Raw genomic sequence first — 57,499 nt, forward strand, 5'->3', positions numbered from 1 at the left:
GAGGCCGCCGTGCTGAAGGCGTTCCTGACCGAACACGGCGATGCCGTGCTCAAGCCGCTGGACGGCATGGGCGGGCGTTCGATCTTCCGCGTTCGTTCCGGCGACCCGAATACCAACGTGATCCTGGAAACCCTGACCGCGGGTGGACGCGAGCTGGCCATGGCCCAGCGCTACCTTCCCGAGATCACCGAGGGCGACAAGCGCATCCTGCTGATCGATGGTGTGCCGGTCGATTACTGCCTGGCCCGGATTCCGCAAGGCGACGAATTCCGCGGCAACCTCGCCGCGGGTGGCAAGGGCCGCGGACAACCCCTGAGCGAGCGCGACCGCTGGATCGCCGCCCAGGTCGGCCCGGAGCTGAAGCGTCGTGGCATGGTCTTCGTCGGCCTCGACGTGATCGGCGACTACCTCACCGAAGTCAACGTCACCAGCCCGACCTGCATCCGCGAGATCGATGCGCAGTTCGGCCTCAACATCGCCGGAATGCTGTTCGACGCAATCGAGCAGAAATTGGTCGCATGAGCAGGGCTGCATGAACACGGTCGCGGTCCGCGTCCCGCCCCGGCCGGGCGAATATGCGTTGGGCGAAGGCATGGCCGCCGGTAGCGGCCGCATCAGCGCCACCATGGTGCTGTCGGTGCTGGTCCACGCGATGCTCCTGCTCGGCGTCGGCTGGGCGGTCGAAAGCGCGGCTCCCATCATGCCGACACTCGACGTGATCCTGACCGAGACCACGTCGCCGCTGACGCAGAAGCAGGCCGATTTCCTCGCCCAGGCCACCAACCAGGGCGGCGGCGAACACGACAAGACCACCCGTCCGCGCGAAACCCAATCCGGACCCGCGCCGCAGCCCGAGCCCGGCATCGCACCCCGTCCGCTGCGCGCACAATCGCCCGCTCCGCAACCGGCGCCGCAGGACCGGGTGGTCAGCACACTGCAGGCCGAAACCGAAATCGCGAAGGCGCAGGCCACGCAGCCACCCGACGAGCAAGTGCTCCCGCGCGGGCGCGAGAAGATCGCCCGTGACATGGCGATGGCGCGCCTCGCCGCGGAGATCCACCTGCGCTCGGAGCAATACGCCAAGCGGCCGAAGCGGAAGTTCGTGTCGGCCAGCACCACGGAGTACGCGTGGGCGAGCTACCTCAGCGACTGGGTGAAGCGCGTCGAGCGCGTGGGCAACCTCAATTACCCGGATGAAGCGCGCCGCCGCCACCTCGCCGGCAAGGTGGTGATCACGATCGCCATCCGCCGCAACGGCACGGTCGAGCGCATGCAGATCGTGCAGTCCAGCGGCATTCCGCTGCTCGATTCGTCGGCGCTGCGGATTGCGAAACTCGCGGAGCCCTACGCGCCGCTGCCGAAGACCGAAGAAGACCCGGACATCCTGCACGTCACCCGCACCTGGCTGTTCATGCCGGGTGGTGAATTGATCGACGACTGACGTTGCCCACCCGTCTAAACGGACATCTTCTTCCGGGCAATGGCTTCGGGGTCAAGCCCGAACAACGTAACGGCTTCACGCACTTCTTCCGCGCCCAACATGATTGGCGCGAGCACGAGTACGGAGCCAAGGTCATCCACGAGAATGGCCTGGCCGGTCTCGTCCATGAAGGTTCTGGCCGGATCGATCTTCTCCAGGCGCAGAGTGTTTACGCCGTAGCCTGACGGCCCGGAAATCTCGCCGTGCCGGACTACAACAGTCTGCAGGAACGGCATCAGGAAACTGATGCCGAAGACCAGCACTGCCCCTGCCATCGCGGTACCCAACGCCCACCATTGAATCAAACCCAGCCAGCAGAGCACGCCGGTCGCAATAGGAACAACGACGGCGGTAATCGCCAATGGGATAGAAGAGCGAGTGATGCTGGGCCGGAACTCCACGCGCTCGTCGGCAAATACCCGTTTCATTTCCGCAATGCCTTCTGCTCGTCGATGGTGAGCGCGACGTTGTTGCGGAGATAGGCAGGTTCGGCGAATTCCGGCGCAACTGTTTCACCGCGCGCGAAGGCGAATGCGGCGAGCTTCGCGACATCGGCCGCATGCGGCAACGCCGCCGCATCGATTGCGCTGAAACGGGAGCAAAGGCGAGAGGCGAGCGCTCCTTCCTGCGCTGCGAAGCCGGTGCCGACGCCATTCCAGCCACTGGCAGTCCCGGGCAATTCGACGGCTTCGGGATGAGACACCCGTTCCGCATCGAGCGCGAACGCATCGCCGTCGCGCAATTCGAATGCGGCGGCATACACCTCGCCCATGCGCGCATCGATGGCAGCGAGAACGCGGGGGCCCTGCGCCTGCATTGCGAGTGCGGCGAGTGTCGAAACCGGCACCACCGGGCGATCCAGTGCGAGTGCGATGCCCTGCCCGATCGCAACAGCCAGGCGCACACCCGTGAAAGCACCCGGACCGCGGCCGATCGCGATGGCGTCGAGTTGCGACTTCTTCACGCCCGCGTCGGCCAGCAATTGTTCGGCCCAGGGCAACGTGAGTTCGGCATGGCGGCGCGGTGCGATTTCAAAGCGCTCGCGCACCTCGCCGTCGAGCCAGAGGGCAACGGAACAGGCTTCGGTGGCGGTTTCGATGGCGAGCAGTTTCATGGCGCGGGCATTATGACGGGGCCGACGCGACCCTGTGTATTGATGTCGGCGAATGCGCGTTGCAGATCGGAGCTTGCTCCGCTGCCGTCGCTTTCTGATCCGGGCTCAGACGCTCTTGGTCCCGGAAGCGCACCAGGCAGGCTCGGTGCTGCAGGTCGTGAGGAGCGGAAAACAGCGGAGCAAGTTCCGTGGGCAGAAGTCCGGGCTATCGACTCCATCGACCGCCTTACTCCACCGCATGGAGCTCCGGTACGAAGAACGCAGTCACGTCGTCGATTCGCCGCGTCTTCGGCAACGGCGGTAGCGAATCGAGAAACACCTTTCCGTAAGTCTTCGAGGTGATCCGTGGGTCGCACAGCACCAGCACACCCCGATCGCTTTCACTGCGGATCAGCCGCCCGGCACCCTGCTTCAGTGCGATCACCGCCTGCGGCAGCTGCTCGTCACGGAACGGGTTGCCGCCGTTGCGACGGATCGCTTCCAGTCGCGCTTCGAAGACAGGATCGTCGGGCGCCGCGAACGGCAGCTTGTCGATGATCACGACACTGAGCGCTTCACCGGCCACGTCGACGCCTTCGCGGAAGCTCGCCGCGCCCAGCAACACGCCGTTGCCGGATGCGCGGAAGCGTTCGAGCAACACCGGTCGCGGCGCCTCGCCCTGCACGAACAGCGGCCAAGGCCCGCCGCGCAGCAGTTCCGCTGCCTCACGCAGCGAACGGTGTGAAGCAAACAGGATGAAGGCGCGACCGCCAGAGGCTTCGAGCACGGGTCTCAGTTTCTCGACGAGACTTTCCGTGTAGTGCCGCACGACGGGATCCGGGAGTCCCGTCGGCAGGTAGCACAGGGCCTGTCGCGGCCAGTCGAACGGACTGGGTGCAAGCAGCGTGCGCGGATCGTCCAGTCCGAGCTTGGCGGCGTAGTGATCGAAGCGCCCGCCGACGGCCAGCGTCGCGGAAGTGAACACCCAGGCTGCATGCGAACGCTCGCGATGCTGCGCGAGCGGACCGGCAACATCCAGTGGCGTGCGGCTCAGGCGGAAGCCGCGTGCGGTGAGTTCATACCAGTGCACGCCCGTGTCTTCGGCCTGCATGGTTCCGTTCGGTGGACTGTCTTCGCCGTCGGCAGCAGGCACCTCGAACGGCATGTCGAAGTCGTCGCGGTCGATCGCGCGAGGTGTTTCGCCGCGCCAGCGTCGCAGCCGCGAGAGGGATTCCTGCGCGCGCGCAATGCAACTGTCGAACCCTGGTGCGGTCTCGCGTAACGGCAACACGGCGTCGTGCAGTCGTTGCAAAGCAGCATCCAGTGCATCGAATGCCAGTTCGGAAGCCTCGAGCTCAGCGGCGCGACGACGGGTTCCGCGCACCGGCAAGTCGTCCATCGCGGCACGCAACGAGCGCACGGCGTGCTCGAGTTCCCGCGACGGACCCTGCACCGTCGCCAACGCACCGGCAACGTCCTTGGATTCGGCGATCGCATCGCGCGCGAGCTCGACCAGCGGCCGCGCACTCAGGGCTTCACCAAAGAACTGTGCAGCAAGATCCGGCAGCTGGTGCGCCTCGTCGACGACGAATGCCTGCGCACCCGGCAGTATTTCGCCGAAACCTTCCTGCTTGAGCGCGAGGTCGGCCAGCAGCAAATGGTGGTTGACCACGACCAGGTCTGCCGCCTGCGCGCGCTGCCGCGCCTGCACGACGAAGCAGTCGGCGAACAACGGGCATTCGCTGCCGAGGCAGTTGTCGGCGGTCGACGTCACCATCGGCAGCAGCGGCGAGTCCTCGGGCAGCGCCTCCACTTCGGCGAGGTCGCCCATGCGCGTGCGCCCGCTCCACGCGACGATGCGCTGGAACTGCGCAACCTGCTCGCGGTTGGCGAACTTCGGCTCGCCTTTCGCCTGGTTCAACCGGTACAGGCAGAGGTAGTTCGCGCGCCCCTTCAACAAGGCCGTCTTGAGGCCGCGACCCAGCGCATCGCGCACGCGTGGCAGGTCGCGGTGGTACAGCTGGTCCTGCAACGCGCGCGTACCGGTGGAGATGATCGTCTTCATTCCTGACAACAGCGCGGGAACGAGATAAGCGAACGTCTTGCCGGTTCCGGTCCCCGCTTCCGCGATCAGCGTGCCGCGCGTCTCGAATGCATCGGCAATGGCGACGGAAAGATCCTGCTGCGCGGAACGCGGAGCGAAGGCATCGATCCGGGAAGCGAGCTCACCGCCCTCGCTCAATGCCGCGCGGCTGGCTTCAGCAAGACGGGAGGACATGCAGGCTCAGTAGCGATTCAGTGCAGCGACCGTGCACGCGTCGCGCTGCGTGCGCGCAGCGCGCACTTCGGCTGCGGCCGCGGCGACGCGCGCGGTGGCCTGTGCTTCGCTTTCGCTGCGGCGGATCACGCGGTCGTTGGCGCGCAGCAGCGCGGCCTGCAGCAGGGTTTCCCAGTGCCGGCGGCACAGCGGGCCGGTGGTGGACCCCAGGTCGATGGCCTGCTTCGCAAGTTGCTGCGCCTGTTCCTGATCGCGCAGTAACAACGCGAGTTCGGCACGTTCCTGCAGCAACGCGGGATCCTGCGCGTTGAGCTTCATCGCACGATCCAGCAGGTCGGCCGCGCCGCGATACATATGTCTGGCCTCGAGCTGAGCGGCCTGTTGTCGCAGGTCTTCTATCTCGGGATCGCGCAGGGGCTGCACGTCGAGTTCGTTCGAAGTCGCCGCTCCCGCCGACCGTATGGTCTTCACCAGTGCTGCAGCATCGAAGGCCGGCTCCACGGGCTTCGGTGCCGGCACGGTGCATCCGCCCAGCATCAGCGAGCCCGCGACCACGGCAACCCGCCATCCTGGCGAAATATTCATCAATGATCTCATTGCTGGTCCGGCGGCGCCGCCGCTTCCTCCGTGTCTTCGTCGTCATCGCGGCCGATACCGAACCAGTCGCGCCAGCCGCCGCCCTCTTCTTCGGCAGCAGGCTGTGGCATCGGACACGGCGTGTACGGCGGCGCGAAACCGGCAACGAAGGCGAAACGGCGTGCGCCCGCACAATTGGCGTCGGTGGTGTTGTTGCCAGTCACCCACTGCCAGTCGATGCCCTTGTCGCCCACCTGCAACGGCGCGCTCGGCAGGCGCGCGAAGATCGCCGACCACACGCGCATCGCGCCGGTTGCGCCGTACAGGCCGGTTTCCTTGTTCTGGTCGTTGCCGACCCAGATCACCGCGAGGTGGTCGCCGGTCCAGCCTGCGAACCAGCTGTCGCGACCATCGTTGCTGGTCCCGGTCTTGCCCGCGGCATTCAGGCGGCCGAGGCCATCGCGAACGAGCTGCGCCGCGGTGCCACTGGTCACCGTCTGCTGCCCCGCGATCGTGATCAGGCGTGCGGCGATCGCGTCGCCTTCCTGCGCGGGCGCAGGCTTGGTGTCATAACGCTTGAGCGCGCGGCCGCTCGCATCGAGCACGCCGCGCACCGCGTGCAACGGCTGCACTTCGCCGCCGCTGGCGAGGAACTGGTACAGCTGCGCCATCGCATACGGGCTTTGATCCACCGCGCCGAGAATCAGCGACGGTCGCGGCGGCGCCTGGATACCGGCGAGTGTGCGGATCAGGTCGGCCACGCGCTCGGGCCGCACCTTCATGCCGACGCGCACGGTCGCCTGGTTGTACGACATCGCGAGGGCATCCATCAGGCGCACGGTGCCGTGGCTGCGGCCATCCGAATTGCCGGGGCTCCACTTCTTCCCGCGGCCGAGGTCGACAGTCACCGGCGAATCGTCGACGTAGCTTGAAAGCGAATACTGCTCCGGTGTCGCCAGCGCGAGCAGGTACACGAAGGGCTTGAGCAGCGAGCCCACCGGACGCTGCGCTTCCACGGCGCGGTTGAAGCCGTGCTCGGTATGCAGGCGGCTGCCGACGACGGCGACGACTTCGCCGTTGTGCACGTCGGTAACCACGAGGCCCGCCTGCAGCGGCGGACGGCGCCTGCTGTCGAGGCTCTTGAGCGTGCGCGTTACCGCGCCTTCGGCAAAGGCCTGTGCGGCCGGCGACATGCCGGTCATCACGCTGAGCCCCGCGCCGACGAGCTGGTCGGCCGGATAGTCGCGCGCGAGCTGGCGGCGAACGAGGTCGACGTACGCCGGGAAGCGGTTCGGCGCGAGGCTGCCTGCTTCCGGGGTCACGCCCAGCGGTGCCTTCAATGCGCGCTGGTATTCCTTGTCGTCGATCAGGTTGGTTTCGCGGAATTCGCCAAGCGCAAAGTTGCGGCGCTCCAGCGCACGCTCCGGATTCCGGCGCGGGTCGTACCAAGAAGGACCGCGCACGATGCCGACCAGCAATGCAACCTGTTCGGTGCTGAGGTCGCGCAGGTCACGCCCGAACCAGAACTCGGACGCGGCGGCCACACCATGGATCGCCTGCGAGCCACGCTGGCCGAGATAGACCTGGTTGAGGTAGGCCTCGAGGATGTCGCGCTTGTCGTAACGCGCGTCGATGATCAGCGCGTAGAGGATTTCGTTGAACTTGCGCGAGATCGTCTGTTCCTTGCCGATCCCGAGCAGGCCGCTGCGCGCGAGCTGTTGAGTGAGCGTGCTGGCGCCCTGCTTCTTGCCGGTCGCGGTCTTGAAAGCCGCCCGCACCATGCCGCTGAAGTCGATGCCGATGTGGTGGTTAAAGTCGCGGTCCTCGACCGCCTGCAATCCGGTCACCAGCAACTCGGGCACTTCCTCGATGCGGACCAGGCGCCGCTCTTCCTGCTTCTGTCCGTACAACGATGCTATGCGCGCCGGATCCAGTCGCGCGACTTTCAGCTTGCCCTTGCTGGTGACATCGCGAAGCGTGGCCACGCGTCCGCCGGAGACCACGATTTCGAGTCGTTTCGCCGGCACCACGCCATCGACATCGTTGAAGCCGCGACTGGAGATCTTCCAGTGTCCGCCGTCCTGCGCGTAGCTGCCTTCGCGACTGCCGTCGCCGGCGTGGTACCCGGCCGCGTCGAGTTCGGTCTTGAGCGTGCGCGTGTCCAGCACCAGGCCCGGCTTGAGCTCCAGCGGACGCGCGTAGACGCGCGTTGGAATCTGCCACTGCAGGCGTCCGAAACGCTCGGTCACCTGGTGGTTGAGATAGAGCATGTAGGGGATCAGGAATCCCAGGCCGAGGCCGATCGCGGCGAGTGTCCAGGTGACCAGCCGGCGCTTCCACTGTGCGGTTTCGCCGTCTTCGCCCCGACCGCCTTCTTCGTCTTCGTCGTAATCGATCGCCACTGGATGCCAGAATAGGTGGGCCGCGCCCGAGTTGGGCGAGTCTAGCGCAGGCCGATCGTGGCTCCGCGAGACGCAGGCGCTGGTTCACGCAAGATTGGGCTCCAGAGAAAGCAGAAGGCGATGTATCCGGAAAGAAATTCATGAACTGGACCGATCTGCGGTTCCTCTTCAACCGCATTACCGGCCTCTCGAGGCGCGGGCTGGCGAGCCTGAGGACAAGGGGATTCAGTTCCACCTGGCGGCGGGTGAAAAACCAGTTCCTGCGTGTTCCGCAGGAACATCGCGCCGGCCTGTACTTTCCCGATTCCGGCCCATTCGCAACACTCGCCGTGCCGGCGCCATCATCCGGCAGTGCGCCGATGGCGAGCCTCGTGATTCCTGTGTTCAACCATTTCGGGCACACGCTCGCGTGCCTGCGTGCACTGGCAGCGCATCCGCCGCTCGCCTCCATCGAAATCATCTGCGTGGATGACGGTTCGTCCGACGAAACCGCGACGGCGCTGCCACAGGTCGCCGGCCTGCGATACCACCGTCGACCGGAGAACGGTGGCTTCATCGCCGCCTGCAACGACGGCCTCGCGCTGGCGCGGGGCGAGTACGTGATTTTCCTCAACAACGACACGGTGCCCCAGCCAGGCTGGCTGGACGTGTTGCTGAGCACGTTTGCTGCGCATCCCGGAACGGGCATCGTTGGTGCCGCGCTGCTCTATCCCGACGGCCGCCTGCAGGAAGCCGGTGGCGTGGTCTGGCGCGACGGCTCCGCGGACAAACTCGGACGCCTGCAGGCCGCGGACTCCTCGGCCTTCGCGCATGTTCGCCGCGTGGATTACGTATCCGGCGCCGCGCTCGCGATCCCGCGCGCACTATGCCTCTCGCTCGGCGGTTTCGATTCGCTGTACGCACCGGCCTTCTACGAGGACACCGACCTGGCCATGCGCGTGCGCGCGACCGGACTGCAGGTACTGGTGCAACCCGCATCGCATGTAGTGCACGTCGAAGGCGTGACGACCGGCACCGACGACCGCCATGGCGTGAAATCCGGTCAACCGATCAACCAGCGACGCTTTGCCGAGCGATGGAAGTCGGTGCTCCCTGCGCAGCCGCCGCATGCAACGAAGTCCGTTTCCGTCACCGACCACCATTACCGACAGACCGTACTGGTGGTGGATGCGCTGACGCCGCGACCGGATCGTGATTCGGGGTCCCTGCGCATGGTCAACCTCATGCGATTGCTGCACGACGAAGGCGCGCATGTGGTGTTCCTGCCTGCGAACCATGCCCGGGACGGGCAATACACGGAGGCACTGGGGCAGCTCGGCGTCGAAACGTGGTTTGAACCCTGGTCGGGCAGTACGCCAGGGTGGCTTCGCGAGCACGGCGACCGCTTTGATGCGGTAGTGCTCTCACGTCACTACGTCGCGCGCGACTTCCTGCCGCTCATCCGCAAACACGCGCGTCGCGCACGCGTCGTCTTCGACAGTGTCGACCTGCACTACCTGCGAGAGCGGCGTGGCGCCGAGGTATCCGGCAATGCGCGCGCGCAACGCGCGGCCGAACAGACCCGCGCGCTCGAACTCGACGTCATCCGCCGCAGCGATGTCACGCTGGTCGTGAGCGAGGTCGAGAAACGCCTGCTCGCGATCGATGCGCCGGACGCGACGGTGGAAGTGCTTTCCAACCTCCACCAGATCGCCGGGCCCGGGCTGCGGTTCGAGGAGCGGGACGACCTCGTCTTCGTCGGTGGCTTCCGCCATCCACCCAATGTCGATGCGGTGCACTGGTTCGCCTCGTCCGTGTTCCCACACATCCGCGAACGCCTGCCCGGCGTGCGCTTCCATTGCATCGGCGACGACGTGCCGGATGAAATCGCCGCGCTGGCCTCGCAGCCGGGCGTGATCGTGCACGGCCACGTGCCGGACATCGCGCCCTACATGGACGGCGCCCGCATCGCGGTGGCGCCGTTGCGCTTCGGTGCCGGGGTCAAGGGCAAGGTGAATCTCAGCATGGCGCACGGACAACCCGTGGTCGCCACGTCATGCGCGGTCGAAGGCATGCATCTTCGCGCCGGCGAGGACGTACTGGTGGCGGACGATGCAATGGCCTTTGCCGAAGCCGTCGTGCAGGCCTATCTCGACGAAACGCTGTGGCAGCGACTGGCGGAGAACGGGCTGCTCAATGTGGAGCGCCATTTCTCGCTGGAAGCCGGGCGCGACGTGGTCAGGCGGGTGTTGTTGGCCTGACTCCTGCGGTCGTCTATTGCCGACCCTGCTCCGCCGGTGCGAGCAGCGCAGTGCGCAGGCGTTCGGCAAGCGCATCGAGGCCTTCGGTCGCAGGATCGAGCGTCCGCGCGGCATCGAGCGCCGCCCGCGCGCCCTGCAGTTCTCCCGCGCCCAACCGCTGGTCGCCGAGTGCGAGCCAGCGGCGCGCCAGTTCGCGGCGGCTTTCGCGCACTGTCGCCGTGTCGCCTTCGAGCGCTCTGCGCGCATCGAGGCAGCCGCCGGCACGCACCAGGCGGTTTGCCCGAAGCGCATCGCTGAAGCAGTCCGCTGCAGCGGGCACGAGGCGCGCGGACGCGGCGTGCACGCGCGGATCATGCGGTGCGATCGCGCGCGCGGCGCGCAACTTGTCGAATGCACTGTCGCCCGGAGGCGTGAGCAGATCGCCACGCGCCTGGGCCCTGGTGGCATCCGCAAGCAGTTGCGCGACGCGCGTGCGCTGCGAAGCGGTCGGCGTGCTGGCGGTGGAGCTCTGGCGCTGCGATTGGCGAGCGCGTGCGAGATGCTCCTGCGCCTGGGCGATCGCAGGACTCTGTGCCGCGGACGAGCCCGCGATCGTGCGGGCCTGGCGCAATTCGGCTTCGGCTTCGCTGAAGCGGTAATCGGCGGCGTGGCGTTCGCTGCGACGCGCGTGCGCGGTTGCAACCGCCTGCACGCCGTTCAGTGCCTCGGCATCCTCCGGGTTGACCAGCAACGCGGCGCCGTAGTTTTCCAGCGCCTTCGTGAGTTGTCCGCGGCGCAATTCACGATCCCCCTGTTTGCGCTTGCTTTCGGCTGCGCGGGCGAGCGCGGCAAGCGCGTCGGGCAGCTCGACGTGGCCGGCATCCGCCTGCTGCACGCGGCGCACGACCACGCTCGCGCCCGCGAGATCGCCGGCATCCAGCCGCGTCGTGGCCTGTTGCAGAAGATCCGACAAGGTGTCTTCGCGGCCTTCAAGGGCCTGCGTGTTGCCGGGTTCGAGTTCGAGCACGCGCTGGTAAAGCGGAAGTGCGCCGTCGGCGCCTTCGAGCTTGCCGTTGCCACGCGCGGCAGCAGCGGTTTTCAGCAATTCATCGATACCGACCGATGCCGCTTCGTTGCGCCGCAACTGTTCGCGCAAGGTCTCGACCTGCGCACGCGGAACGGAAAGGTCTTCTGCAAGCTCCAGCGCCTCGTGCGCCTGTGGAAACCGGCGCCGCGATATCGCCGCGCGTGCCTGCGCGAGCGCCGCCTGTCCTACACGATCGAGCCCCGCGCGCGCATCGGTCCTGTCCGGATCCAGCGCCAGTGCCGCCGAATAGAGCTCCCGTGCACCGGTGCCATCGGCGGCGGTCAACCTGCCCTGCGCCAGCGCACGCGCAGCCCGTTCGTGCAGGCGCTCCGCGCGTGTCTGCGGCCAGAGCCAGTTGGACAGGGGCTGGCGCAATACCAGAAGAAGCATGAGGACAAGCAGGAGAGCGGTGAGGATCCAGCGCCAGTCCCACGAGAGCACGCGCTGCGTCACCGAGGTGCGCGGCGTGCGATCCGCCGGTTTGGCGAACCTGAGTTCATCGAAACGGCCCAGCGACGGCTCGCGCCGTTGCCTGCCCTGGGACTGCGTATCGGGTTCCTGCGACGTCATCGGCCCGAGGATACCGCCACGGCCATGAATTCCCGTTCGCGCCGGCGATCAGCTGCGCTGCGCGTGTTCGACACCGGCCAGGGCCGACAGCTTGCCCAGCAGCGTGGACAGCTGGCCGTAGTCGTTCACGCGCAGGCGCGCCCGCAGCCGCACGTGGGCGCCGTTGCGCTCCAGCTGGCTGCTGATGCTGGTGACATGCGCGTTCGCCTGCGCGATCACGTTGCTGACTTCCTTCAGCAGCCACTTGCGGTCCACCGCCAGTACTTCGACGTCGACTTCGTAACCCCCGCCCTTGCCGCCCCACTCCACCGGCAACACACGTTGCGGCTGCGCGGCGGCGAGGCGCAGGTACGAAGCGCAATCGGGCCGATGCACGGTGACTCCGCGACCACGCGTGAGATACCCGACGATCGGCTCGCCGGCGACCGGCTGGCAACAGCGCGCGAGCTGCACCAGCAGGTTGCCGACGCCTTCCACCGTGAATTCGGTGGTCCGGTTCGCGATCTTGCGCGGTGCCCGCGATACCTGGATCGTCGCGGAAGCCGGTTCCTCCGCGGCGCGCTCCAGCTCGAGCAGCGCGCGGCCGACCTGATGCGGCCCGACGTCACCCAGCGCCACCAGCACATGGAGGTCGCCATCGCTGTGCACGTTGAAGCGCTCGTGCACCGGCGCGAGATCCGCGCCCAGCACGCCGAGCCGGCGCAGTTCCTTGTCCAGCAGTTCCTTGCCTTCCTGTTCGTTGCGCGCGCGGTCGAGCTTGTGGAACCAGGTCCGCACCTTCTCGCGCGAGCGGCTCGACGCAAGGAAGCCGTTCGAAGCGATCAACCAGTCGCGACGGGGTTCCGCGTGCTTGCCGGTGAGGATTTCCACGCGGTCGCCCGTCTGCAGCTTGTGGTCCAGCGGCACGATGCGCCCGTCCACTTTCGCCCCACGACAACGATGCCCGACCTGCGTGTGCACGTGGTAAGCGAAGTCGAGCGGCGTTGCACCCGCGGGCAGGTCGATCACTTCCCCCTTCGGCGTCAGCACGTAAATGCGGTCTTCCACCAGCTCATTGTCGAATTCGCCGCTGAGCCCGCCCTCGCCTTCGCCATGCGCCTCCAGCAGCTTGCGCATCCAGGCGATCTTGCGATCGAAGGCCGCATCCGCGCTCTGGCTGCCGACTTCCTTGTACTTCCAGTGCGCGGCGACGCCCAGTTCGGCCTGGCGATGCATCTCGAAGGTGCGGATCTGCACTTCCAGCGTCTTCCCTTCCGGGCCGATCACGGCGGTATGCAGCGATCGATAGTCGTTTCGCTTCGGCCGCGCGATGTAATCGTCAAACTCGCTCGGGATCGGCGCCCACGTGGAATGCACGACGCCGAGCGCGGCGTAGCAGGACGCGATGTCGTCGACCAGCACGCGCACGGCGCGCAGGTCGTAAAGCTCGCTGATCGGCACGTCCTTGCGTCGCATCTTCTTCCAGATGCTGTAGATGTGCTTGGGACGACCGGCGACGTCGGCTTTCACGCCCTGTGTGGCCATCGCCTGCTGCAGCGTCTGCTTCACCGATTCGATGTAGCGTTCGCGATCGCCGCGCTTCTCGTCGAGCAGGCGCGCGATCTGCTTGTACGTGTCGGGTTCCAGGTAGCGGAACGCGAGGTCCTCGAGTTCCCACTTCAGCTGCCAGATGCCGAGGCGATTGGCCAGCGGCGCGTGGATGTCGCGGGTCAGCTCGGCGAGCGCGCGCTGTTCCGCCGCCGGCATCGATGCCGCGTGGCGCATGCGCGAAAGCTGGCGCGCGAGCAGGATCGGCACGACGCGCAGGTCGCGCACGATGGCGAGCAGCAATCGGCGCAGGCCTTCATTGCTGGCATGCGAACCACGCTCGGCATGCAGCGACCACACCTGCGACGCGGCATTCTGGCCTTCCAGGAGCGCGGCGACAGCGGGAAATTTCCTTTCGATGTCCCCGAGGCCGCCTTCGGGCGGCGGACAGTCGTGCAGCAGTGCCGCGGCAATGGTTTCACCGTCCGCGCCGAGCTTCGCCAGCGTGTCCAGCGTTGCTTCGATGAGCGCCTGCGCACTGCATGGAGCGGCTTCGGTGCCATACGCCGCCTGCAACGCGCGACGCAACGGCTCGGCGACGGCTGATGCGGACGGCGACGACAACAGTGCATCCAGGTTGGCAGGCGCGGCGTTCACGATGACTTGCGGGGGATTTGTGGGCCCGGTCTACACTAGCCCCCATCTGCCCGGAGGAACAGCCATGCCCATGACCCGCCCGCGTGCCATCTGGAATCCGCTCATGCTTTTGGCACTGCTCGGTTTCGCGTCCTTGGCATACGCACAGCCACCGATCGAAAAGCAGATGACGCCCGGGCAGTTCAAGGCGGCGGGTCTGGACAAATTATCGCCAACGGAACTCGCGAACCTCAATGCATGGCTGAACAACACGCTCGAGGTGGAGACCACCAAGGCGGCGACGCTGGCGAAGGAAAAGGTCGAAACCGAGAACCGCGGCTTTCTCAGCTTCGGCAAGTCCGATCCCATCGTTGCCAGGATCCCGGGCGAATTCCGTGGCTTCGCCAAGGGCCACCGATGGACGCTCGATAACGGCCAGGAGTGGGAACAGATCGACGACGCCTCGCTCGCCGGTGCGCGCAAGACCGGTCCGCAGGTAAGGATCACGCCGAGCCTGGTGGGCAATGCGTGGTACATGCAGGTGGAGGGTTACAACAAGCGCGCAAGCGTGCGGAGGACGAAGTAATGAAGGCTGGCATGCGCATCCTTGCGGCAGCGATTCTTTCTGCATGCGTCCTGGCAAGCGGCAGCGCCCTCGCGGAGCGTCCATATACCCCGATCGAGCAGCGGCTGTCGCCCGAGCAGATGCGTGCTACCGGCCTGGACCAGCTGCAACCCGGGCAGTTGTCGCTGCTGAACCAATTGCTCAGCAGCGAACAGGCAGACATCGCGGCACAAGGCGCACAAGCCGAACGTGAGCGCCGGAGCGAAGAAGCCAGGACGCCCGTCAGCAGCAGCCTCAAGGGCGAGTTCCGCGGGTGGCAGAGCGGCGCAGTATTGGAACTGGAAAACGGGCAACGCTGGCGCGTGGTGGACAGCGATTTCGTGACCAAGCGCCTTTCGAATCCCAAGGTCACGATCAGCCCGGGCCTCTTCGGCAGCTGGTACATGCTCGTCGAAGGCACCAGTGTCAAAGCCAAGGTCAAGCGCGTCGATCTTTGAAACTGCCGCACACCTTCTTTCACGAAACTGCAATCTGACGCCGGCATCCTGTGGAATCGACCGCGCCCGCGGTCGATCACGGCACCGGAGAAGCCCCATGTTGCGTCTCGCGCTCTGCGCTGTCCTCAGCGTCTCGATGCCGGCCCTGGCGCAATCGAGCCAGGCCGATGTTGAACAGCGTTTCACCCCAGCCGAGATGCACGAAGCCGGCCTCGATACGCTCTCGCCGGCACAGCTCGCCGCGTTGAACCGGTTGTTGCGCGAAAACGCCGTGCGCACCTCCTCCAGCGCATCCGCGCGGCCAATGGGCGAGCAAGCCGATCGCTTCTACATTGGCCTCGACGACAAGCCGATCCACAGCCGTGTGGCGGGAACCGTGGAGGGCTGGGATCCGGGCACCGTGTTCGTGCTGGAGAACGGCCAACGGTGGAAGGTGCTCAAGGGCGCAATGAAACTGCGCAAGCCGTTGCAGGCGCCGGAGATCGTGGTCGTACCCGGCATCGCCGGACGCTGGTTCCTGCAGGTGGACGAAGACATGCCGAAGGCGCGCGTCTACCGTATCGACTGACGCGCTTTCTGCTGTCGCTAGCGGCGCAACGTAGCCAGCCGTTGCGCCAGCTTCTTCGGCGACACACCCCCGCGCGCCCCCAGTTCCTGCGCGAACAGGGAAACCCGCAGCTCTTCGAGCTCCCAACGCAGCGCCTGCCATTCCGGCAGGTGGGCCTCGCCTTCTTCTTCGGCCTGTGCCAACGCATCGGTGAATGGCTTGATTTCGAGCATCCGCACCTGGTCGCGGGTGGGATCGCGCAACGCGCGTTCGCCTCGCAGTGACAGCGCCTTGAGATAGCGCGGGTATTCACGCAGCGCGTCGGCGGGCACGTCACGCAGGAAGCCTGGCGGCGTCAGTGCCTCCAGGTGCGCGCGCATGTCATCGAGGTTTCCGCTGGCCCAGCCCATCAGCGGCGACTCCAGCCTGGCGCGGACCTCCGCGACCGCGGCGAGAATGAGTTCAGCCTGGCGCAGGCGCTCCATCGCCTCCGCGAACAACTGCTTGGAAACCAGCTCGCGGCGCTCGTTGAAAGCAGCAGCATCACGGATGTTCTCCAGGCCGTCCCGGGTCAACGCATCGAAGGCGCCATCGACCAGGTCCACACGCAGCCGGTCGCCTTCCTTCAACGACGTGCCATCGGATATGCGCGTGCGCGGCGCAGCGGATTCGATCGCCGCATACAGCAACCCGGTTTTCGGCGACACCGGCAGCTGCTTGCGTGCCTGCTTCAGTTTGTCCGCAAGTGCGATTGCCAGCAGGCGGCACACGCCCTGCGGGTGCTCGTATTGCGCGACGTCGCGTTCGGCATGCACGCGCAGCGAGACGCTGTCGCCGTCGTCGTGCAATGCCGGATAGGCCGGCACGCCACCTGCGCCGGAGACCGTTGCCGGAATTGGCGTTTCAGGGAAAAGCGTCAGTCCACGCTGCGCCAATCCGTCGGCGGCCTTCGCGGCGAATGCCGCCGCTGCGCGCTCGCCGAAGCGGCGGCGCAGCTCGTCGAGGTCACGGGACTCTGCCAGCACCATGTGGTTGTCGCCGCCTTTTGACGGGACATCGAGCAGGCGCAGGTTCATGCGCAGGTGCGGCTCCAGCGAAGCCTCGTCGAAGTCGGTCGTGGCGATTTCCACACCAGTGAGCTTGCGCAGGAAGCGCGCGAGTTCGCCAGGCAGCGAATCCGCACCCGACTGCGGGTGGGCTTCGTGGAAGGCGCGCGCGAAATCCGGTGCCGGGACAAAGTTGCGCCGAAGCGTCTTGGGCAGCGACTTGATCAGCGCCGCCGCCTTGTCGGCGACGAAGCCCGGCGCCAGCCACGACAGCTGCGCGGGATCGAGCGCATTGAGCAGGTGCAACGGGACCGCGAGCGTCATGCCATCGTCGGGCGCCCCCGGCTCGAAGCGGTACTTCACCGCCAGTTTCGCGTTGCCGAGCGTGAGATAGGGCGGGAATCGTGCGGCCTCGGTCTCGCCACCGATCATCAGGTCGTCGAACGACCATTCCAGCTTCGCCTTCTCCTCCGCCGGCAACTTGTTGTACCAGGCGTCCAGCGCCTGCGCGTTGTGCACGTGCGGAGGCAGGCGGTCGAGATACCACTGCGCCATCCACTCTTCATCGACGACGAGACCTGCGCGACGCTGCTTGGCTTCCTCTTCCCGCGCCTTCGCCAGCGTGGCGAGATTGCGGGGAAGGAAGGCGCATCGCGTGTTGATCTCGCCGGTCACGAGCGCGTCGCGGGCGAAGATGACGCGGCTTTCCTCGGGGAACAGCGCGCCGTAATGCACCGGCCGCTTGGGCGCGAGCACGAGACCGAACAGGCTGATCTGCTCGCTGCCGACGACACGCCCCTGCGAGCGCGCCCAATGCGGGTCGTGATGGCGCCGCGCGAGCAGGTGCGGAAGTTCGTTGATGGCCCAGTCGGGCTCGATCGATGCATTGGTCAGCGCCCACACGCGTTCGGTGTCGAGCAGGGTCGCCGACAGCACCCACGGCGGGGGTTTCTTCGCCAGCGGCGAACCAGGGAACAGCTGGAATTTGCGCCCACGCGGACCGTCGTAGAAGCCCTTGTCGCCACGCTGGCCGATCTGCGTCGGCAGGCCGGTGATGAGGGCGCGATGCAGCACGGCGTACGACTTCGCATCGATCGCCAGATCCGTACCGCCTTTCGTCACAGGCATGGCGTGTGACTTGTTCTTCGATGCGACGTCACCGCGAACCGGAGATCCTTCGCCGCGTCCGGGATCGCGGCTCGAAGAACTCCAATCCATTTCGTCGCAAAGCAGCTTCAGCTGCCGGTGCAGTTCGCGCCATTCCCGCATGCGCAGGAAGCCGAGAAAGTGCTTCTCGCACCACGCGCGCAACTTCGACTGGGTGAGGTCCTCGTGCGCCGTCTGGTAGGCATCCCATAGCTTGAGGATGCCGACGAATTCCGAACGCGGATCGGCGAATTCCGCGTGCGCGTTGTCGGCAGCGGCACGTTGGTCCGCCGGACGCTCGCGTGGATCCTGGATGCCGAGGAACGAAGCGATCGCCACCATCTCGCGCAGGCAGCCGTGCGTATTCGCCGCGACCAGCATCCGCGCGAGCTTCACGTCGACCGGCAAGCGCGCCATCAGCTTGCCGGTCGGCGTCAGCATGCGTTTGTCATCGATCGCGCCGAGTTCGGCAAGCTGCTGCCAGCCATCGGCCACCGCGCGCGGATCCGGCGGCTCGAGGAACGGGAAATCCTCGATCCGGCCCAGGCCCAACGACAGCATGCGCAGGATCACGCCGGCCAGTGCGGCGCGGCGGATCTCCGGGTCGGTGTAGCGCGGCCGCGATTCGAAGTCGGCTTCCGAATACAGGCGGTAGCAGGTGCCCTCGGCGATGCGTCCGCAGCGGCCCTTGCGCTGGTCGGCGCTGGCCTGCGAGATGTCTTCGATATGCAGGCGATCCAGCTTGCCGCGCGGGTTGTAGCGCTTGACGCGCGCAAGCCCGGGGTCGACGACGTAGCGGATGCGCGGCACCGTCAACGACGTTTCGGCGACGTTGGTCGCCAGCACGATGCGGCGTTTCGGGCCCGGATTGAAGACGCGGTCCTGGTCGCGCACCGACAGTCGTGCATAGAGCGGCAGCACTTCGGATTCGCGGTACTTGCGCCGCTCCAGCGCCTGGTGCGCGTCGCGGATCTCGCGTTCGCCAGGGAGGAAGATCAGCACGTCGCCGCGCGGATCCTCGCGGGTGATCTCGTCGCATGCGCCGATGATGCCGTCGGTGATCGTGCGCTCACCGTCGTCTTCACCCTCGCCTTCGAGAGGCCGGTAGCGAACCGTCACCGGATAGCTGCGACCTTCGACATTCACCACCGGCGCGTTGTCGAAATGCGCGGAGAAGCGTTCGGTATCGATCGTCGCCGACGTCACGATGACCTTCAGATCATGCCGCTTCTTCAGCAGCTGCTTGAGGTAACCGAGCAGGAAATCGATATTGAGGCTGCGTTCGTGGGCCTCGTCGATCAGGATGGTGTCGTATTGCGACAACCAGCGGTCCGACTGGATTTCCGCGAGCAGGATGCCGTCGGTCATGAACTTCACCGCGGTCTGTTCGCCCACGTTTTCGGTGAAGCGGACCTGGTAGCCGACCGCGTTGCCCAGCGGCGTATTCAATTCCTCGGCGACACGGCGGGCGACGGCGCGCGCGGCGATACGGCGCGGCTGGGTGCAACCGATCATGCCCGCGGCGCCACGCCCTGCCGCCAGGCAGAGCTTCGGAATCTGGGTGGTCTTGCCCGATCCGGTTTCGCCCGCGATCACGACCACCGGATGCTTGCGGATCAGTTCAACGATGCGTTCGGCCTCGCCCGCGATCGGCAGCGAGGGTTCGACCGGCGCGTGCGGAAGCGAACCGACGCGCGCTTCGCGTTGGCCAACCGAAGCGGCCAGCGCCTGCGCGAACGCGGCCTGCGCCTTGTCATCGGCGGGCTTCGCGCTCCAGCGCGACCAGAGGCCATGCAGGCGGCCGCGATCGCGGCTCAACGCCCCATCGATCGCGCGACGCGCCTGGCGCAATTCGGCGTCAGGCGACGAATCGGCGGCAGGCCCGTGCCGTGGCTTGCCATCGCGCCGTAACGCGGCTTTAGCATTTGCGTCGATAGGGTTCATTGATCAGGGCGAAAGAAACAATCCACTTCACACGGTCCGCGTGCCGGCCTATTGTCGCCGCAAGCGTCCAAACACAGGGAGAATTCGCATGGCCAAGAACAAACCGTCGAACAAGCCGTCGAAATCGGGGCCGTCCAGGACCAGCGCTTCCAAGGGCATGGAGACAAAATCCGTCGAGACCCCGACCGGCAATGCGCCGGACATCGATATCGGGATCAGCGGCGGCGATCGCAAGAAGATCGCGGAGGGACTGGCGCGCTTCCTTTCTGACAGCTTCACGCTGTACCTGAAGACCCATAACTTCCACTGGAACGTCACCGGGTCGATGTTCAACACCCTGCATACGATGTTCGAGGGCCAGTACAACGAGCAGTGGATGGCGCTCGACGAAACCGCCGAGCGCATGCGTGCGCTGGGCTTCAATGCACCGGGTTCGTATGCCGAATTCATCCGCCTGACCTCGATTCCCGAGGAGCCGGGCCTGAGCGACACGGCCGACTGGCGCGAAATGGTCCGCCAGCTCGTGGTCGGCAACGAAGCCGTCGCGCGCACCGCGCGCAAGGTGCTGAAGACCGCGGACGATGCCGGCGACGATCCGACCGTGGACCTGATGACGCAGCGGCTCCAGGTGCATGAGAAGAATGCGTGGATGCTGCGGTCGCTGCTGCAGTAATCCTTCGCTTCTTCCGATCGAACAAGCCCCGCAGCCGCGGGGTTTGTTCTTTCCGGTCTCCAATTCGGAAGAATCCGAGCACGTCAAGGTGATTTTTCTGCTGGGCCGATGCTCCATGCCCGCTAAAATGACGGCATGTCCGACACCGCCCTCGACCTGCTCCGCCGCATCTTCGGCCACCATGAATTCCGTGGCGACCAGGCGCGGATCGTCGAACAGATCGCCAGTGGCGGGGACGCGCTGGTGCTCATGCCCACTGGCGGCGGCAAGTCGCTGTGCTACCAGTTGCCTGCCCTGCTGCGCGATGGCTGCGGCATCGTGGTATCGCCGCTGATCGCACTGATGCAGGACCAGGTGGAGGCCCTGCGCCAACTCGGCGTGCAGGCGGCGTACCTGAACTCCTCGCTCGATGCGACCGAAGCCGGCTCGGTCGAGCGCCAGCTGCTCGCCGGCGAACTCGACCTCCTCTACGTCGCGCCCGAACGCCTGCTGACGCCGCGATTCCTGTCCCTGCTCGATCGTGCGCGCATCGCCCTGTTCGCGATCGACGAAGCGCACTGCGTGTCGCAGTGGGGCCACGATTTCCGCAAGGAATACCGCGAGCTCACCATCCTGCACGAGCGCTGGCCCGACGTTCCGCGCATCGCGCTCACCGCCACGGCGGATGAGCCCACGCGGCACGAAATCGCCGAGCGCCTGTCGCTGGAGGATGCCGAGCGCTTCGTCAGCTCGTTCGACCGGCCCAACATCCGCTACCGCGTCGTGCAGAAAGACAACGCGGTGCGGCAGCTGCGCGACTTCCTGCTCGCCCACCGCGACCAGAGCGGAATCGTCTATGCGTTCTCGCGCAAGCGCGTCGACAGCATCGCCGAGCAACTGCGCGAACTCGGCTTCAACGCCCTCCCCTACCACGCGGGCATGGACGCGGCTTCGCGCGCCGCCAACCAGCGCCGCTTCCTGCAGGAAGACGGCGTCGTGATGGTGGCGACGATCGCCTTCGGCATGGGCATCGACAAGCCGGACGTGCGTTTCGTCGCGCACGTCGACCTGCCCAAGTCGGTCGAAGGCTATTACCAGGAAACCGGACGCGCCGGCCGCGATGGCGAGCCCGCCGAAGCATGGCTCTGCTACGGCCTCGGCGACACCATCAACCTGCGCCAGCTGATCCAGCAGTCCGACGCGGGCGAAGAACGCAAACGGCTCGAACTGCGCAAGCTCGATGCGCTGCTCGGATATTGCGAATCGACGGCGTGCCGGCGCCAGTCGCTGCTGGGCTGGTTCGGCGAAGCGCACCCTGGTGCCTGCGGCAATTGCGACAACTGCCTGGAGCCGCCGCAAAGCTGGGACGGGACGATCGCCGCGCGCAAGGCGTTGTCATGCGTGTATCGCAGCGGCCAGCGTTTCGGCGCAGCTCATGTCATCGACGTCCTTCGCGGCGTCGCGAGCGAGCGCGTGCAGCAGCTGCGGCACGATGGGCTCAGCACCTGGGCGATCGGCAATGACCTCGACGAGCGCCAGTGGCGAAGCGTATTCCGCCAGCTGGTCGCCAATGGCCTGCTCGAAGCCGATGCGCACGGCGCGTTGCATCTCACGGACGCCGCCGGCCCGGTATTGCGCGGCGAACGTAGCCTGCACTTCCGCGTCGAACAGCCGAAGCAACCGCGACGCAAGCGCGATCGCGCGGCTTCCGGCACCGACCAGGAATTCGATCTCGCACCCGAAGCGCTCATACGCTTCAACGCCCTGCGTACCTGGCGCGCGACTACCGCGCGCGAGCAGAACGTGCCTGCCTACGTGATCTTCCACGACAGCACGTTGCGCGCGATCGCGACGAATGCACCGGAAGACATGGACGAACTCGCCCGCATTCCCGGCATCGGCGCGAGCAAGCTGGACCGCTACGGGGAAGACGTGCTGCAGCAATTGTTCGACGCTGCGTAGTCCGCAGGCGCGACACATGCGGAACAAGAAGGTTGTGTGGAAATGGTGGGTCGTGTCGGAATCGAACCGACGACCAGCGGATTAAAAGTCCGATGCTCTACCGACTGAGCTAACGACCCACAGCTTGGAACCAGGCGCTTTGCCATGCCCAGCCTTGCGCCGGGGTGCGCATTCTAGCGCAGGCCTGCGGTGTCCTGCAGGACATCCCCGCCGCGGACTCAGGCATATCGCGTGGGATCGGGAACACCGGCGTTGGCGAAGCCTTCCGCGCGCAGGCGGCACGCGTCGCAGTGGCCACAGGCGAGGCCTTCGGCGTCGGCCTGATAGCACGAAACGGTTTCGCTGAAATCCACGCCCAGGCGTAGGCCTTCGCGCACGATGTCGGCCTTGCTCAGGAACTGCAGCGGCGCGTGCACGTGGATGCCCGCGCCTTCGACGCCTGCTTTCGTTGCGAGATTGGCGAGGGACTGGAATGCAGCGATGAATTCAGGGCGGCAGTCGGGATAGCCCGAGTAATCCACGGCATTCACGCCGCAAAAAATGTCGTTCGCACCCAGCACTTCGGCCCAGCCCAGCGCGACCGACAACATGATCGTGTTGCGCGCTGGCACGTAGGTCACGGGAATGACGTTCTTCGCGGCATCGGCGCCGACGGCATGGCCGTCGGCATCGGTGGGCACTGCGATGTCGTCGGTCAGCGCGGAGCCCCCGATGCTGCGCAGGTCGACGTTGACGGTCTTGTGCGCGACCGCACCCAGCGAGTGCGACACTCGATCGGCGGCGTCGAGCTCGGAGGTGTGCCGTTGTCCGTAGCGCACGCTGAGTGCGTGCACGGCGAAGCCCTGCTCGCGCGCGATGGCGATCACGACGGCGGAGTCCATGCCTCCGGAGACGAGGACGACGGCTTTTTTCATGGGCATTGAGTGACGTGGAATGGGATTGTTACAAGCGGAACCAGCGCGTCAGCGCCCGCGCTCGTCGTTCCAGAGGATCTTGTGCAGCTGCATCTGGAAACGCACCGGCAGGCGGTCGGCCACGATCCAGTCGGCCAGTTCGCGCGGCGATACCTGGGCGTAACTTGGCGAAAACAGGACTTCGCACGTATCCGCGAGATGGTGTTCCTCGACGATGGCTTTGGCCCAGTCGTAGTCCTCGCGCGAACAGATCACGAACTTGACCTGGTCGTGCGGCGTGAGCAGCGGCAGGTTCGACCACAGGTTGCGATGCACTTCGAGCGAGCCGGGCGTCTTGATGTCGAGCACGCGTGATACACGCGGGTCGACGTCGCCAATGTCGATGGCGCCCGAGGTCTCCAGCGAAACCTCGTAGCCGGCATCGCACAGGCGCTCCAGCAGCGTGATGCAGCGCTTCTGCGACAGCGGTTCGCCGCCGGTGACACAGACATGGCGGACGCCCTGCTTCGCGACGTCGGCCAGGATGTCGTCGATGCTCCACCACGCGCCGCCCTGGAACGCGTATGCGGTATCGCAGTACTGGCAGCGCAACGGACAGCCCGTCAGGCGCACGAAGACGGTCGGCCAGCCGGCCTGGCGGGCTTCGCCCTGCAGCGAGAGGAAGATTTCGGTGATCTTGAGGCGTTCCGCCGAGGCGGTCGCCTCGCTGGAAGTCGCTTCGAAAGCGGCGTTCATGCCGTCATTGTAACGTGCGGGTGCGCACGTCCCCGCCCTGCAGAGGGCCAGGCAGCTTCGTTTCAGCGGGTCAGCTGGCCCAGCTGGATGGCGTGCAGGCGATCTGCGGCAGTGCGCGCGGCTTCCGTACCGGGATAACGGCTGGCGACCTCGCCCAGCGTGCGCTCGGCCGCGTCGTACTCGCGCGCACCGTACTGCGAGAGGCCCACCTTGAGCAGCGCACCCGGCGCCTTGTCGTGGGTCGGATAGCGGTCCAGGAGCGCCTGGAACTGCTCCTGCGCCAGCGGGTAGTTCTGGGTCACGTAATAGCTCTCGCCCAGCCAATACAAGGCGTTGGGCGTATAGCTGCCATTCGGGTATCGCTGGAGGAAATCCTGGAACAGCTCGGCGGACTGTGCGTACTGGCCGCCCTTCAGCGCATTGAAGGCAGTGTCATACGCTGCACGTTCGCCCGCGCCCTGGGCCACGGCGCCCTTGTCGCCGTACACCGCCGGAACAGAATCCTGCGCGGCAGGAGCAGCCGGTGCCGGCTTCACGGATGAGGTCCCCGAAGCCGCGGGCGGTGCGATCACGGGCCCGCCACCTTCCAGCCGGTTCAGGCGATCGTCCAGATCGAGGTATTGCGCCTTGGACGTCGACTGCAGCTGCTGGTTCTGCTGCTGCAGTTCTTCGACCTGCGCGCGCAAGGCCTGCACCTCCGACCGCAGTTGGGTGAGCTGGTTCAGCAGGTCGACATTGGCCTGGTTGTTGTTCGAACGCGCTTCGAGCGCAGCTACGCGATCGGCCAGGCTGACGCGCTGGGCGAATGCGGATGCCGACATGGCCGAAGCGGCCAGCAGGACAGGGATCAGGAGTCGTGAACGCATGCAGGTTTGACCGGAGAAATCGAAAAAGTTCGCGGCTGTCGCCCTCCCCCGCATGACGAGGGAGGGCGCAGCGATCCGGCTTGCTTACTTCGCCCGGCTTTACTTGGCGGTGTAAACGATTTCGACGCGACGGTTCTTGGCCCAGCAGTCTTCGGTCGAATCGGTGCAGGTGGGGCGCTCTTCGCCGTAGCTGACCACGGTGACCTGGCTGCCCGACCCACCATTGGCCTGAACGGCCGACGACACGGCGTTGCCGCGGCGCTCGCCGAGGCCCTGGTTGTATTCGCGGCTGCCGCGTTCATCGGCATTGCCTTCCAGCGTCATGCGCGAGGACGGACGGTCACGCAGGTACTTGGCGTGGCAGGCGACGATGTTCTGGAACTCGGGACGCAGCGCATCCTGGTCGAAATCGAAGTACACGACACGCTGGCGCAGGCAGGCGTCGGTATCCAGGTCTTCCGGACCGTAAGCGCCGGGCGTGGTGGCCGGCTGCGTAACCGGAGCGGTCTCGGTCGGGCCGGTATCTGCCGGCGGCACTTCCTTCACCTTCTTGGAGCAGGCGACGGCGGTGGCGCACAGGAGTGCGGCGACAAGAATGCGAGTGGCGTTGTTCATTGGGTTTTTCCTCGTCTATGAGAGCGTGCAGCGGTGTTCGGGAGATGTCGCGAGCATCTGAGCGTGCAACCTTACTAGCCTACCGGCCATCCTGAACAGGCGGCGTGACCGGTGTTGCGGTACCGCGGCCATGTGCTGCAAAGGCCGCCTGGAGCAAACCTGAAGCAGCTTACCTGCGAAGGCGGTACGGTCCCCATGCCGGCTCACGCACATCCCCGGCCGCGAGCACCAGGCGCTGGCGCACGCGGCCATCCGACGAAACCGCGTAGAGCACGTCGCGGCGCCCTTCGCGCGCGGCGTAGAGGATCATCATTCCGTTCGGCGCGAAGCTCGGCGACTCGTCGAGCGGCCCCGGCGAGAGATTGGTCCACGATCCGCCCACGCCGCGATCCATCAGCGCGATGCGGTAGCCGCCGCCGCTCTGCTGCGTGGCGGCCAGCTTCTTGTTGTCGCCCGACACCGTCGGATCGGCGTTGTAGCTGCCCTGGAAGGTGACGCGGGTGGCGCCGCCGCCCGACGCGGGCACCTGGTAGATCTGCGGCTTGCCGCCACGATCGGAGGTGAAGTACAGCGTGCCGCCGTCGCCGCTCCACACCGCCGACGTGTCGATCGCGAAATGGTTGGTCACCTGCGTCAGCGCGCGGCTGCCCAGGTCCATGACGTAGATCTCGGGATTGCCGCTCTTGGAAAGCGTCAGCGCCAGCTTGCGGCCATCCGGCGAGAATGACGGCGCGCCGTTGATGCCCCTGAACTTCGCAATCAGTTCACGCGCACCGGATGCAATCGTCTGCAGGTAAACCGACGAATTGCCGCCTTCGTAGCTGACGTAGGCGAGCTTGCCGCCATCAGGGCTCCACGATGGGGAAAGCAGCGGTTCGGACGAACGCACCACGGTCTGCGGGTTGTAACCGTCGCTGTCGGCGACCATGAGCGCGTAGCGCGTGGCCTTGCCGGTGCCCACCGCGGTGACGTACGCGATGCGGGTGAAGAAAGCGCCGCGGATGCCGGTGATCTTCTCGTACACCGCATCGGCGATCTGGTGCGCGACGTCGCGCATGGCGTTGCTGCGTGCGGTCAGCGCGTAGCCCAGCAGGCGTTCCTTGCGTGCCACGTCGAACAGTTCGTACTCGATGCGGAAGCCGCCATCGCCGGCATCGAGCACGCGGCCGACGAGGATGTAATCCTGGTTGAGCGCGGCCCAGTTCGGGAAATTGATTTCGCTGCCGCGCGAGGGACGCTCGACGATGTCCTTGTCCGCCAGGCTGCGGAAGGAACCGGAGCGGTTGAGGTCCGCGGCGATGACCTTGGCGACGTCGGTCTGCAGCGTGGCGGGCCCCTGCATGGGAACCACGGCGATCGGCACGGCCGACGCGTTGCCGCCGACGATGTCGATCTCCAGGCCCTGCTGGGCGCTCGCGGCGAAAGGAAGCAGGAGGGCAAGCAATGCGGCCAGCCAGGTCAGGGATCGGTTCATCGGCACTCCGGGACTTCGGGGGATCAAGGCTTGCAGACGGCTGTCGCAGCAGCCTCGTTCAGTTTCACCATTCTTAACAACAGTTTGGTTAACGCCGGCTCAAGCCGGGTAACCATCGCCTGAATGCGCAAACTGGGACATTACGAAGCCGTCAACGGTCTTCCGCGCGGAAATTGAGATTGAGGGTGCGTGAAAACACCGGCTCGAAGCCGGCATAGGGCAGCGGCTGCGCCTTGAGCACGGCCGCTTCGATCGAACGGCGCCCCTGCTCGTCGTAGGAGCAGGGCGAAGCGATTTCCACACCCATCACCTGCCCGCCCGGCAACTGGCGGATCACCAGCTTGCAGGTCGCACCGAGCGGGACCGTGTCGGGGCGCGTCCATTTCGCAAGAATCGCGGCCTGTAATGCAGCGGCGTAGCGGGCCTTGAGTCCCTCGTCGACGCCGTTCGCGCCCGATACCTGCGCATCGCTTTGTGCCGCGTCTTCGGCCGCATTGCGCGAGCGCGCATTGGCGAGCTGGGCCAACCGCTGTTCGGCGAGCGCGGCTTCGTGGGCCGCGGCGGCGCGGCGCTTGCGGATGTCTTCCAGTTGTTTCTGCCGCTGGATGTCCTGCTCGACCATGCGCTGGTTGCGCTGCACGGCTTCCTGGCGTTCCTGTTCGGTCAGGTCGACCTGTTCCTGGCGCTGCTTGGCTTCCTGCGGTTTTTCTTCCTTCGCCGGAGTCGGCGTGGGCTGCTCCGTGACGGCTTCCTGGTTGGTGTCGTCGGGAACCGGAATGAAGTCCTGCGGCTTTTGCTGTTGCTCGACGGGTTCTGGAAGCGGTTCCGGGAGCGGCTCGGGCTCCACTTCTTCCACCGGAAGCGGTGCGGGTACCTGTCGCAGCGTGCGCCGCATCGCCGACGACAGCTGGCTCGCATCCATCAGTTCGGCGGAAATCGCGCCGGCCGCCGCCGGTGTCGCACTACGTGTCCACCACAGACCAATGAAAAGCACGGCGAACAGCGCCAGATGCAGCAGCATGGCGAGAAGGAAAGCCTGCGCGGTATCGGCAGGGGTTTCTCTCATTTACGGCTGCCCTTGCTTACGGCTGCTTTTGGGATCGCTCATCAGGCCGATCTTCCTGACGTTGGCGCGCTGGAGCAGCTCCATCACGTTCATCACGTCCTGGTATTTGCCCTCGCCCTGCGCGGCCACGAAGATCGCCGCGTCCTTGTTCTGGCTGACGATCGCACGCACGCGCGCTTCCAGTGACTGTGGCGTCATCGTTTCGTTCTTGCCGGCTTTCACCGCGAGCGCATAGCTGCCATCCGGGTAGACGCTGACGACGATCGGGTCTTCCTTCGCGTTCACCGATTTCGCGTTTGACTGCGGAAGGTCGACATCCACGCCCAGCGTAAGCAGGGGCGCGGTGACCATGAAGATCACCAGCAGCACGAGCATCACGTCGATGTACGGCACGACGTTGATCTCGGCCTTGAGCTTGCGCTTGCGATGGCGGCGCATGGAAAGGACGGTCATGGCTGCTCTCGTGTTCTTACTCGGCGGTGCGGCGGCGTCCGCGCATGTTCAACGCGCGAAGCCGGCAAGCGGGTTTGTTATTCCTCGACATGCGCCTGGCGCTGCAGGATCGAGGAGAACTCTTCGGCGAAGGCGTCGTAACGCACGGCCAGCCGCTCGACGCCGTTGGCGAAGCGGTTGTAGGCCCATACCGCGGGAATCGCGACGAACAGGCCCATCGCGGTGGCGAGCAGCGCCTCGGAAATACCCGGCGCCACGTCCTTGATGCCGACCTGCGCGCCGCTGGCGAGCAGGCCGTGCATGGTCACCATGATCCCGAACACGGTGCCGACCAGGCCGATGTAGGGCGCGGTCGAACCAATGTTGGCGAGCAGTTCGAGGTTGTGTTCGAGCCCGTCGATCTCGCGCGAACCGGTCGCGCGCATCGCACGCTGCGCGCCTTCCAGTTGCGTGCGCGAATCGACGCCCTTGCGCTGGCGCAGGCGCCCGAATTCACGGAAACCGGCTTCGAAGATGGATTCCATGCCGCCGACCGGACCACGGCCCTGCGTCGCGCCCGCATAGAGCTTGGTGAGCTCTGAACCGGACCAGAAGCGTTCCTCGAAGCGTTCGGCTTCCTTCTGCGCGCGCGCGATCACGCTGCGCTTGCGGAAGATGATCACCCATGAGACGACCGACGCGACGATCAGCAGCGCCATGATCAGCTGCACCGGCAGGCTGGCATCGAGCACCAGCTGGAGGAGATCGAGGTTGCTGTTCACCGTGGCTGCGCCGGCTGTCTCGGCCAATGCGTTGGCCTGCGCGGGCGCGTCTTCGGGCAGGGCTTCGACGGTCGCCTGCATCGCCATGAAAGTTGCGGGGGTCATGCGTCTTTCTCCACCAGGGCGTTCAATTCGTCGTACAACGGCTGCGGAATGGGAGTCGGGCGGAAGTCCGTGCCCAGTGCAGCGACACGGACCGTTGCGGTGAGCAGTCGTTCCCCGCCACGGCGGATCTCCTGGCTGAAGATCACGCTCGCACGGCGGCATTCCTGCAGCGCGGCGGTCACTTCGAGCGCGTCATCGAGCCGGGCAGGCTTGAGGAAGTCGATCTGCATCGCACGGACCGCAAACAGGAGGCCGTGATCGCGCCGCAATGTTTCCTGGCCATGCCCCTGGGTGCGCATCCATTCACTGCGCGCGCGCTCGAGGAAGGCCAGGTACTGCGCGTGATACACGACACCACCGGCGTCCGTATCTTCCCAATAAATGCGAACGGGATGGCTGAACATGCGTTAAGAAAACCCTGGAACGAAGGTCGAAGAAGCACGCAGGCGCGATACGAAGATGCAATGAACTCGCGCAAAAACAGCGTGTTCGGAGCCGCGCACGATGCGGTAACGAGCCGATGTCTGAAATGCGGGCACGCTCACATTCCCGCCGGTCATTCCCCGCTGTCCACCGGTTCGGCAAAGAGATCGGGCGATCCCGCCTTCGGCTTGAAGCCCATGTGGCGATACGCCTTGTGCGTGGCCATGCGCCCGCGCGCGGTGCGCATGAGATAGCCCTGCTGGATCAGGTACGGCTCGATCACGTCTTCGAGCGTGCCGCGCTCTTCGCTGAGCGCGGCGGCAAGCGATTCGACGCCGACCGGGCCTCCGTCGAAGGCATCGATGATCGTGGTCAGCATGCGACGGTCGAGATCGTCGAAGCCTTCCGGATCGACCTTGAGCATCTTCATTGCCGCATCAGCGACTTCGCGGCTGATCGACCCGCTCGCCTTGACCTGGGCGAAGTCGCGTACGCGGCGCAGCAGGCGGTTGGCGATGCGTGGCGTGCCTCGCGAGCGCCGGGCGATTTCCGCGGCACCTTCGGCATCACAGCTGATGCCGAGGATCTGCGCCGAGCGGCGCACGATCCGGGTCAGTTCTTCCGCGCTGTAGAACTCCAGGCGCTGGACGATGCCGAAGCGATCGCGCAGCGGCGCGGTCAGCAGGCCGGCACGCGTGGTCGCACCGATCAGGGTGAAGGGCGGCAGGTCGAGCTTGATCGAACGGGCGGCGGGGCCCTCGCCGATCATGATGTCGATCTGGTAGTCCTCCATCGCCGGGTACAGCACTTCCTCGACGACGGGCGAGAGGCGGTGGATCTCGTCGATGAAGAGCACGTCGTGCGGCTGAAGGTTGGTCAGCAGCGCAGCCAGATCGCCCGCCTTCTCGATCACCGGGCCCGAGGTCTGGCGCAGGTTGACGCCGAGTTCGTTGGCGATGACGTGGCTGAGCGTGGTCTTGCCCAGGCCCGGCGGCCCGAAAATCAGCACATGGTCGAGCGCTTCGCCGCGCCCCTTCGCCGCCTCGATATAGATCGACATCTGCTCGCGCACCGGCGCCTGGCCGAGGTATTCGTCCAGGCGTTTGGGACGGATCGACGCCTCGATGGCGTCTTCTTCGCGGGTGGCGGCGGGGGAGACGATGCGGTCGTTCATGCAGCCATTATGGGGCGGCGCAGCGGAATCGACATGCGCCGATCCGAAACGCGCCGCAACCCACGGAAGGCCCGCCCACGCGCCACCGACCCTAGATTTCGATCTGTGCGCCGAGTTCCACCAGCCGGTTCCCCGGAATCCGGAAGAACCCGGTAGCCGGAGCCGCATTGCGATGCATGACCGCGAACAGCTTGTCGCGCCATACCGGCATGCCGCGATGGCGGCTGGCGACCACGGTTTCGCGGCTGGCGAAGTACGTGGTGTCCATCGGGTCGAAGTGGATGCCGCCCTTGTCGCAGCTGCGCATCAGGGCGAGCGGCACGTCGGGCGTTTCCATGAAACCAAACTTGATCACGACGCGATAGAAGTCCTCGCCGCCGATCGATTCGATCTTCAGGCGTTTTTCCTTCGGCGCGTACGGCACGTTCATCGTATCGACGGTGAGGAAAACATTGCGCTCGTGCAGCACCTTGTTGTGCTTGAGGTTGTGGAGCAAGGCATGCGGCACCACGCCGGTCTGCGCGGTCATGAACACCGCCGTGCCGGGCACGCGCACCGGCGGCGCAAGCATCAGGCCCGGCAGGAAGGTGTCGAGCTGGATGCCTTCCTTGCGTATCTCCGCATGCAGCAGCTCGCGGCCGCGCCGCCAGGTGCGCAGCACCGTGAAGACGATGATGCCGAGGATTACCGGGAACCACGCGCCATCGAGGAACTTCACGCCGTTCGCGATCAGGAACGCGATCTCGACGATGGCAAACAACACGCACAGCGGCAGTACCCACTTCCGCGCCTTCGGCCACATCGTCCGGGCGACGAGCGCCAGCAGCATCGTGTCGATCAGCATCGTGCCGGATACGGAAACGCCGTACGCCGAAGCCAGTGCGGTAGACGTGCGGAACGACAGCACCAGCGAGATCACCGCCAGCATCAGCGTCCAGTTGATCGCGGGAATGTAGATCTGGCCGATCGTTTCCTTCGACGTGTGCTTGATCGCCATGCGCGGGATATAGCCGAGCTGCATTGCCTGACGCGCTACCGAATACGCCCCGGTGATCACCGCCTGCGAAGCGATCACGGCAGCCGCCGTGGCAAGCGCGATCATCGGATAGAGCGCCCATTCGGGCACGCCGAGGTAGAACGGGTTCTTGGCGGCCAACGGGTTTTCGAGGAGCAAGGCGCCCTGGCCCAGGTAGTTGAGCATCAGGCTGGGCAGGACGAAGAAGTACCAGCCGTAGCGGATCGGTTTCGCGCCGAAATGACCCATGTCGGCGTACAGCGCCTCGCCGCCGGTCACCGCGAGCACCACGGCGCCGAGGATGAAGATGCCATGCCAGCCATGGGTGATGAAGAAGCGTACGCCCCACAGCGGATTGAAGGCCTTCAGCACTTCAGGCGCATCGACGATGTTGCTCAGGCCGATGGCGGCAAGCGATGCGAACCACAGCAGCGTGATCGGGCCGAACACCCGGCCGACCTTGGCCGTGCCGAAGCGTTGCGTCGCGAAGAGCGCCACCAGCACCAGCAGCGTGATGGGCACGATGAAGCGATGCAGCTGCGGCGCGGCGACTTCGAGGCCTTCGATCGCCGACAGCGTGGTGATCGCCGGCGTGATGACGCCATCGCCGAAGAACAGCGATGCACCGAAGATGCCGAGGATGCCGACGGCATAGGCCGAACGCGAACCCTTGGGCAACGTGCGCTGCGCCAGCGCCATGAGCGCCATGATGCCGCCCTCGCCTTCGTTGTCGGCGCGCATGATGATGGTGACGTACTTGAGCGTCACGACGATCATCAGCGCCCAGAAGATCAGCGACAGGATGCCGAGCACCGTGTCGTGGTTGGCGACGAGGCCGTAATGCGGAGTGAAGGCTTCCTTCAGCGTATACAGCGGGCTCGTGCCGATATCGCCGAAGACAACTCCGATCGCGCCGACGATCAAGCCGGTCAGCCCCACGTTGCCATGGCCGTTCTGGCCATGTGCGTGGGTATTGGTGTTGCTGGTAACGGCCATGGGCCTTCCCTTACTGAAGACGCGGAGTTGCGGGCGTCAGCGAAGCGCGGACTTTAGCGCTTTGCGGATGATGGTGGCGGCGTCATCGCCGGCTGCGACTGCCGCGGCCGCCATGCGCGAAGCTTCGGCCGGCTTGTAGCCAAGTTGCTGCAGGGCGATGACCGCTTCGGACTGCGGATCGGCCGGCGCGCCAGGCATGTTCAACGTTGCACCTACACCGGCGAGATCGGCCGCGCGATCGCGCAGTTCCACGACCATGCGTTCGGCGGTCTTCTTGCCGATGCCGGGAATGCGTGTCAGCGCAGTGACGTCGCCCGCGTGCACCATTCGCGCGAACTCGTCGACGCTGACGCCGGACAGCACGGCCAGCGCGATCTTCGCGCCGATGCCGGTAACCTTCTGCACGTCGCGGAACAGACGGCGTTCGCCTTCGCGCAGGAAGCCGTACAGCGAAACGCTGTCTTCCTTCTGCGCGTAGTGGGTGAAGAGCGCAACTTCGCGGCCGAGTTCGGGCAGGTCGTAGAACGTGCTCATCGGCGCTTCGAGTTCATAGCCGACGCCGTGCACGTCGACGACGAGCCACGGCGGCTGCTTGTGGACGAGGATGCCCTTCAGACGACCGATCATTTACGTCCCCATGCCTGTTTCGTGCTCACGCCCAACCGCAACGCGGTCGAGCGAACGTGTGCATGCGTGATGGCGACGGCCAGCGCGTCGGCGGCGTCGGCCTGCAGCTTGCCCTGCAGGTTCAGCATCACGCCGACCATGTGCTGGACCTGCGTCTTGTCGGCGCCGCCCTGCCCGACCACGGCCAGCTTCACTTCCTTGGGCGCGTACTCGTGCACGGGCAGGTCGCGCATCACCGCGGCGCACAGCGCGGCACCGCGCGCGTGGCCGAGCTTGAGCGCCGACAACGCGCTCTTGCCCATGAACACTTTTTCGATCGCCACCTCATCGGGGCGATACGTTTCGATGATCTCGCCGAGACCGTCGAGCAGCCGCTTCAGCCGCTGCGGGAACTCGCCATCACCGAGCAGCATCAACGGTGCGTGGTAGACGTGGCGCGCGCGACCCGTGGCATCGGCGTCGACTATGCCGACGCCAGTGCGTTGCGAGCCGGGATCGATTCCCAGGATTCGTGTCACGTCGCCAGCTTACGCCTGTCAGGCGTAGGCATCCTCGCCGAGGTCGGCGTTGGAGTAGACGTTCTGCACATCGTCCATGTCTTCGAGCCAGCGCAGGAGCTTCACGACCTGCTGCGCAGTGTCGCCGCTCACCGCGATGTCGTTGTCGGCGCGCAGCGTGACTTCGGCGAGATCGGGCGCGAGTCCCGCGGCTTCCATTGCCGATTTCACCGCCGCGAACGCATCGGGTGAAGTGATGACGTCGATCGCGCCGTCTTCCGGATACACCACGACATCGTCGGCGCCGGCTTCGATCGCGGCTTCGGTGACCTTGTCTTCGTCGGCGCCCGGCGCATACGACAGCACGCCGAGCTTCTTGAACATGAAGGACACCGAGCCATCGGTGCCGAGGTTGCCGCCGAACTTGGTGAAGGCGTGGCGCACATCGGCCACGGTGCGCACCTTGTTGTCGGTCAGGCAGTCGACGATCACGGCGACACCGCCGGGCGCATAGCCTTCGTAGCGGATTTCCTCGTAGACCACGCCTTCCAGTTCGCCCGTGGCCTTCTTGATCGCGCGCTCGATCACGTCCTTGGACATGTTGACCGACAGCGCCTTGTCGACGGCGGTGCGCAGGCGCGGATTGCCCGACGGATCGCCGCCGCCCGCGCGCGCCGCGACGCTGATCTCGCGGATGATCTTGGTGAAGATCTTGCCGCGCTGCGCGTCGACCGCGTTCTTGCGGGCTTCGATGGAAGGGCCTCTACCCATGGATGTTCAGTGCCAGCCTGTGACGAAGTCCGGAATTTTACCGCGCTGCGGCAATCGAAGTGCGGGTGCACTGGCCGGGAATTTCACCCCGGGCGCCGGGCCGGCGCCACGGCCGGCCCGAACCGGCCCTCGCGCAGGAACTGCGCCGTCAGCCGGGCGGCTTCCCCCGAGAACAGCATGCCGCTGTGGCTGGCGCTGATCACGACGTGGTCGGCCAGGCCGGGCAGGCGGGTTTCCGCGACCGAAACCGAGCCGTCGTGGTCGTCATCGAAATGGCTGAAGACATGCCCCAGCCCGCGTGGAAGGCTTCCGGCGATGACGCCCACCTGGGCCGGACCGTCCCAGCGGTCGAAGCCGCCTTCCAGCAGGTCCGCCGCGAGACCCAGCGTCGCCGCGGCCCAGGAGTGCCGGCGCATGCCACGCACAGCGCCGCTTCCCCGCAGCGGCGATCCCAGGCAGACCACGCGGCGGACGGGAAGCGAAGGCTGCGCTCGAAGCGCATGCAAGGTCACCAGTCCACCGAGACTGTGCGCAACGACGTGCGCCTCGCCGCGCGAGAGCACGCCGGTGAGGCGCGAGACGGCCTCTTCGGGCCCGCGCGTCACTCCGTAATAGCTGAAGGTCTCGCAATCGAAGCCGGCGGCACGCAGGCGCGCGGCCTGCCACGCCATCACGGCGCCGGGCATCCAGATGCCGTGGACGAGGATTACGCGTGAGCTCATCAGGGTCGCGGCGAAGTCAGGTCGCCTGACTTTTACTTCGCGGGGACCCGCCGGTACATGAATTCACGATCGCGCTGCTTGCCGACGATGAATTCGTATTCGCCGGCCTTTTCGAAGCCGTAGCGCCCGTAGAAGCGTTGCGCGCCGTAGTTCTCCGACCACACGCTGATCCACAGCGTGCGTGGACCGTCGCGTTCCAGCCAGGCCAGCGTCTGGTCGAACAGTTTCGCGCCGACACCGCCGCCCTGCGCACGGGAGCTCACGTACAGGCGCTTGAGTTCGCCGTCTTCGGGACGGACATCTTCGTGCGGCAGGCCACAGGGGCCGGCGAGCGCGTAGCCGATCGCTTCGTCGCCACCGCCCTCATCGCGCTGGACGGCCAGCCAGATCGCGTAGAGCGGACTGGCCAGCAACGTGGCGTAAGCCTGGACCGAATGCGATTCATCGAGGAAGGCCTGGAGGTCCTCCGCCGAATACAGATGTCCGAACGAGTCGATGAAGGTCTGTGCGCCCAGTTCGGACAGCACGGCGGCATCGGTGGGAACGGCGCGACGGATTTCCATGGTCACTCGTCGTCCTCTTCTTCTTCCCCTTCTTCTTCCTCTTCCTCGCCTTCTTCGTCTTCCTCGTCGCCCTCTTCTTCTTCGTACTCGTAATCTTCCTCGCCGAAATCCTCGCCATCCCAGCGGAATTCACCATCCGGGACGAAGGCGAGCGATTGCGTAGCGCCGGCCGTCACGCGTACCAGCCAGCCGCCGAACACGCGCGCCCGCTCGGTGGTGAACGAATCGCTGGTGCCTTCGTTGGCGAGCCTTTCCCACTGCAGGGCAAATGTCGTGTCGCTCATTCGCATGTCTCCAGTCAACGTTTCGAAGTCAGGCCTTCGGGCGGATCTGCACGTGCACTTCCGCGAGCTGTGCGTCGGGCACCGGGGACGGTGCTCCCGTCATCAGGCACTGCGCGGTCGTGGTCTTCGGGAACGCGATCACGTCGCGGATCGACTCGGTGCCCGCCATCAGCGCGGCGATGCGGTCGATGCCGAAGGCGATGCCGCCGTGCGGCGGCGCGCCGAACTTGAGCGCGTCGAGCAGGAAGCCGAATTTCGCCTCCGCCTCCTCCGCGCCGATGCCGAGCAGTTCGAAAACCGCGCTCTGCATCTGCGAATTGTGGATACGGATAGAACCGCCGCCGATCTCGTTGCCGTTGAGCACCATGTCGTAGCCGCGCGACACCGCGGTCTTCGCGTTCGCACGCAGGTCGCCGATCGAATCCACAGCAGGTGCGGTGAACGGGTGGTGCAACGCGACGTAGCGCTTCTCCTCGTCGTCCCACTCGAACATCGGGAAGTCGGTGACCCACAGCGGCGCCCAATGGTCCGCGATGAGGTTGAAGTCCTTGCCGGCCTTCAGGCGCACCGCGCCCATGAAGTCGCTGACCTTGTTGTAGCCGCCGGCGCCGAAGAACACCATGTCGCCATTGCCGGCGCCGACGTGACTGAGCAGCGCGGCGAATGCGTCTTCGCTGAAGAACTTCGCGATTGGTGAATTCACCGCGCCCGCTTCGTCGATCTTGGCGTAGGCCAGGCCCTTGGCGCCGTACCTGGCGGCATGGGCGGCGTATTCGTCGATCTGCTTGCGCGACAGCGACGCGCCGCCGGGAATGCGCAGCGCGGCGACGCGGCCATCCGGGTCGTTGGCGGCAGCGGTGAACACCGCGAACTCGCTGTCCTTCACCAGCTCGGCAACGTCAGCAAGTTCCAGCGCAATGCGCAGGTCCGGCTTGTCGGAACCATAACGGCGCATCGCTTCCGCCCACGTCATGCGCGGGAACTGCGCGTCGAGTTCGACGTCCATCACTTCACGGAACACGAAGCGAATCATGTCTTCGACCGTGTCCTGCACGTCGCGCTCGGTCACCCACGCAAATTCCATGTCGAGCTGGGTGAATTCGAGCTGGCGGTCGGCGCGCAGCGCCTCGTCGCGGAAGCAGCGCGCGATCTGGTAGTAGCGGTCGAAGCCCGCCATCATCAGGATCTGCTTGAACAGCTGCGGCGACTGCGGCAGCGCGTAGAACTCGCCCGGATGCATGCGCGCGGGAACGAGGAAGTCGCGCGCGCCTTCGGGCGTGGCCTTGGTCAGGATCGGCGTCTCGATGTCCTGGAAGCCGCGTTCGTCGAGGTAACGGCGCAGCGCCGCGACCAGCTTCGTGCGCGTGCGCATCTTGCGTTGCATGTCCGGCGTGCGCAGGTCGAGGTAGCGGTACTTGAGGCGGATGTCCTCGCCCGGATTCTCGTGCGCGTGGAACGGCAGCGGCTCGGCCTTGTTGAGCAGCTCGATCTTCGTCGCGACGACTTCAACCTGACCGGTGCGGATCTTCGCGTTGACCGACTCGCGCCTGCGGACCACGCCGGTCACGCGCAGGCAATCCTCGTAACCAACCTGAGCGGCAGCCGACAGCACTTCGGCATTGCCCGGAACATTGCCGGCCGGTTCAGCCACGACCTGCACGATGCCCTCATGGTCGCGAAGATCGATGAAGCACAGGCCGCCAAGATCGCGGGCGACATCGGCCCAGCCGCACAGGGTCACGGTCTGGCCGATCAGGGCCTCATCGATGAGGCCGCAGAAATGGGTACGCATGGAAACTCCGGGAGGTACGTTCGATCCGGCCGCGGCCGGAAGCATCTGCGGATGCCGCGCGTGGCGCGGCCTTCGCAACGGGCCGAAAGGCGGCCCCCGGCCACAGGCCGGAACGCCGGTAGTTTAACGGCAGCCGGGTATAACTGGCTGCCGCAGGAGTGCAGGACGGTGCGGCGGCAGGCCCGCCGCGTGATTCGATCACCGAGAAGGGGAAGTCATGAAGACGCTTCTTAAACCACTGCTGGCGGCGTTATGCCTGCTGGCGTTGTCCGCGCCCGCGTTGGCGCAGGTACAGCCCCGCGCGTACGCGCCCGAAGACCTGCGGACACTGTCCTATAACGACCAGGTCCGGGTCATTCGCCAGGAATACCTCGAGCAGTCCGGCGGCCGGCGTATCGCCGACGACCAGCTGCGGTTCTATATCGACCAGGTGAACCGCTCGAACTGGCGCTTCAGCGACATCAAGCGCGACATCGCCAAATCGCTGGGCGATTCGGCCGGTCCCGTTCCAGGTGGCGCGATCCGCTGCGAAAGCCCGGACAACCGCAGCCGCGTGTGCAGCACCCCGTGGCGGGGGCCGTCGCGCCTGAGCCGACAGATCTCCGATACCCGCTGTGTCGAAGGCACGAACTGGTCGTCACAGAACGGGCAGGTCACGGTGTGGAGTGGCTGCCGCGGCGAGTTCGTTCGGGGATTCGGCGGCAACCAGGCCGGCACGATCCGGTGCGAAAGTCCCGACAATCGCAGCCGTAGCTGTCCCACCCCATGGTACGGCCCGTCGCAATTGAGCCGGCAGATTTCCGATACCCGTTGCGTCGAGGGCAAGAACTGGTCGTCGCAGAACGGGCAGGTCACGGTGTGGAGTGGCTGTCGCGGCGAGTTCGTCCAGGGATTCGGTGGCGGCCAGGCCGGCACGATCCGGTGCGAAAGTCCCGACAGGCGCCTGCAGAACTGCCGGACGTCCTGGCGTGGTGCGTCGCGGGTCGTGCGACAGATCTCCGACACCCGCTGCGTGGAAGGCCAGAATTGGCGCGGCAGCAACGGCCAGGTGACGGTGTGGTCGGGTTGCCGGGCGGAATTCGGGCCGGCCGGTGGCGGCTGGGGCGGCGACGGCGGCGGTTACACCACGACCTGCGCCAGCGAAGACGGCCGCTACACCACGTGCAACTGGCCGCCGGGCCAAGGGCGGCCGCGCCTGATCCAGCAGTTGTCGAACCAGGCCTGTGTCGAGGGACGCACCTGGGGCATGGCGGGCAGCAACCGGATCTGGGTCAACGGCGGCTGCCGCGGGCGGTTCGGCAACTGACCGCCTTCGAACGGAAGCTTCAAAACGGAACGGCGGCTCCGCTCAGGCGGGCCGCCGTTTTCCATGTAGGGCTGCGCCTTCAGCCCGGACTTGGCGGAAATGCACCACGCATGCGCGGGGACCATGGCTTCCGCTTGGAAAGCAGCCCCGTGGTCAGGTGCTCGCCTTGGCCTCGCTCTTGGGCGCCTCGGGCTTCTTCTCCGCAGGCTTGCTCTCGGCCGGCTTGCTCTCGGCCGGCTTGCTCTCGGCCGGCTTGCTTTCGCCGCCGGACGGAGACGCGCCCCCATCGCCCGCCAGGTTGCGCTTCTTGTCGCCGTCCTTCTTGAAGTCGGTTTCGTACCAGCCGCCACCGGCGAGGCGGAACTGCGGCGCGGTCAGCTGGCGGCGGACCTGGTCGGCGCTGCACGAGGGACAGGTCGCCGGATCCGGATCGGACAGCTTCTGGAGGCGGTCGAAACTATGGCCGCAGGCGGCACATTCAAAGGCGTAGATCGGCATGGCGGTTTCGGAACTCACTCGGCCGGTGGCCGGACCGCTGCATTCTGGGGGTACGGGCGGGCAATTCAAGGCAGATGCCGGCATAAGCCAGCACGGGGCGCGAACTTCGGTTGAACGAATCAGGGCGCGCACGCGGCACCCGCCAACATGAAGAGGGCCTGCGGTGTCTGGCGAGAGGGTCGCCCGGGTCTCGCGCGGTCCTCGCAGCATCTGGAAACCCCCTGCGGATGTCTGGGCAGAGGGTGGAGACCATCTGACGAGATGCTGGCGAGGTCGCGGCAGATGCTCCGGAGCATCCCGGCAGAGGCTGGAAGTGTCTCCGTCGGGGCTGCCAACATCCCGGAGACGGTCGGCAACATCTGCCCGGATGGTCGCCGGCATCTGGGCAGATACCCGCAAGCATCCCGGCAGATGCCAGCAGCATCTCGCGAGACCCTGGAAGGTGCTCGCCAGACACCGCCGGGCGTCTCGGCAGATGCTGGCAAGCATCTGCGAGTCCCCAATCAGCGTTCCAGCGACACGGAATCGCCAAGCCGTCCTGCTTCGCGACTACTCAGGCCGTCTCGTACAGGTCCAGCAGGTCCTCTTCCGCGCGCGCGAGCTCCGCGGCCAAGGCATCGCGCTGGCGCGAGAGTTCCGATGCGTTCGTTCCGCCGTCGCTGTACACATCGGGATCGGCGAGATCCATGTCGATCGCGTGCAGCTTCGATTCCAGCTCGGCGACGCGCGCTTCGGCCTGCGCCAGCTTGTGCGGGTTCGGCGGTTTCTTCGTCGTCGCCGCGACCGCTGGTTCGGGCGCCGCCTTCGCGGGCGCCTTCCTGCTCTCGGTGGACTCGCGCGTGCGCAGCCAGACCGCGTATGCATCGAGGTCACCGTCGAACGGCTGGGCCACGCCATCGGCCACGCGCCAGAACGTCTCGCAGACCAGGCCGATCAGGTGGCGATCGTGCGAGACCAGCACGATCGCGCCGTCGAACGTCGCCAGTGCTTCGGCCAAGGCCTCGCGCATGTCGAGGTCGAGGTGGTTGGTCGGTTCGTCGAGCAGCAGCACGTTCGGCTGGCGCCAGGCGATCAGCGCCAGCGCGAGGCGCGCGCGTTCGCCACCGGAAAACTTGTCGACCGATTCGAACGCGCGATCGCCGGGGAAATTCCACTTGCCGAGAAAGTCGCGCAGCTGCTGCGTCGACACGCCCGGGGCGATGTCGCCGAGGTGATCGATCGGACTGGTGCCTTCGCGCAGCGATTCGACCGTGTGCTGGGCGAAGTAGCCGATGCGCAGGTCCGGATGGCCGCCGCGTTCGCCGGTGAGCAGCGGTATCTCGCCCACCAGCGACTTCACCAGCGTCGACTTGCCGGCGCCGTTCGGGCCAAGCAGCGCCACGCGATCGCCGGCTTCGAGGATGAAGCTGACCTGGTCCAGGACGACGTGCCTGGAAGCCGCCTCGCCATAACCGCAATCGGCATGCATCAGGCGCAGCAGCGCATGCGGCAACTTCGCCGGTGGCGGGAACTCGATGCGCAATGCCCGCTCGGCGCGCACGGCTTCGGTATTCGCCATCTTCGCCAGGCGCTTGACCCGCGACTGCGCCTGCTTGGCCTTCGCGGCGCTGGCGCTGAAGCGGTCGATGAAGCTCTGCAGGTGCGCGCGCTCGGCCTGCACCTTCTCGTGGGTGATCTGCTGCAGGCGCAGGTGTTCGGCGCGCTGGCGCTCGAAGGCGGTGTAGTCGCCCGTGTAGAGCTTCGCCTTGCCATCGTGCAGGTGCAGCGTGTGCGTGGTGACTTCGTCGAGGAATTCGCGATCGTGCGAGATCAACAGCAGCGTGCCGGGATATTTCAGCAGCCACTGCTCGAGCCAGAGCACGGCATCGAGGTCGAGGTGGTTGGTCGGTTCGTCGAGCAGCAGCAGGTCGCTCGGCGTCATCAGCGCGCGGGCGAGGTTCAGGCGCACGCGCCAGCCGCCGGAGAATTCCTTCACCGCGCGTTCGTGGGTATCGGCGGTAAAGCCGAGGCCGTGCAGCAACTTGCCGGCGCGCGCGGTGGCGTCGTAGCCGCCGATTTCCTCGAGCCTGTGGTGCGCTTCGGCGACGGCTTCCCAGTCCTCGCGCTCCATCGCCTCGCGCTCGGCTTTCAACACCGCATGCACGACGGCATCGCCGGAGAGCACGTAATCGAGCGCGGCATCGTCGAGCGCGGGCGTTTCCTGCGCGACGCTGGCGATGCGCACGCGCGTGGGCACGTCGATGTCGCCCTGGTCGGCCTCCACCTCACCCTGGACCGCAGCGAACAGCGAGGACTTGCCGGTGCCGTTGCGGCCGATCACGCCCACGCGCCAACCGGCGTGCAGGGCCAGGTCGACGTTGGACAGCAGGAGGCGTTCGCCACGACGGAGGGCGAAATTACGAAAGGAAATCATGGGCAGTATTGTACGGTGGCGGCTGGACGATCCCGCCCCGCAAGGCCTGATGAGCGTGCGAAAACGGGTTCCCGGCCTGTTTGCCGCATCAGCCTGCCGCACGCGCCGCGCTGGAGGCCATCGCGTTCGTCCCCATTGAAAGCAGCGATCCCACGACCCACGAGGCCGAATGCACCACACCTCCCTCATCGCCATTCTCGTCGCCGGCTTCGGCCTTGCCTTCATCTTCGGCGCGTTGGCACAGCGGTTGCGCATGTCGCCGCTGGTGGGATACCTCGTCGCGGGCATCATCGCCGGCCCGTTCACGCCGGGCTTCGTCGGCGACCAGACGCTCGCGCCGCAGCTCGCGGAGATCGGCGTGATCCTGCTGATGTTCGGGGTGGGCCTGCACTTCTCGCTGCGCGACCTGCTGGAAGTGAAATCGATCGCGGTGCCCGGTGCGATCGCGCAGATCCTGTTCGTGTCGCTGCTGGGCTGGGGGCTTGCGCGCTGGTTCGGCTGGGACAATGGCGCGGGGCTCGTATTCGGCCTCGCCCTGTCGGTCGCCAGTACCGTCGTGGTGCTGCGTGCGCTGGAAGAACGACGACTGCTCGACACCACCCGCGGCCGCATCGCCGTGGGCTGGCTGATCGTCGAAGACCTGGTGATGGTGCTGGTGCTGGTGTTGCTGCCGGCGCTGGTCGGCATGCTCAAGGGCGATGGCGGCGACAGCGTCGGGGTGCTGGCGGCACTGTTCACCACGCTGTTCAAGGTCGGCGCATTCATCGCGGTCATGCTGCTGGTCGGACGCCGCGTCGTGCCGTGGATCCTCGAACGCGTCGCCGGCACCGGCTCGCGCGAGCTGTTCACCCTGTGCGTGCTGGCGATCGCACTGGGCGTGGCGTTCGGTTCGGCGGAACTGTTCGGCGTGTCGTTCGCGCTGGGCGCGTTCTTCGCCGGCCTGCTGCTCAACGAATCCGAGTTCAGCCACCAGGCCGCGAACGAGACCCTGCCGTTGCGCGATGCATTCGCGGTGCTGTTCTTCGTCTCGGTCGGCATGCTGTTCGATCCGACGATCCTGCTGGAGCAGCCGCTGGAGGTGATCGCCACGTTCGTGATCGTGGTGGGCGGCAACGCCTTCGCGGCATGGACGGTTTCACGCCTGCTGGGCAAGCAGCATTCCACCGCCTTGCTGCTCGCGATCAGCCTGTCGCAGATCGGCGAGTTCTCTTTCATCCTCGCCGGCCTCGGCGTGCAGCTCGACGTGCTGCCGAAGCACGGACAGGACCTGATCCTCGCCGGCGCCCTGCTTTCGATCATCTTCAATCCGCTGATGATGCGGTGGCTGGATCGCCGCAACGCCGGCGCGGCACGCCGCGAACGCCAGCGCGCGGATGCCGAAGGCGTCATTCCCGACACCGTCACCGGCCACGTGCTGCTGGTGGGATATGGGCGCGTCGGCCGCGAACTCGCGCGCGTGCTGCACGGGCACGGCGTGCCGCTCGTGGTGATCGATGGCGAGGACCACCTCGTCGATCGCGCGCGCGCCGATGGCCTGCCCACGGTGCGGGGCAACGCGGTCAACGAAAGCGTGTTGCGCGAAGCCGCGCCGGAACGCGCGCACATGGCCCTGCTCGCGATTCCCAACGCGCTCGAAGCGGGCGAAATCATCGCCACGCTGCGCCGGCTGAATCCCGCGATGAGCATCGTCGCGCGCGGCCACAGCGACATCGAGGTCAAGCACCTGCTCGACCACGGCGCGGACGCGGCGGTGATGGCCGAGCGCGAACTCGCGCACAGCTTCGCGGAGATGGTGCTGGCTACGCCGCCTTATCGCGGCGACCGGCATCTGCCGCCCGCGTGCTGATGCTGGATTCAAAAACAGAAACCGCCGGTGTCGTTGCGAGCACCGGCGGCCTGTCGTTTCACATGCGCAGGCGCATTACTTGGCCGCGTAACGCACGCTCACCAACCAGTTGCGGCCCGGTTGCGGATAGAACATCGCGGTTTCGTAAGTCTTGTCGAACACGTTGTTGGCATTGACCTGCAGCGTCCACGCCTCCGCGAAGGTATAGCCGACGCGCAGGTCGGTGGTCGCGTAGCCCGGCAGGCGCAGCGTGTTGGCCGGATCGTCGTAGCGCTTGCCGGTGCCCGCGATGCTCGCGCCGACACTGAAGCGGCCGAAGCTGCGATCCACATCGATCCGCGCATTCGTCCGCGAGCGCCGCGGCAGCAGGGCATCGCCGCCCGCGCTGGTGTTCCGCGGATCGAGCAGTGTCACGTTGCCTTGCCAGTTCCAGCCGAACGCGGTGGTTGCGATCGTGGCTTCCGTGCCGCGGATGCGGGCCTCCTCGATGTTGCCCGGCTGTCCAAAGGGGCGCTCGGGTGTCGGCGTCGGGTCGTAGCTGATGAGGTCGTCGATATGCGTTTCGAACGCATTCACCGTCCACTCGCCCCACGCGTACTTGCCACGCAGCCCGATTTCGGCGCTGCGCGAGCTTTCGGGATCCAGCGTGGCGTTGCCGAAGAACGGGTAGTACAGGTCGTTGAACGTCGGCGAGCGATAGGCCGTGCCGTAGCTCGCGGTCAGGCGCAGGGCGTCGGTGAAATCCCAGCCCCAGCGCGCACTGCCGGTGGTCTTGCCGCCGAACTGCGTGTCGTCGTCATGGCGCGCGCCGACCTGCAGCGAATGCGCGCCGAAGCGCTGCTGCCACTGGCCAAACAGCCCGCGCGTGATGCGCTCCTCGACGTCGAACGGCGTGTCGCTGTCGACTTCATCGCGGCGCCAGTCGTAACCGACGGTCCACAGGCCTTCGCCCACGGAGAAGTCGCCCTGCAGCGAACCGGTAGTGCGGTGCGACGCGAAGAAGCCCATCGGCTGCCCGGCCGAGAAGTTGTCGCTGGTGTCGTCGTTGCGACCGAGGTTGAGGCTGAGCATCGCCTTTTCCGTTGGCGCATAGCGCACGCGTCCGCCGAGCACCTGCTGCACGACATCGGATTCGTCGTAGAAGCCGTCGTATTCGTTGTTGCCTTCCGCACGGAACCCACGCGCCTCGACGTCCCATGCGCGGTTGAAGCGATGGCCGGCCCCCAGCGACAGCGAACGGTTGCGGTAGCCGTCGCGATCGGGATTCAGGTCGAAATCGTCAAACGGGTTGGCGGGGTTGTCGCGATAGCTGTCGTAGCCGTCGGTGTTTTCGTAGGCCGCATGCACCTGGTACCAGCCGCCCTTGTCATCGGAGGTCTCGCCACGGCCACCGATGCCCGCGCCGAAGCGCTGCGTGCCGTAATTGCCCGCGCCGGCATTGAAGTTGGCGTCGAAGGAGTCGTGCGGCCGACGCGTGAAAATATGGATCACGCCACCGAGCGCATCGGCGCCATAGAGGCTGGAAAACGGACCGCGCACGATTTCGATGCGCTCGATCTGCTCGACCGGGATGTCCTGGAATGCAGTGCCGCCACTCGTGGCCGAGCCGATGCGCACGCCGTCGACCAGCACCAGTGCGTGGTCGGAATCGGTGCCGCGAAGGAAGGTCGAAGCCACCTTGCCGGGGCCACCGTTGCTTGCGATCGCCACGCCCGGCATCCCGCGCAGCAGCTCCGGCAGCGAAGCCGGCGCACGGCGTTCGATGTCCTCGCGGGTGATGACGGTAACGGCGGCCAGCGCGGCATCGCGCGCCTGCGGCGTGCGCGACGCGGTGACGATCACGTCATCGAGCGCGGTGGCGTCAGGCGCGCCGGAGCCGGCAGCGAACGACGGCGCGATGCACGCGAGCAGACCGATCGCAAGCAGCGTGCGACGCGGGATATTGGAAACACGGTGGTTCATGGGAAACGCACTCCTTGGCCGCGCCTGTCCCGCGCGGTGGATCGGATGGAAGACAGGCGAAAGGAGTGCGAGGCGGCACGCGTAAAGCGCAATGCCCGCGACACAAGCCCACCGCTTGTCGGGTCATGCCTTGGGCCGGTCTCCGGGCTCGTGCGTGGACGCTCGTTCGCGTCCGGGACGGCGCCTTCCCATGCTCTGCGCACAGTGGCATTCGCCGGTCCCGAGCCTTCCTGGCTCAACACTTACCGTTGCGGGGGCAGCTCCGGAATTGCAGCCATGTCGACCAGACACGGTGCGCACCGGATTCCCGTTTCAACCACCGCAGCGCGGTGGTCACCTCAGGCGGCGCGCAGTCTAGCAGGGCGCCCGGCTTTGCGGGCGCGTGCTCTCCCGCCAGCGTCATTCCCGCTGAGCATGTCGCGGCAAGCGGACCGTATCATCCGAGCCGGCAACCATCGGTTGCCATAGCCAAACACTTGGGGAAAACAAAAATGGGGAATCTGTTCAAGGGCGCACTGCTCGTCCTGGCACTCGCGTTCTGCCAGGCCGCGCACGCGCAGGACAACACCGGAACGCTGACGGTGAACATCAACCAGTTCACCAGCGAGAAGGAATTGCCGAAAAAGGTGGATAAACAGTTGCGCAGTGGCGGACTGGAATGGGGCGTGAAAGACGACCTGGTGGTCTTCACCATGGTCAACAAGCAGTTCATCGATTATCCGATCAGCCACATGACGCGTTACGGGCAGTCGGAAAGCGTGACCTTGCCGGCAGGCGAATACCGGATCACCGGCATCGGCCTGGAAATGTCGGCGGGCTTCAGCGTCCAGAAAATCCTGGATCGCGGCGCGTTCGTGAACGAGAACGTCATGGGCTTCACGATCGAGCCGGGCAAGACCACCACGATCAACATCAAGCCCGTCATCTACAAGGACGCGGCTTTCGTGGTCAATTTCTGGATGCCGACCCTGATGGCCAGCGTGCAGACAGACGCGGGCACGTCTGAAGAGAAGGCCTTGAACACGCGTGGCGACGCATCCGTCGGCTGGCCGCAGTACAGCGGGCCGCTGAAGTTCGTGGCGAAGTAACGCATCTCTCCCAAAAAACAGCGGCCCGGAAAAACCGGGCCGTCGTTTTTGCAATCTGCGCAATTGCGTCAGCCCTTGCGGAACACCAGTTGCCCGCCTTCGGCCTCCACCCGCACCGTGTCGCCGGTGTTGAACTCGCCGGAGAGGATGCGCTGGGCAAGCGGGTTCTCCAGTTGCTGCTGCACCGCGCGCTTGAGCGGTCGCGCGCCGTACACCGGATCGAAGCCGACGTTACCGAGCAACGTGAGCGCATCATCGGAGAGCACCAGCTTCAACCCGCGGTCGGCCAGGCGCCTGTCGAGTCCCCGCAGCTGGATGCGCGCGATCTCGCGGATCTGCGCCTTGTCGAGCGGGTGGAACACGACGATGTCGTCGAGGCGGTTGATGAACTCCGGGCGGAAGTGCGCCTGCACCACGCCCATTACCGCGGCCTTCATCTGTGTGTAGGCCTCGGGGCTGTCGTCGCCGCTGGCGCTGTTGACAGAGATGTCCTGGATCATCTGGCTGCCGAGATTCGACGTCATGATGATCACGGTGTTGCGGAAGTCGACCGTGCGGCCCTGGCCATCGGTGAGGCGGCCGTCGTCGAGCACCTGCAGCAGGATGTTGAAGACGTCCGGATGCGCCTTCTCCACCTCGTCGAGCAGGATGACGCTGTACGGGCGCCGGCGCACCGCTTCGGTGAGGTATCCGCCTTCTTCGTAACCGACATAGCCCGGGGGCGCACCAACCAGCCGGCTCACCGCGTGCTTCTCCATGAACTCGCTCATGTCGATGCGGACCATCGCGTCGGCCGAGTCGAACAGGAATTCGGCCAGCGCCTTGCTCAGCTCGGTCTTGCCGACGCCGGTCGGGCCGAGAAACAGGAACGAGCCCGACGGGCGATCAGGATCCGACAGACCCGCGCGCGACCGCCGCACCGCGTCGGACACGACCTTGATCGCTTCGTCCTGGCCGACCACGCGCGCGTGCAGCTGGTCTTCCATCTTCAGCAGCTTCTCGCGCTCGCCCTCGAGCATCTTGTTGACCGGGATGCCGGTCCAGCGCGACACGACTTCGGCGATCTCTTCGGCGGTCACCTTGTCCTGCAGTAGCGAGAAGCCCTTGGTTTCGGCTTCTTGCGCGGCGTGCAGCTGCTTCTCCAGCTCGGGAATGCGCCCGTACTGGATCTCGCTCATCTTCGCGAAGTCCTGCTTGCGTTGCGCGGCTTCGAGTTCGAGCTTCGCGGCTTCGATCTGTTCCTTGATCTTCGTGGCGCCCTGTAGCGTGGCTTTCTCGGCCTTCCAGACTTCCTCGAGGTCGTTGAACTCGCGTTCGAGCTTCGCGATCTCGCTTTCGAGGTCGGCAAGCCGCTGCTTCGAGGCCTCGTCCTTCTCCTTCTTCAACGCCTCGCGCTGGATCTTGAGCTGGATCAGGCGGCGCTCCTTGCGATCGAGCTCCTCGGGCTTGGAGTCGATCTCCATGCGGATGCGCGACGCCGCTTCGTCCATCAGGTCGATGGCCTTGTCCGGCAACTGGCGGTCCGCGATGTAGCGATGCGAGAGCGTCGCCGCGGCGACGATCGCGGGATCGGTGATCTCGACACCGTGGTGCACGGCGTAGCGTTCCTTCAGGCCGCGCAGGATCGCGATCGTATCCTCGACGCTCGGCTCACCGACGAAGACTTTCTGGAAGCGGCGCTCGAGCGCGGCGTCCTTCTCGACGTACTTGCGATACTCATCGAGCGTGGTCGCACCGATGCAGTGCAGCTCGCCGCGGGCGAGCGCGGGCTTGAGCATGTTGCCCGCGTCCATCGCGCCTTCGGCCTTGCCGGCGCCGACCATGGTGTGCAGTTCGTCGATGAAGAGAATCACCTGGCCTTCGTTCTTGGCCAGGTCGTTGAGCACGGCCTTCAGGCGCTCCTCGAATTCGCCGCGGAACTTCGCGCCCGCGATCAGCGCGCCCATGTCGAGCGAGAGCACGCGCTTGCCGCGCAGGCCTTCGGGCACTTCGCCGTTGATGATGCGCTGGGCGAGGCCCTCCACAATTGCGGTCTTGCCGACGCCGGGTTCGCCGATCAGCACGGGGTTGTTCTTGGTCCGGCGCTGCAGCACCTGCACGGTGCGGCGGATCTCCTCGTCGCGGCCGATCACCGGATCGAGCTTGCCGCCTTCGGCACGCGCGGTGAGGTCGATGGTGTACTTGTCGAGCGCCTGGCGCTGGTCTTCGGCGTTCTCCGACTGCACGGTCTCGCCGCCGCGTACCTTTTCGATCGCCGCTTCGATCTTCTGCTTCGTCGCACCCGCGCCCTTCAGAGCACGGCCGACATCACCACTGTCGTCGAGCGCCGCCAGCACGAACAGTTCGGTCGCGATGAAGGCATCGCCGCGCTGCTGGGCGTACTTGTCGGTGACGTTGAGCAGGCGCGCGAGATCGTTGCCGACGCTCACGTTGCCGGCCTGGCCGGTGACCCTGGGCAGTTTTTCCAGCGCTTCGCCGAGGCGTTCGCGCAGGAGCGGCACGTTGACGCCGGCCTGCGCCAGCAGCGGCCGGGTGCTGCCGCCCTGTTGTTCGACCAGCGCGGTAAGCAGGTGCGCGGGTTCGATGACGCTGTGGTCGCGGCCGACCGCAAGCGACTGGGCATCGCTCAGGGCCTCCTGGAACCGCGAAGTGAGCTTGTCCATTCGCATGGGAAAAACCTCGGGAAGTCATGGTGGCGGCAGCGCCGCAATGCACGGGAAATGCGGACATCGGACGATTGTTTCAAGCGGCCCCGCACAGCCGATGAGCATGCATCCGGGCCTGTCCACCTGGCGCTTACATACCTGTCACCACAATGGCCGCATGAGCGCAGACCCCGCCCGCCTGCCGCCCCCGCCGCCCCCTTCACGAGACTGGGCCCTCTTCCTCGACGTGGACGGGACCCTCCTCGACCTGGCGCCCACGCCGGATGCGGTCTACGTTCCGCCCGGCCTCGTCGAGGACCTGGGCCGCATGCACGAGGCGCTCGGTGGCGCCATCGCGCTGGTGAGCGGACGCCGCATCGAAACACTCGACGTGCTGTTCACGCCCCTGCGCCTGCCGATCATCGGCCTGCATGGATTGCAGACACGCGAAGGCCCCGTCATCGCGCATGAGCAGAGCAGCGACCGCGCGACGGTGCTGTCGGCGGCGAGCGCGCTCGTAGCCAAATTCCCCGGTTCGCTCATCGAAGACAAGGGCATCGCACTGGCACTGCACTGGCGGAATGCGCCGGCCGCCGAAGAAGCCTTGATCGAACTCGCGCACTGGGCGCTCACGCTCCTGCCCGGCTATGGCGTGCAGCGCGGCCGCGATGTCATCGAGCTGCGTCCCGATGGACACAACAAGGGCGATGCGGTCGCGGCGCTCCTCGACACGCCTGCGATGCGGGGGCGCTTTCCGGTGTTCGTCGGCGATGACCTGACCGACGAACACGGCTTCGATCTCGTCAATGCGCGACTTGGCGCGACGGTGCTCGTCGGCAACCGTTCGCCATCCGCGGCACGGTACGGCCTGCACGATCCCACCGCGGTGCGTGGGTGGCTGCATGCTGCGGCAGAACAGCTCGCGCCGGAAATTGCCGCGTGAATTGCCACGCGAATCGCGCGGATGCGCTCGGTGCGCCGTGCAGCGAACTTCACCGCTACGAAGAGGAAGCAACCTGATGGCGACACTCGACCTCGGCATCATCGGCAACGGCAGCATCGCGGCGCTGGTCGATGGCAGCGCGCGCATCGTGTGGGGCTGCGTACCTGCGTTCGATGGCGATCCGACGTTCTGTGCCCTGCTCTCGCCCACGATAGGCGCCGGCGGGGACTACACCATCGAGTTGCAGGATTGCGTCGCCTCCGAGCAGCACTACATTCCCAATACCGCGGTGCTGCGTACCGTGCTGCGCGATTCCAACGGCGGCGCCGTGGAAATCACCGACTTCGCGCCACGCTGGCGGCACCACGAACGCTTCTTCCGTCCGGTGATGCTGATGCGGCGCTTGCGGCGCCTCTCGGGCAGTCCCCGCATCCGTGTGCTGATGCGGCCGCTGGCCGACTATGGGGCGCGCATTCCCGATATCACCTGGGGCAGCAACCATGTGCGCTACCTGCTATCGGGCTTCATCCTGCGACTGACCAGCGACGTGCCGGTGCGCATGATCCGCGACGCGCTGCCGTTCGTGCTGGATCGCGACGTGCATCTCGTGCTTGGCCCCGATGAAACGCTGACCGAAGCCGTCGGGCCGTACGTACGGCAGGCGGAGGAACGCACGGTCGACTACTGGCGCGAATGGACGCGCTACCTCTCGATTCCGCTGGAATGGCAGGACGCGGTGATCCGCAGCGCGATCACGCTCAAGCTGTGCCAATACGAGGACACGGGGGCGATTGTCGCGGCGATCACAACCTCGGTGCCCGAAGCGCCGCACACGGTGCGCAACTGGGATTACCGCTACTGCTGGCTGCGCGACGCGGCCTTCGTGGTGCGCGCGCTCAACCGCCTTGGCGCGACGCGCACGATGGAGGATTACCTGCGCTATCTCGCCAACCTCGCCACGTTCGAATCCGGCGCGCTGCAACCGCTGTACGGGGTCGGTTTCGAAACCGAACTCACCGAAGAGGAAGTGCCATCGCTCGCCGGTTACCGCGGCATGGGACCGGTGCGGCGCGGCAACCTTGCGTGGCTGCAGAAACAGCACGACGTGTATGGCAGCGTGGTGCTCGCGGCGACGCAGCTGTTCTTCGACCAGCGCCTCGACACGCCGGGTGACGCTGCCACGTTCTCGCGTCTGGAACCCGTGGGCGAGCGCGCCTTCGAATTCTACGAACATCCCGATGCCGGCCTCTGGGAGTTCCGCGGCCGCGCCGAGACGCACACCTATTCGGCCGTGATGTGCTGGGCGGCCTGCGACCGCCTCGGCAAGATCGCCACGCACCTGCATCTGCCCGAACGCGCCGTGTACTGGCACGACCGCGCGGAGCAGATGCATGCGCGGATCATGGATGCGGCGCTCGATACCGGACGGGGACACTTCGTCGACGCGTTCGGCGGACACCGGCTCGATGCTTCGCTGTTGCTGCTGGCCGACCTCGGCTTCGTTGCGGCCGACGATCCGCGCTTCATCGCGACCGTGGACGCGATCGGACGCGACCTCAAGCGCGGCGACGCCCTGTTCCGCTATACCGCGCCCGACGATTTCGGCGTGCCGGAAACCAGCTTCACCATCTGCACGTTCTGGTACATCGATGCGCTCGCCGCGATCGGCCGCAAGGAAGAAGCACGCGGCATGTTCGAGCGGCTGCTGGCGAAGCGCAATCCGTTGGGCCTGCTGTCGGAGGACCTGTCGTTCGAAGGCGAGCCGTGGGGCAATTTCCCGCAGACGTATTCGCATGTCGGGCTGATCATCGCGGCGATGCGGTTGTCGCGGCCGTGGCGGGATGCTGTGTGAGCGCCATGGCTACTGCCGTTGCCGTTGCTCGTCATTCCCGCGAAAGCGGGAGTCTTTTCCACGGACGAATGTCCGTTCATCCAGTGCCTTCGTTTTTGCCGTTGCTCGTGATTTTCATAAAACAACAAAAACAACAGCAAAGTCACTGGATTCCCGCTTTCGCGGGAATGACGAGCGAAAGAAGAAGCACAGGCAGGAGCAAGAGCAGAGGCAGAAGCAGGAGCGAGAGCAAGCGCAACACACGCAACTGCGAAACGAAACACCGGACCGCCCCATGACCCGTCTCGTCATGGTCTCCAACCGCGTAGCAATTCCCGGCGAAGCGCGCGCCGGCGGACTGGCCATCGCATTGAAGGCGGCGATCGAGGAATCCGGTGGCCTCTGGTTCGGCTGGAGCGGCCGCGTCGCGAACGAGTCGGGCCGCATCCACGAGCAGGATGCCGGCAACATCCGCTACATCACGGTCGACCTCTCCGAGCAGGACCGCGACGACTACTACCACGGCTTCGCCAATCGCACGCTGTGGCCGCTGCTGCACTTCCGCATGGACCTGGTCGATTACAGCCGCGAGATGTATGCCGGCTACCTGCGCGTCAACGCGCTGTTCGCGGATCGCCTCGCTCCGCTGCTGCATGAAGACGACATCGTCTGGGTGCACGACTACCACCTGATCCCCCTCGCGCAGCTGCTGCGCGAACGCGGCGCAACCTGCCGCCTCGGCTTCTTCCTGCACGTGCCGATGCCGTCATCGGACCTGCTCGCCGCGCTGCCGGACCACCGGCGGCTCTTCGAAGGGTTGTCGGCCTACGACCTGGTCGGTTTCCAGACCGAACGCGATCTCGAACGCTTCCAGGACTACGTGCGCCTGTTCGGCCGTGGCCGCGTCGTCGAACACGGCGTGCTCGAAACCGCGGAAGGACGACGCCTGCGCGCGGGTGCCTTCCCGATCAGCATCGACACCGCGCACATCAGCGATCTCGCGACGAGGTCCGCGGGCAAGGCGAGCGCGAAACGGTTGGCGGCGAGCCTGTCCGGCCGCGCGCTGGCGATCGGCGTGGACCGCCTCGATTACTCGAAGGGATTGCCCGAACGCTTCCGTGCCTTCGAGCGCTACCTGCAACGCCATCCCGAACAGCGCGGCACGATGACCTACTTGCAGATCGCGCCGGTATCGCGCGGGGAGGTACCCGAATACCGCACGTTGCGGCAGGAACTCGAACGGCTCGCAGGGCACATCAACGGCACGCACGCCGACGCCGACTGGACACCGGTGCGCTACGTCAACCGCAACTACCCGCACGCGACGCTCGCAGGCTTCTTCCGCCTCGCGCGCGTTGCGCTGGTCACGCCCTTGCGCGACGGCATGAACCTGGTGGCGAAGGAATTCGTCGCCGCGCAGGATCCCGAAAATCCCGGCGTACTAGTGCTATCCAGCTTCGCCGGCGCCGCGCGCGAACTCACGCCCGCCCTGCTGGTCAATCCCTACGACACCGACGGCGTCGCCGATGCCATCGCCGCCGCGGTGAGCATGCCGCTCGATGAACGACGCGAACGCTGGCAGGCGATGTTCACCCGCCTTCGCCAACACGACATCACTGCTTGGCGGCAGCATTTCCTGGCGACGCTGCGCGCGGCGTGACTTTCTGCGATGTCACCGTAGGCGACACAAATCAGTCGACGTGCAACCAGCCTTTGTACCGAACCAGCAACCCTGCGAGCGGCAGGCTTGCAGCGACATCGAAGTGGTAACGGCCATCGAATTCGGATTCGCGCGCGCCCACGCCGTCGAACCACGCCTTTGGCAACGGCAAGCCGAATACCCGCACGCGTTCCACGCGCCAGACAATGGCGCCGTCTTCGGCATGCAACCGGAAACCGAACGTGACGAGTCCGAGCCTCTCGCAGAGGAGCCCGTCCCGCGACCACAGGCGGGATGGCATCGCGTGGCTGGCAACATGGCGTGTCCAGCGCTCGTGACCGGGCGTCGCGTCAATCTCGACGGTGATCGGCCCCTTGCCCGCGGGTGGGAGGCGCGTCGCCCACGCGCACAGGCGCGAGAGCCAGCGCGTGCCGCGCGCGACCTCGACTTCACCTGAAAGGTGTTGCGGACCTTGGCGCAGATGCACCATGCGCACCCGTGGCGGCAATGCTCCGAATCCGGAACCGAGCAGTTCCGGAAACAGCAGCGGCGTCGTGGGTGCGTTCAATGTGGCGCGATCCACACCAGCGAGGCCATGCGGCCGGTGCGCTGGTCGCGCCGGTGCGAGTAGAACGATTGCGGATCGGTGATGGTGCACAGGGCACCGCCATGGATGTCGTGCGCGCGCAGGCCGGCTTTTTCGAGACGGCGTCGCGCAAGCGAATAGAGGTCGACGTTCCAGTGGTTCGGGCGCGTGCTGGTGAAGGCGCGGCCCGCGCTCCAGTCCTGCGCGACGAATGCGTCGTAGACCTCCACGCCGATTTCGTACTTCTGCGGGCCTGCCGCGGGGCCCAGCCATGCGACCAGCTGGTCGGCAGGCGTGCGCATTTCCGCAACCGTCGCTTCGAGCACGCCAGCGGCAAGTCCGCGCCAGCCCGCATGCGTGGCACCGACTTCGCTGCCGTCCTTGGCGGCGAACAGCACCGGCAGGCAGTCGGCGGTGAGGATCGCGAGCACGACGCCCGGTGTTGACGTCACCGCGGCATCGGCCTCGGGTTCGCTGGGAAACACATCGCCGTCAAGCCGCACGACGCCGGCGCCGTGTACCTGCTGCAGCCAGTGCGGCGAGGAGGGCAGCTGCGCGATGTCCATGAGCTGCGTGCGGTTCTGCAACACCGCATCTTCATCGTCACCCGAGCGCAGGCCCATGTTGAAACTGTCGAACGGCGGCTTCGACAGGCCCGCGCCGCGCCGCAGCGTGGTGAAGCCGTGCACACGGCTTCCACAGACATGATCGGGTAAAGGCCATGCGGCGGGAAGCAGTGCAGGATGCACGGGGCGCCTCTAGCGACTGTCCTGCTTCGCCGCCACTGCATCGTCGTGCAGCGCTCGCACCAAAGCACGCATGTCGTCAGGTATCGGCGCACTGCAACGCACGGCTTCGCCGGTGACCGGGTGCGCGAACTCCAGCACTTCGGCATGCAGTGCCTGGCGGCGGAAGCCACGCAGCGCCTCGATCAGTTCCGGCGTGGCGCCCTTGGGCAGCTTCAACGGACCGCCATAAAGCGGATCGCCGACGATCGGATGCTTGAGATGCTGCATGTGCACGCGGATCTGGTGGGTACGGCCGGTCTCGAGGCGGCATTCGAGCAGCGTGTGCGCGCGGAACCGTTCGCGCAGGCGGAAGTGCGTCACCGCATCCTTGCCATCGTCGCGCACGGCCATGCGGATGCGGTCGCGCGGATGGCGGTCGATCGGCGCATTCGCGGTGCCGCCGGAGACGAGCGCGCCGACCACGACCGCGAGGTACTGGCGGTGCACTTCGCGCGAGGACAGCTGTTCGATCAACGCGGTATGCGCGGGCAGCGTGCGCGCGACGACCATGACGCCGGAGGTGTCCTTGTCGAGGCGATGGACGATGCCGGCGCGCGGCAAGGCATTCAGCGCGGCATCGCGATGCAGCAGTGCATTGACCAGCGTGCCGGCCGGATTGCCCGCACCCGGGTGCACCACCAGGCCCGCGGGCTTGTTGATGACGAAGACGTGCGCGTCCTCGTACAGCACGTCGAGGGCGATGTCTTCGGGCTCGGAATGGGTCTGCACGTCGAGCACGACAGTCAGGGTCACGACCTCGCCGCCGCGCACCGGATCGCGCGGGCGGACTTCCCTGCCATCGAGCCGGGCGTCGCCGGACTTGATCCAGGCCGAGAGCCGCGAGCGCGAGTAATCCGGAAAAAGTTCCGCAAGCACCGCGTCGAAGCGACGGCCGGCGCTGCTGTCGGGAACGACGGCGGAAAGCTGGGTGGAAGGGGTGTCAGCGGAGCCGCTCATACGGGGGTGTTGATTCAGGGGGCGGATCGCCGGGCTGCTATTATCCGGGTTTCGTGCCTCCGGCGTCCGCAAAAAGCCTCCTGCCCCATGACCCCCAGCCGTAACCGCATCGCCTCGCGCGCCCTGCTCTGCCTGCTGCTGATTGCCGTCCTCGCCGGTTCGGGCTGCGCCCGGGTCAAGGGCATGTTCAAGGACGAGAACGCCAACGAAGGCCAGCCGGTCGAACAGCTGTACGACAAGGCGCACAAGCTGATGCGCCACGGCAACTGGGCGGGCGCCGAGCTCGTCTTCAAGCGCCTCATCGCCCAGTACCCCTACGGCACGTACACCGAGCAGGCGCTGGTCGAAACCGCCTACGCGCAGTACAAGTCGGGCAAGCACGACGATGCGATCAACAGCATCGACCGCTTCATCCGCACCTACCCGACCCATCGCAACACGTCGTACATGTATTACCTGCGCGGCCTGGTGGATTCGAGCCGGCAGACGGTGTTCCTGCAGAAGGTGTGGCGCCTCGACCCGAGCCGTCGCGACCTGGCGACGCCGCAGCAGGCCTACAACGACTTCCAGATCGTCGCCGAGCGCTATCCGAACAGCCGTTATGCCGAAGACGCGCGCAAGCGCATGGCCGAACTGCGCAACGTGTTCGCCCGGCACGAGCTCGATGTTGCCCTGTATTACCTGCGTCGCACGGCCTACGTTGCCGCCGCCGACCGTGCCAAGCGCGTGCTCGAGACCTATCCCCAGAGCAAGTACCAGAACGACGCCGTGGCGACGCTTGCCGCCGCCTACACGGGGCTGGGCAACAAGACGCTGGCCGACGACGCCAAACGGGTGCTGCAGCAGAACGATCCGAACCACCCGTACCTGAGCGGCGACTGGCCGGACTACCCGAG

General features: G+C 66.1%; 48 protein-coding genes, 1 tRNA gene and 1 riboswitch (2 of these 50 only partly in view). Of the genes, 15 read left to right on the plus strand and 34 right to left on the minus strand.

The window, feature by feature from the left end; genetic code table 11:
- Nucleotides 1-522 carry the 3' portion of a glutathione synthase gene (gene gshB / locus ASD14_RS13140; protein WP_056134645.1) on the plus strand. The gene continues 441 nt to the left of window position 1, outside the view, so 522 of the gene's 963 nt are visible here — the last part of the coding sequence; the start codon falls outside the window, past its left edge; the stop codon is at nt 520-522.
- Between the two features lie 70 nt (nt 523-592).
- The gene (locus ASD14_RS13145) at nt 593-1,441 is read left to right on the plus strand and encodes an energy transducer TonB (protein ID WP_235565419.1); all 849 of its coding nucleotides are present in this window, start codon (nt 593-595) and stop codon (nt 1,439-1,441) included.
- A gap of 14 nt (nt 1,442-1,455) precedes the next feature.
- Here the strand turns inward: ASD14_RS13145 and ASD14_RS13150 are convergent, their stop codons facing one another.
- The 5 genes from ASD14_RS13150 to mrcB all read right to left on the minus strand — a co-directional run bounded on the left by ASD14_RS13150 (nt 1,456) and on the right by mrcB (nt 7,823).
- Complete coding sequence (locus tag ASD14_RS13150; protein WP_056134651.1) at nt 1,456-1,908, minus strand: hypothetical protein; 453 nt, start codon at nt 1,906-1,908, stop codon at nt 1,456-1,458.
- The gene (tsaB, locus tag ASD14_RS13155; protein WP_056134654.1) at nt 1,905-2,594 is read right to left on the minus strand and encodes a tRNA (adenosine(37)-N6)-threonylcarbamoyltransferase complex dimerization subunit type 1 TsaB; all 690 of its coding nucleotides are present in this window, start codon (nt 2,592-2,594) and stop codon (nt 1,905-1,907) included. Before tsaB ends, ASD14_RS13150 begins: the two co-directional genes overlap by 4 nt.
- Before the next feature lie 226 nt (nt 2,595-2,820).
- A complete protein-coding gene (locus ASD14_RS13160; RefSeq protein ID WP_056134657.1) occupies nt 2,821-4,851 on the minus strand; it encodes an ATP-dependent DNA helicase in 2,031 nt (676 codons plus the stop codon).
- Between the two features lie 6 nt (nt 4,852-4,857).
- Nucleotides 4,858-5,436 carry a hypothetical protein gene (locus ASD14_RS13165; protein ID WP_157475401.1) on the minus strand — a complete coding sequence of 193 codons (579 nt, stop codon included), beginning with the start codon at nt 5,434-5,436 and terminating at the stop codon, nt 4,858-4,860.
- An 8-nt stretch (nt 5,437-5,444) separates the two neighbouring features.
- A complete protein-coding gene (mrcB, locus tag ASD14_RS13170; protein ID WP_056135377.1) occupies nt 5,445-7,823 on the minus strand; it encodes a penicillin-binding protein 1B in 2,379 nt (792 codons plus the stop codon).
- Between the two features lie 146 nt (nt 7,824-7,969).
- Here mrcB and ASD14_RS13175 point away from each other — a divergent pair, with 146 nt between their 5' ends.
- A complete protein-coding gene (locus ASD14_RS13175) occupies nt 7,970-10,069 on the plus strand; it encodes a glycosyltransferase (protein WP_056134663.1) in 2,100 nt (699 codons plus the stop codon).
- 13 nt (nt 10,070-10,082) lie between these two features.
- Here ASD14_RS13175 and ASD14_RS13180 read toward each other — a convergent pair whose 3' ends face one another.
- Together ASD14_RS13180 and ASD14_RS13185 are read right to left on the minus strand one after the other, a co-directional pair.
- Nucleotides 10,083-11,705 carry a hypothetical protein gene (locus ASD14_RS13180; protein ID WP_056134665.1) on the minus strand — a complete coding sequence of 541 codons (1,623 nt, stop codon included), beginning with the start codon at nt 11,703-11,705 and terminating at the stop codon, nt 10,083-10,085.
- Between the two features lie 48 nt (nt 11,706-11,753).
- Nucleotides 11,754-13,892, minus strand: coding sequence for a bifunctional (p)ppGpp synthetase/guanosine-3',5'-bis(diphosphate) 3'-pyrophosphohydrolase (locus ASD14_RS13185; RefSeq protein WP_056134668.1), 2,139 nt, complete (start codon nt 13,890-13,892; stop codon nt 11,754-11,756).
- A gap of 61 nt (nt 13,893-13,953) precedes the next feature.
- On the opposite strand from ASD14_RS13185, the gene ASD14_RS13190 reads away from it, so the two are divergent.
- The 3 genes from ASD14_RS13190 to ASD14_RS16550 all read left to right on the plus strand — a co-directional run bounded on the left by ASD14_RS13190 (nt 13,954) and on the right by ASD14_RS16550 (nt 15,498).
- Nucleotides 13,954-14,454, plus strand: a complete 501-nt coding sequence (locus ASD14_RS13190; RefSeq protein WP_200947069.1) for a hypothetical protein — start codon at nt 13,954-13,956, stop codon at nt 14,452-14,454.
- Entirely contained in the window at nt 14,454-14,930 is a 477-nt protein-coding gene (locus tag ASD14_RS13195) for a hypothetical protein (protein ID WP_056134673.1), read from the plus strand. Before ASD14_RS13190 ends, ASD14_RS13195 begins: the two co-directional genes overlap by 1 nt.
- 97 nt (nt 14,931-15,027) lie before the next feature.
- Nucleotides 15,028-15,498 (plus strand): hypothetical protein, encoded by a 471-nt coding sequence (locus tag ASD14_RS16550; RefSeq protein WP_056134676.1) that lies wholly within the window; start codon nt 15,028-15,030, stop codon nt 15,496-15,498.
- Nucleotides 15,499-15,515: 17 nt separating this feature from the next.
- Here ASD14_RS16550 and hrpA read toward each other — a convergent pair whose 3' ends face one another.
- Nucleotides 15,516-19,613 (minus strand): ATP-dependent RNA helicase HrpA, encoded by a 4,098-nt coding sequence (hrpA, locus tag ASD14_RS13205; RefSeq protein ID WP_082538990.1) that lies wholly within the window; start codon nt 19,611-19,613, stop codon nt 15,516-15,518.
- 157 nt (nt 19,614-19,770) lie between these two features.
- On the opposite strand from hrpA, the gene ASD14_RS13210 reads away from it, so the two are divergent.
- Nucleotides 19,771-20,286 (plus strand): Dps family protein, encoded by a 516-nt coding sequence (locus ASD14_RS13210; RefSeq protein WP_235565420.1) that lies wholly within the window; start codon nt 19,771-19,773, stop codon nt 20,284-20,286.
- A 135-nt stretch (nt 20,287-20,421) separates the two neighbouring features.
- Nucleotides 20,422-22,227, plus strand: a complete 1,806-nt coding sequence (gene recQ / locus ASD14_RS13215; protein WP_056134685.1) for a DNA helicase RecQ — start codon at nt 20,422-20,424, stop codon at nt 22,225-22,227.
- Between the two features lie 43 nt (nt 22,228-22,270).
- Here the strand turns inward: recQ and ASD14_RS13220 are convergent.
- The 19 genes from ASD14_RS13220 to aspS all read right to left on the minus strand — a co-directional run bounded on the left by ASD14_RS13220 (nt 22,271) and on the right by aspS (nt 38,080).
- A tRNA-Lys gene (locus ASD14_RS13220) sits at nt 22,271-22,346 on the minus strand.
- A gap of 99 nt (nt 22,347-22,445) precedes the next feature.
- Nucleotides 22,446-23,141 (minus strand): 7-cyano-7-deazaguanine synthase QueC, encoded by a 696-nt coding sequence (queC, locus tag ASD14_RS13225; protein ID WP_056134688.1) that lies wholly within the window; start codon nt 23,139-23,141, stop codon nt 22,446-22,448.
- Nucleotides 23,142-23,189: 48 nt separating this feature from the next.
- The gene (gene queE, locus ASD14_RS13230) at nt 23,190-23,876 is read right to left on the minus strand and encodes a 7-carboxy-7-deazaguanine synthase QueE (RefSeq protein WP_056134690.1); all 687 of its coding nucleotides are present in this window, start codon (nt 23,874-23,876) and stop codon (nt 23,190-23,192) included.
- A 62-nt stretch (nt 23,877-23,938) separates the two neighbouring features.
- Entirely contained in the window at nt 23,939-24,742 is an 804-nt protein-coding gene (gene ybgF, locus ASD14_RS13235; RefSeq protein ID WP_056134693.1) for a tol-pal system protein YbgF, read from the minus strand.
- A 99-nt stretch (nt 24,743-24,841) separates the two neighbouring features.
- Nucleotides 24,842-25,357 carry a peptidoglycan-associated lipoprotein Pal gene (gene pal / locus ASD14_RS13240; protein WP_056134695.1) on the minus strand — a complete coding sequence of 172 codons (516 nt, stop codon included), beginning with the start codon at nt 25,355-25,357 and terminating at the stop codon, nt 24,842-24,844.
- A 169-nt stretch (nt 25,358-25,526) separates the two neighbouring features.
- Nucleotides 25,527-26,831: a Tol-Pal system beta propeller repeat protein TolB gene (gene tolB, locus ASD14_RS13245; RefSeq protein WP_056134698.1), complete on the minus strand. Its 1,305-nt coding sequence runs from the start codon at nt 26,829-26,831 to the stop codon at nt 25,527-25,529.
- 151 nt (nt 26,832-26,982) lie between these two features.
- Complete coding sequence (locus ASD14_RS13250; protein ID WP_082538991.1) at nt 26,983-27,897, minus strand: TonB C-terminal domain-containing protein; 915 nt, start codon at nt 27,895-27,897, stop codon at nt 26,983-26,985.
- On the minus strand, nt 27,898-28,350 hold the full coding sequence (gene tolR / locus ASD14_RS13255; protein ID WP_056134706.1) for a protein TolR: 453 nt from the start codon (nt 28,348-28,350) through the stop codon (nt 27,898-27,900).
- Nucleotides 28,351-28,427: 77 nt separating this feature from the next.
- On the minus strand, nt 28,428-29,216 hold the full coding sequence (tolQ, locus tag ASD14_RS13260) for a protein TolQ (RefSeq protein WP_056134709.1): 789 nt from the start codon (nt 29,214-29,216) through the stop codon (nt 28,428-28,430).
- Nucleotides 29,213-29,620, minus strand: coding sequence for a tol-pal system-associated acyl-CoA thioesterase (gene ybgC, locus ASD14_RS13265; protein ID WP_056134711.1), 408 nt, complete (start codon nt 29,618-29,620; stop codon nt 29,213-29,215). The genes tolQ and ybgC overlap by 4 nt, the downstream gene beginning before the upstream one ends.
- Before the next feature lie 152 nt (nt 29,621-29,772).
- A complete protein-coding gene (gene ruvB, locus ASD14_RS13270) occupies nt 29,773-30,813 on the minus strand; it encodes a Holliday junction branch migration DNA helicase RuvB (RefSeq protein ID WP_056134714.1) in 1,041 nt (346 codons plus the stop codon).
- Nucleotides 30,814-30,904: 91 nt separating this feature from the next.
- A complete protein-coding gene (locus ASD14_RS13275; RefSeq protein WP_343123464.1) occupies nt 30,905-32,767 on the minus strand; it encodes a potassium transporter Kup in 1,863 nt (620 codons plus the stop codon).
- Between the two features lie 93 nt (nt 32,768-32,860).
- A complete protein-coding gene (ruvA, locus tag ASD14_RS13280) occupies nt 32,861-33,451 on the minus strand; it encodes a Holliday junction branch migration protein RuvA (protein ID WP_056134720.1) in 591 nt (196 codons plus the stop codon).
- A complete protein-coding gene (gene ruvC / locus ASD14_RS13285) occupies nt 33,448-33,969 on the minus strand; it encodes a crossover junction endodeoxyribonuclease RuvC (RefSeq protein ID WP_056134722.1) in 522 nt (173 codons plus the stop codon). The genes ruvA and ruvC overlap by 4 nt, the downstream gene beginning before the upstream one ends.
- Before the next feature lie 18 nt (nt 33,970-33,987).
- Complete coding sequence (locus ASD14_RS13290) at nt 33,988-34,719, minus strand: YebC/PmpR family DNA-binding transcriptional regulator (protein ID WP_056134724.1); 732 nt, start codon at nt 34,717-34,719, stop codon at nt 33,988-33,990.
- An 83-nt stretch (nt 34,720-34,802) separates the two neighbouring features.
- Nucleotides 34,803-35,441, minus strand: coding sequence for an alpha/beta hydrolase (locus ASD14_RS13295; RefSeq protein WP_056134727.1), 639 nt, complete (start codon nt 35,439-35,441; stop codon nt 34,803-34,805).
- 32 nt (nt 35,442-35,473) lie between these two features.
- Nucleotides 35,474-36,004 (minus strand): GNAT family N-acetyltransferase, encoded by a 531-nt coding sequence (locus tag ASD14_RS13300; protein ID WP_056134730.1) that lies wholly within the window; start codon nt 36,002-36,004, stop codon nt 35,474-35,476.
- A 2-nt stretch (nt 36,005-36,006) separates the two neighbouring features.
- Nucleotides 36,007-36,288: a hypothetical protein gene (locus ASD14_RS13305; RefSeq protein WP_056134733.1), complete on the minus strand. Its 282-nt coding sequence runs from the start codon at nt 36,286-36,288 to the stop codon at nt 36,007-36,009.
- 28 nt (nt 36,289-36,316) lie between these two features.
- The gene (gene aspS, locus ASD14_RS13310) at nt 36,317-38,080 is read right to left on the minus strand and encodes an aspartate--tRNA ligase (protein ID WP_056134736.1); all 1,764 of its coding nucleotides are present in this window, start codon (nt 38,078-38,080) and stop codon (nt 36,317-36,319) included.
- Between the two features lie 217 nt (nt 38,081-38,297).
- Here aspS and ASD14_RS13315 point away from each other — a divergent pair, with 217 nt between their 5' ends.
- Nucleotides 38,298-39,386 carry a DUF3011 domain-containing protein gene (locus tag ASD14_RS13315; protein ID WP_056134740.1) on the plus strand — a complete coding sequence of 363 codons (1,089 nt, stop codon included), beginning with the start codon at nt 38,298-38,300 and terminating at the stop codon, nt 39,384-39,386.
- Nucleotides 39,387-39,539: 153 nt separating this feature from the next.
- On the opposite strand, the gene ASD14_RS13320 is transcribed toward ASD14_RS13315, so the two are convergent.
- Nucleotides 39,540-39,884, minus strand: a complete 345-nt coding sequence (locus tag ASD14_RS13320; RefSeq protein ID WP_056134744.1) for a zinc ribbon domain-containing protein — start codon at nt 39,882-39,884, stop codon at nt 39,540-39,542.
- 553 nt (nt 39,885-40,437) lie between these two features.
- Nucleotides 40,438-42,297: an ABC-F family ATP-binding cassette domain-containing protein gene (locus ASD14_RS13325; RefSeq protein ID WP_056134745.1), complete on the minus strand. Its 1,860-nt coding sequence runs from the start codon at nt 42,295-42,297 to the stop codon at nt 40,438-40,440.
- 169 nt (nt 42,298-42,466) lie between these two features.
- Here ASD14_RS13325 and ybaL point away from each other — a divergent pair, with 169 nt between their 5' ends.
- Nucleotides 42,467-44,143 (plus strand): YbaL family putative K(+) efflux transporter, encoded by a 1,677-nt coding sequence (gene ybaL / locus ASD14_RS13330; protein WP_056134748.1) that lies wholly within the window; start codon nt 42,467-42,469, stop codon nt 44,141-44,143.
- A gap of 75 nt (nt 44,144-44,218) precedes the next feature.
- Here the strand turns inward: ybaL and btuB are convergent, their stop codons facing one another.
- Nucleotides 44,219-46,105 (minus strand): TonB-dependent vitamin B12 receptor, encoded by a 1,887-nt coding sequence (btuB, locus tag ASD14_RS13335; RefSeq protein ID WP_056134751.1) that lies wholly within the window; start codon nt 46,103-46,105, stop codon nt 44,219-44,221.
- 115 nt (nt 46,106-46,220) lie between these two features.
- A riboswitch (cobalamin riboswitch) is annotated at nt 46,221-46,461 on the minus strand.
- 135 nt (nt 46,462-46,596) lie between these two features.
- Here btuB and ASD14_RS13340 point away from each other — a divergent pair.
- The gene (locus ASD14_RS13340) at nt 46,597-47,193 is read left to right on the plus strand and encodes a hypothetical protein (RefSeq protein WP_056134754.1); all 597 of its coding nucleotides are present in this window, start codon (nt 46,597-46,599) and stop codon (nt 47,191-47,193) included.
- Nucleotides 47,194-47,261: 68 nt separating this feature from the next.
- On the opposite strand, the gene clpB is transcribed toward ASD14_RS13340, so the two are convergent.
- Nucleotides 47,262-49,862, minus strand: coding sequence for an ATP-dependent chaperone ClpB (clpB, locus tag ASD14_RS13345; protein ID WP_056134756.1), 2,601 nt, complete (start codon nt 49,860-49,862; stop codon nt 47,262-47,264).
- Between the two features lie 154 nt (nt 49,863-50,016).
- Between clpB and otsB the strand changes: the two genes are divergently transcribed.
- The 3 genes from otsB to otsA all read left to right on the plus strand — a co-directional run bounded on the left by otsB (nt 50,017) and on the right by otsA (nt 54,272).
- Nucleotides 50,017-50,781: a trehalose-phosphatase gene (otsB, locus tag ASD14_RS13350; RefSeq protein WP_056134759.1), complete on the plus strand. Its 765-nt coding sequence runs from the start codon at nt 50,017-50,019 to the stop codon at nt 50,779-50,781.
- Between the two features lie 76 nt (nt 50,782-50,857).
- Nucleotides 50,858-52,633 carry a glycoside hydrolase family 15 protein gene (locus tag ASD14_RS13355; RefSeq protein WP_056134761.1) on the plus strand — a complete coding sequence of 592 codons (1,776 nt, stop codon included), beginning with the start codon at nt 50,858-50,860 and terminating at the stop codon, nt 52,631-52,633.
- Between the two features lie 274 nt (nt 52,634-52,907).
- Complete coding sequence (otsA, locus tag ASD14_RS13360; RefSeq protein ID WP_056134764.1) at nt 52,908-54,272, plus strand: alpha,alpha-trehalose-phosphate synthase (UDP-forming); 1,365 nt, start codon at nt 52,908-52,910, stop codon at nt 54,270-54,272.
- Nucleotides 54,273-54,303: 31 nt separating this feature from the next.
- Here otsA and ASD14_RS13365 read toward each other — a convergent pair whose 3' ends face one another.
- The 3 genes from ASD14_RS13365 to rluD are packed head-to-tail and all read right to left on the minus strand — an operon-like array spanning nt 54,304 to nt 56,603.
- Nucleotides 54,304-54,840, minus strand: a complete 537-nt coding sequence (locus tag ASD14_RS13365) for a DUF4166 domain-containing protein (RefSeq protein ID WP_056134767.1) — start codon at nt 54,838-54,840, stop codon at nt 54,304-54,306.
- Nucleotides 54,837-55,595 carry a peptidoglycan editing factor PgeF gene (pgeF, locus tag ASD14_RS13370; protein ID WP_235565421.1) on the minus strand — a complete coding sequence of 253 codons (759 nt, stop codon included), beginning with the start codon at nt 55,593-55,595 and terminating at the stop codon, nt 54,837-54,839. The genes ASD14_RS13365 and pgeF overlap by 4 nt, the downstream gene beginning before the upstream one ends.
- Before the next feature lie 21 nt (nt 55,596-55,616).
- Nucleotides 55,617-56,603 carry a 23S rRNA pseudouridine(1911/1915/1917) synthase RluD gene (gene rluD, locus ASD14_RS13375; RefSeq protein WP_056134773.1) on the minus strand — a complete coding sequence of 329 codons (987 nt, stop codon included), beginning with the start codon at nt 56,601-56,603 and terminating at the stop codon, nt 55,617-55,619.
- 87 nt (nt 56,604-56,690) lie between these two features.
- On the opposite strand from rluD, the gene ASD14_RS13380 reads away from it, so the two are divergent.
- Nucleotides 56,691-57,499, plus strand: the 5' portion of a protein-coding gene (locus tag ASD14_RS13380) for an outer membrane protein assembly factor BamD (protein WP_056134776.1). 64 nt of this gene lie beyond the right edge of the window; the window shows 809 of its 873 coding nt (coding positions 1-809); the start codon lies at nt 56,691-56,693; the stop codon falls past the right edge of the window.

The sequence above is a fragment of the Lysobacter sp. Root494 genome (genome assembly GCF_001427225.1).
Classification (GTDB): Bacteria; Pseudomonadota; Gammaproteobacteria; order Xanthomonadales; family Xanthomonadaceae; genus Agrilutibacter.

Excerpts from the sequence above, each read along its gene's own strand:
- ASD14_RS13300 (WP_056134730.1), bottom strand. The coding sequence starts at position 36,004 with ATGGAAATCCGTCGCGCCGTTCCCACCGATGCCGCCGTGCTGTCCGAA.
- aspS (WP_056134736.1), bottom strand. The coding sequence starts at position 38,080 with ATGCGTACCCATTTCTGCGGCCTCATCGATGAGGCCCTGATCGGCCAG.
- ASD14_RS13325 (WP_056134745.1), bottom strand. The coding sequence starts at position 42,297 with ATGATTTCCTTTCGTAATTTCGCCCTCCGTCGTGGCGAACGCCTCCTG.
- ASD14_RS13355 (WP_056134761.1), top strand. The coding sequence starts at position 50,858 with ATGGCGACACTCGACCTCGGCATCATCGGCAACGGCAGCATCGCGGCG.
- ASD14_RS13320 (WP_056134744.1), bottom strand. The coding sequence starts at position 39,884 with ATGCCGATCTACGCCTTTGAATGTGCCGCCTGCGGCCATAGTTTCGAC.
- ASD14_RS13165 (WP_157475401.1), bottom strand. The coding sequence starts at position 5,436 with ATGAATATTTCGCCAGGATGGCGGGTTGCCGTGGTCGCGGGCTCGCTG.
- ASD14_RS13315 (WP_056134740.1), top strand. The coding sequence starts at position 38,298 with ATGAAGACGCTTCTTAAACCACTGCTGGCGGCGTTATGCCTGCTGGCG.
- queC (WP_056134688.1), bottom strand. The coding sequence starts at position 23,141 with ATGAAAAAAGCCGTCGTCCTCGTCTCCGGAGGCATGGACTCCGCCGTC.
- tsaB (WP_056134654.1), bottom strand. The coding sequence starts at position 2,594 with ATGAAACTGCTCGCCATCGAAACCGCCACCGAAGCCTGTTCCGTTGCC.
- ybaL (WP_056134748.1), top strand. The coding sequence starts at position 42,467 with ATGCACCACACCTCCCTCATCGCCATTCTCGTCGCCGGCTTCGGCCTT.
- ASD14_RS13180 (WP_056134665.1), bottom strand. The coding sequence starts at position 11,705 with ATGACGTCGCAGGAACCCGATACGCAGTCCCAGGGCAGGCAACGGCGC.
- tolR (WP_056134706.1), bottom strand. The coding sequence starts at position 28,350 with ATGACCGTCCTTTCCATGCGCCGCCATCGCAAGCGCAAGCTCAAGGCC.
- recQ (WP_056134685.1), top strand. The coding sequence starts at position 20,422 with ATGTCCGACACCGCCCTCGACCTGCTCCGCCGCATCTTCGGCCACCAT.
- rluD (WP_056134773.1), bottom strand. The coding sequence starts at position 56,603 with ATGAGCGGCTCCGCTGACACCCCTTCCACCCAGCTTTCCGCCGTCGTT.
- ASD14_RS13150 (WP_056134651.1), bottom strand. The coding sequence starts at position 1,908 with ATGAAACGGGTATTTGCCGACGAGCGCGTGGAGTTCCGGCCCAGCATC.
- pal (WP_056134695.1), bottom strand. The coding sequence starts at position 25,357 with ATGAACAACGCCACTCGCATTCTTGTCGCCGCACTCCTGTGCGCCACC.
- ASD14_RS13295 (WP_056134727.1), bottom strand. The coding sequence starts at position 35,441 with ATGAGCTCACGCGTAATCCTCGTCCACGGCATCTGGATGCCCGGCGCC.
- ASD14_RS13175 (WP_056134663.1), top strand. The coding sequence starts at position 7,970 with ATGAACTGGACCGATCTGCGGTTCCTCTTCAACCGCATTACCGGCCTC.
- ruvA (WP_056134720.1), bottom strand. The coding sequence starts at position 33,451 with ATGATCGGTCGTCTGAAGGGCATCCTCGTCCACAAGCAGCCGCCGTGG.
- tolQ (WP_056134709.1), bottom strand. The coding sequence starts at position 29,216 with ATGACCCCCGCAACTTTCATGGCGATGCAGGCGACCGTCGAAGCCCTG.
- queE (WP_056134690.1), bottom strand. The coding sequence starts at position 23,876 with ATGAACGCCGCTTTCGAAGCGACTTCCAGCGAGGCGACCGCCTCGGCG.
- ruvB (WP_056134714.1), bottom strand. The coding sequence starts at position 30,813 with ATGAACGACCGCATCGTCTCCCCCGCCGCCACCCGCGAAGAAGACGCC.
- ASD14_RS13340 (WP_056134754.1), top strand. The coding sequence starts at position 46,597 with ATGGGGAATCTGTTCAAGGGCGCACTGCTCGTCCTGGCACTCGCGTTC.
- ASD14_RS13250 (WP_082538991.1), bottom strand. The coding sequence starts at position 27,897 with ATGAGAGAAACCCCTGCCGATACCGCGCAGGCTTTCCTTCTCGCCATG.
- ybgC (WP_056134711.1), bottom strand. The coding sequence starts at position 29,620 with ATGTTCAGCCATCCCGTTCGCATTTATTGGGAAGATACGGACGCCGGT.
- otsB (WP_056134759.1), top strand. The coding sequence starts at position 50,017 with ATGAGCGCAGACCCCGCCCGCCTGCCGCCCCCGCCGCCCCCTTCACGA.
- ASD14_RS13195 (WP_056134673.1), top strand. The coding sequence starts at position 14,454 with ATGAAGGCTGGCATGCGCATCCTTGCGGCAGCGATTCTTTCTGCATGC.
- hrpA (WP_082538990.1), bottom strand. The coding sequence starts at position 19,613 with ATGAACCCTATCGACGCAAATGCTAAAGCCGCGTTACGGCGCGATGGC.
- clpB (WP_056134756.1), bottom strand. The coding sequence starts at position 49,862 with ATGCGAATGGACAAGCTCACTTCGCGGTTCCAGGAGGCCCTGAGCGAT.
- ASD14_RS13290 (WP_056134724.1), bottom strand. The coding sequence starts at position 34,719 with ATGGGTAGAGGCCCTTCCATCGAAGCCCGCAAGAACGCGGTCGACGCG.
- btuB (WP_056134751.1), bottom strand. The coding sequence starts at position 46,105 with ATGAACCACCGTGTTTCCAATATCCCGCGTCGCACGCTGCTTGCGATC.
- otsA (WP_056134764.1), top strand. The coding sequence starts at position 52,908 with ATGACCCGTCTCGTCATGGTCTCCAACCGCGTAGCAATTCCCGGCGAA.
- ASD14_RS13160 (WP_056134657.1), bottom strand. The coding sequence starts at position 4,851 with ATGTCCTCCCGTCTTGCTGAAGCCAGCCGCGCGGCATTGAGCGAGGGC.
- tolB (WP_056134698.1), bottom strand. The coding sequence starts at position 26,831 with ATGAACCGATCCCTGACCTGGCTGGCCGCATTGCTTGCCCTCCTGCTT.
- ASD14_RS13190 (WP_200947069.1), top strand. The coding sequence starts at position 13,954 with ATGCCCATGACCCGCCCGCGTGCCATCTGGAATCCGCTCATGCTTTTG.
- ybgF (WP_056134693.1), bottom strand. The coding sequence starts at position 24,742 with ATGCGTTCACGACTCCTGATCCCTGTCCTGCTGGCCGCTTCGGCCATG.
- ASD14_RS16550 (WP_056134676.1), top strand. The coding sequence starts at position 15,028 with ATGTTGCGTCTCGCGCTCTGCGCTGTCCTCAGCGTCTCGATGCCGGCC.
- ASD14_RS13145 (WP_235565419.1), top strand. The coding sequence starts at position 593 with ATGGCCGCCGGTAGCGGCCGCATCAGCGCCACCATGGTGCTGTCGGTG.
- ASD14_RS13210 (WP_235565420.1), top strand. The coding sequence starts at position 19,771 with ATGGAGACAAAATCCGTCGAGACCCCGACCGGCAATGCGCCGGACATC.
- ASD14_RS13305 (WP_056134733.1), bottom strand. The coding sequence starts at position 36,288 with ATGAGCGACACGACATTTGCCCTGCAGTGGGAAAGGCTCGCCAACGAA.